Annotated in this window: 70 protein-coding genes, 2 rRNA genes, 2 pseudogenes and 2 other annotated features (1 of these 76 only partly in view); of the genes and pseudogenes, 3 read left to right on the top strand and 71 right to left on the bottom strand. The window is 44.7% G+C overall.

Going from position 1 to position 55,896, the window contains the following annotated elements; translation table 11 throughout:
• Positions 1–231 carry the start of an SMI1/KNR4 family protein gene (locus MST20_RS20315; protein ID WP_243944444.1) on the bottom strand. 1,308 nt of this gene lie to the left of the window's left edge, so only the first 231 of its 1,539 coding nucleotides appear in the window; it begins with the start codon at positions 229–231; its stop codon lies beyond the left edge, outside the window.
• 156 nt (positions 232–387) lie between these two features.
• On the opposite strand from MST20_RS20315, the pseudogene MST20_RS20310 reads away from it, so the two are divergent.
• The 3 genes and pseudogenes from MST20_RS20310 to MST20_RS20300 all read left to right on the top strand — a co-directional run.
• Positions 388–672: pseudogene (locus tag MST20_RS20310) on the top strand (DinB family protein); the annotation flags it as partial.
• A gap of 895 nt (positions 673–1,567) precedes the next feature.
• On the top strand, positions 1,568–2,191 hold the full coding sequence (locus MST20_RS20305; RefSeq protein ID WP_020449883.1) for a glycosyl hydrolase lipoprotein: 624 nt from the start codon (positions 1,568–1,570) through the stop codon (positions 2,189–2,191).
• Between the two features lie 3 nt (positions 2,192–2,194).
• Positions 2,195–2,926: pseudogene (locus MST20_RS20300) on the top strand (site-specific integrase).
• 90 nt (positions 2,927–3,016) lie between these two features.
• Here MST20_RS20300 and rpsI read toward each other — a convergent pair.
• The 70 genes from rpsI to MST20_RS19950 all read right to left on the bottom strand — a co-directional run.
• A complete protein-coding gene (gene rpsI, locus MST20_RS20295; RefSeq protein WP_020449882.1) occupies positions 3,017–3,409 on the bottom strand; it encodes a 30S ribosomal protein S9 in 393 nt (130 codons plus the stop codon).
• A gap of 20 nt (positions 3,410–3,429) precedes the next feature.
• A complete protein-coding gene (rplM, locus tag MST20_RS20290; protein ID WP_020449881.1) occupies positions 3,430–3,867 on the bottom strand; it encodes a 50S ribosomal protein L13 in 438 nt (145 codons plus the stop codon).
• A 161-nt stretch (positions 3,868–4,028) separates the two neighbouring features.
• The gene (gene truA / locus MST20_RS20285) at positions 4,029–4,772 is read right to left on the bottom strand and encodes a tRNA pseudouridine(38-40) synthase TruA (protein ID WP_243944442.1); all 744 of its coding nucleotides are present in this window, start codon (positions 4,770–4,772) and stop codon (positions 4,029–4,031) included.
• A gap of 10 nt (positions 4,773–4,782) precedes the next feature.
• Positions 4,783–5,580, bottom strand: coding sequence for an energy-coupling factor transporter transmembrane component T family protein (locus tag MST20_RS20280; protein ID WP_243944440.1), 798 nt, complete (start codon positions 5,578–5,580; stop codon positions 4,783–4,785).
• The gene (locus tag MST20_RS20275) at positions 5,577–6,446 is read right to left on the bottom strand and encodes an energy-coupling factor ABC transporter ATP-binding protein (RefSeq protein ID WP_243944438.1); all 870 of its coding nucleotides are present in this window, start codon (positions 6,444–6,446) and stop codon (positions 5,577–5,579) included. The genes MST20_RS20280 and MST20_RS20275 overlap by 4 nt, the downstream gene beginning before the upstream one ends.
• Positions 6,422–7,267: an energy-coupling factor ABC transporter ATP-binding protein gene (locus tag MST20_RS20270; protein ID WP_243944436.1), complete on the bottom strand. Its 846-nt coding sequence runs from the start codon at positions 7,265–7,267 to the stop codon at positions 6,422–6,424. Before MST20_RS20270 ends, MST20_RS20275 begins: the two co-directional genes overlap by 25 nt.
• A 141-nt stretch (positions 7,268–7,408) precedes the next feature.
• Entirely contained in the window at positions 7,409–7,771 is a 363-nt protein-coding gene (gene rplQ / locus MST20_RS20265; RefSeq protein ID WP_020449876.1) for a 50S ribosomal protein L17, read from the bottom strand.
• A gap of 77 nt (positions 7,772–7,848) precedes the next feature.
• The gene (locus tag MST20_RS20260; RefSeq protein ID WP_043925518.1) at positions 7,849–8,793 is read right to left on the bottom strand and encodes a DNA-directed RNA polymerase subunit alpha; all 945 of its coding nucleotides are present in this window, start codon (positions 8,791–8,793) and stop codon (positions 7,849–7,851) included.
• Between the two features lie 174 nt (positions 8,794–8,967).
• Positions 8,968–9,363 (bottom strand): 30S ribosomal protein S11, encoded by a 396-nt coding sequence (gene rpsK / locus MST20_RS20255; protein WP_020449874.1) that lies wholly within the window; start codon positions 9,361–9,363, stop codon positions 8,968–8,970.
• Between the two features lie 20 nt (positions 9,364–9,383).
• On the bottom strand, positions 9,384–9,749 hold the full coding sequence (rpsM, locus tag MST20_RS20250; protein WP_006640338.1) for a 30S ribosomal protein S13: 366 nt from the start codon (positions 9,747–9,749) through the stop codon (positions 9,384–9,386).
• A gap of 22 nt (positions 9,750–9,771) precedes the next feature.
• Entirely contained in the window at positions 9,772–9,885 is a 114-nt protein-coding gene (gene rpmJ / locus MST20_RS20245) for a 50S ribosomal protein L36 (protein WP_003156543.1), read from the bottom strand.
• Between the two features lie 33 nt (positions 9,886–9,918).
• Positions 9,919–10,137 carry a translation initiation factor IF-1 gene (infA, locus tag MST20_RS20240; RefSeq protein ID WP_003178377.1) on the bottom strand — a complete coding sequence of 73 codons (219 nt, stop codon included), beginning with the start codon at positions 10,135–10,137 and terminating at the stop codon, positions 9,919–9,921.
• Complete coding sequence (locus MST20_RS20235; RefSeq protein WP_243944434.1) at positions 10,115–10,444, bottom strand: KOW domain-containing RNA-binding protein; 330 nt, start codon at positions 10,442–10,444, stop codon at positions 10,115–10,117. Before MST20_RS20235 ends, infA begins: the two co-directional genes overlap by 23 nt.
• A gap of 10 nt (positions 10,445–10,454) precedes the next feature.
• Positions 10,455–11,201, bottom strand: coding sequence for a type I methionyl aminopeptidase (gene map, locus MST20_RS20230; RefSeq protein ID WP_243944432.1), 747 nt, complete (start codon positions 11,199–11,201; stop codon positions 10,455–10,457).
• Positions 11,198–11,851, bottom strand: coding sequence for an adenylate kinase (locus MST20_RS20225; protein ID WP_003178371.1), 654 nt, complete (start codon positions 11,849–11,851; stop codon positions 11,198–11,200). Before MST20_RS20225 ends, map begins: the two co-directional genes overlap by 4 nt.
• A gap of 53 nt (positions 11,852–11,904) precedes the next feature.
• Positions 11,905–13,200 (bottom strand): preprotein translocase subunit SecY, encoded by a 1,296-nt coding sequence (gene secY, locus MST20_RS20220; protein ID WP_020449870.1) that lies wholly within the window; start codon positions 13,198–13,200, stop codon positions 11,905–11,907.
• Position 13,201: 1 nt separating this feature from the next.
• On the bottom strand, positions 13,202–13,642 hold the full coding sequence (rplO, locus tag MST20_RS20215; RefSeq protein ID WP_026586056.1) for a 50S ribosomal protein L15: 441 nt from the start codon (positions 13,640–13,642) through the stop codon (positions 13,202–13,204).
• Positions 13,643–13,672: 30 nt separating this feature from the next.
• Positions 13,673–13,852, bottom strand: a complete 180-nt coding sequence (gene rpmD / locus MST20_RS20210; RefSeq protein WP_003178363.1) for a 50S ribosomal protein L30 — start codon at positions 13,850–13,852, stop codon at positions 13,673–13,675.
• 13 nt (positions 13,853–13,865) lie between these two features.
• Positions 13,866–14,366: a 30S ribosomal protein S5 gene (gene rpsE / locus MST20_RS20205; RefSeq protein WP_023855910.1), complete on the bottom strand. Its 501-nt coding sequence runs from the start codon at positions 14,364–14,366 to the stop codon at positions 13,866–13,868.
• Between the two features lie 24 nt (positions 14,367–14,390).
• Positions 14,391–14,753, bottom strand: a complete 363-nt coding sequence (rplR, locus tag MST20_RS20200) for a 50S ribosomal protein L18 (RefSeq protein ID WP_020449866.1) — start codon at positions 14,751–14,753, stop codon at positions 14,391–14,393.
• 31 nt (positions 14,754–14,784) lie between these two features.
• Complete coding sequence (rplF, locus tag MST20_RS20195; protein WP_043925510.1) at positions 14,785–15,321, bottom strand: 50S ribosomal protein L6; 537 nt, start codon at positions 15,319–15,321, stop codon at positions 14,785–14,787.
• Between the two features lie 29 nt (positions 15,322–15,350).
• A complete protein-coding gene (gene rpsH / locus MST20_RS20190; protein WP_003178355.1) occupies positions 15,351–15,749 on the bottom strand; it encodes a 30S ribosomal protein S8 in 399 nt (132 codons plus the stop codon).
• Between the two features lie 31 nt (positions 15,750–15,780).
• On the bottom strand, positions 15,781–15,966 hold the full coding sequence (gene rpsN / locus MST20_RS20185; RefSeq protein ID WP_003178353.1) for a 30S ribosomal protein S14: 186 nt from the start codon (positions 15,964–15,966) through the stop codon (positions 15,781–15,783).
• A 22-nt stretch (positions 15,967–15,988) separates the two neighbouring features.
• Positions 15,989–16,528, bottom strand: a complete 540-nt coding sequence (rplE, locus tag MST20_RS20180; protein ID WP_020449865.1) for a 50S ribosomal protein L5 — start codon at positions 16,526–16,528, stop codon at positions 15,989–15,991.
• A gap of 25 nt (positions 16,529–16,553) precedes the next feature.
• On the bottom strand, positions 16,554–16,865 hold the full coding sequence (gene rplX / locus MST20_RS20175; RefSeq protein ID WP_154999532.1) for a 50S ribosomal protein L24: 312 nt from the start codon (positions 16,863–16,865) through the stop codon (positions 16,554–16,556).
• Positions 16,866–16,900: 35 nt separating this feature from the next.
• Positions 16,901–17,269 carry a 50S ribosomal protein L14 gene (gene rplN, locus MST20_RS20170; RefSeq protein ID WP_020449864.1) on the bottom strand — a complete coding sequence of 123 codons (369 nt, stop codon included), beginning with the start codon at positions 17,267–17,269 and terminating at the stop codon, positions 16,901–16,903.
• A 41-nt stretch (positions 17,270–17,310) separates the two neighbouring features.
• Entirely contained in the window at positions 17,311–17,574 is a 264-nt protein-coding gene (rpsQ, locus tag MST20_RS20165) for a 30S ribosomal protein S17 (RefSeq protein WP_003178345.1), read from the bottom strand.
• Between the two features lie 24 nt (positions 17,575–17,598).
• Positions 17,599–17,799 carry a 50S ribosomal protein L29 gene (rpmC, locus tag MST20_RS20160; protein ID WP_003178343.1) on the bottom strand — a complete coding sequence of 67 codons (201 nt, stop codon included), beginning with the start codon at positions 17,797–17,799 and terminating at the stop codon, positions 17,599–17,601.
• Positions 17,789–18,223 (bottom strand): 50S ribosomal protein L16, encoded by a 435-nt coding sequence (gene rplP / locus MST20_RS20155; protein ID WP_006640324.1) that lies wholly within the window; start codon positions 18,221–18,223, stop codon positions 17,789–17,791. The genes rpmC and rplP overlap by 11 nt, the downstream gene beginning before the upstream one ends.
• 1 nt (position 18,224) lies before the next feature.
• Entirely contained in the window at positions 18,225–18,881 is a 657-nt protein-coding gene (gene rpsC, locus MST20_RS20150) for a 30S ribosomal protein S3 (RefSeq protein WP_023855912.1), read from the bottom strand.
• A gap of 3 nt (positions 18,882–18,884) precedes the next feature.
• On the bottom strand, positions 18,885–19,229 hold the full coding sequence (gene rplV / locus MST20_RS20145; protein ID WP_020449862.1) for a 50S ribosomal protein L22: 345 nt from the start codon (positions 19,227–19,229) through the stop codon (positions 18,885–18,887).
• Positions 19,230–19,246: 17 nt separating this feature from the next.
• Positions 19,247–19,525: a 30S ribosomal protein S19 gene (gene rpsS / locus MST20_RS20140; protein ID WP_006640321.1), complete on the bottom strand. Its 279-nt coding sequence runs from the start codon at positions 19,523–19,525 to the stop codon at positions 19,247–19,249.
• A gap of 57 nt (positions 19,526–19,582) precedes the next feature.
• On the bottom strand, positions 19,583–20,416 hold the full coding sequence (gene rplB / locus MST20_RS20135) for a 50S ribosomal protein L2 (protein WP_243944430.1): 834 nt from the start codon (positions 20,414–20,416) through the stop codon (positions 19,583–19,585).
• Positions 20,417–20,447: 31 nt separating this feature from the next.
• A complete protein-coding gene (gene rplW, locus MST20_RS20130) occupies positions 20,448–20,735 on the bottom strand; it encodes a 50S ribosomal protein L23 (RefSeq protein WP_243944428.1) in 288 nt (95 codons plus the stop codon).
• A complete protein-coding gene (rplD, locus tag MST20_RS20125; RefSeq protein WP_003178327.1) occupies positions 20,735–21,358 on the bottom strand; it encodes a 50S ribosomal protein L4 in 624 nt (207 codons plus the stop codon). Before rplD ends, rplW begins: the two co-directional genes overlap by 1 nt.
• A 27-nt stretch (positions 21,359–21,385) precedes the next feature.
• Complete coding sequence (gene rplC, locus MST20_RS20120) at positions 21,386–22,015, bottom strand: 50S ribosomal protein L3 (RefSeq protein WP_243944426.1); 630 nt, start codon at positions 22,013–22,015, stop codon at positions 21,386–21,388.
• A gap of 38 nt (positions 22,016–22,053) precedes the next feature.
• Positions 22,054–22,362: a 30S ribosomal protein S10 gene (rpsJ, locus tag MST20_RS20115; RefSeq protein ID WP_003156464.1), complete on the bottom strand. Its 309-nt coding sequence runs from the start codon at positions 22,360–22,362 to the stop codon at positions 22,054–22,056.
• A 321-nt stretch (positions 22,363–22,683) separates the two neighbouring features.
• On the bottom strand, positions 22,684–23,874 hold the full coding sequence (gene tuf / locus MST20_RS20110) for an elongation factor Tu (protein WP_243944424.1): 1,191 nt from the start codon (positions 23,872–23,874) through the stop codon (positions 22,684–22,686).
• Between the two features lie 119 nt (positions 23,875–23,993).
• Positions 23,994–26,072 carry an elongation factor G gene (fusA, locus tag MST20_RS20105; protein ID WP_243944421.1) on the bottom strand — a complete coding sequence of 693 codons (2,079 nt, stop codon included), beginning with the start codon at positions 26,070–26,072 and terminating at the stop codon, positions 23,994–23,996.
• Positions 26,073–26,121: 49 nt separating this feature from the next.
• Positions 26,122–26,592, bottom strand: a complete 471-nt coding sequence (gene rpsG, locus MST20_RS20100; RefSeq protein ID WP_003178317.1) for a 30S ribosomal protein S7 — start codon at positions 26,590–26,592, stop codon at positions 26,122–26,124.
• 165 nt (positions 26,593–26,757) lie between these two features.
• Positions 26,758–27,174 carry a 30S ribosomal protein S12 gene (gene rpsL, locus MST20_RS20095; RefSeq protein WP_003178315.1) on the bottom strand — a complete coding sequence of 139 codons (417 nt, stop codon included), beginning with the start codon at positions 27,172–27,174 and terminating at the stop codon, positions 26,758–26,760.
• A 104-nt stretch (positions 27,175–27,278) separates the two neighbouring features.
• On the bottom strand, positions 27,279–27,527 hold the full coding sequence (locus tag MST20_RS20090) for a 50S ribosomal protein L7ae-like protein (RefSeq protein ID WP_023855916.1): 249 nt from the start codon (positions 27,525–27,527) through the stop codon (positions 27,279–27,281).
• Positions 27,528–27,647: 120 nt separating this feature from the next.
• Positions 27,648–31,247: a DNA-directed RNA polymerase subunit beta' gene (gene rpoC / locus MST20_RS20085; protein WP_243944419.1), complete on the bottom strand. Its 3,600-nt coding sequence runs from the start codon at positions 31,245–31,247 to the stop codon at positions 27,648–27,650.
• 59 nt (positions 31,248–31,306) lie between these two features.
• Positions 31,307–34,888: a DNA-directed RNA polymerase subunit beta gene (gene rpoB, locus MST20_RS20080; protein WP_165425833.1), complete on the bottom strand. Its 3,582-nt coding sequence runs from the start codon at positions 34,886–34,888 to the stop codon at positions 31,307–31,309.
• A gap of 250 nt (positions 34,889–35,138) precedes the next feature.
• Positions 35,139–35,744: a class I SAM-dependent methyltransferase gene (locus MST20_RS20075; RefSeq protein ID WP_165425832.1), complete on the bottom strand. Its 606-nt coding sequence runs from the start codon at positions 35,742–35,744 to the stop codon at positions 35,139–35,141.
• Positions 35,745–35,883: 139 nt separating this feature from the next.
• Complete coding sequence (gene rplL, locus MST20_RS20070; RefSeq protein WP_003178305.1) at positions 35,884–36,255, bottom strand: 50S ribosomal protein L7/L12; 372 nt, start codon at positions 36,253–36,255, stop codon at positions 35,884–35,886.
• A 44-nt stretch (positions 36,256–36,299) separates the two neighbouring features.
• Positions 36,300–36,800 (bottom strand): 50S ribosomal protein L10, encoded by a 501-nt coding sequence (gene rplJ, locus MST20_RS20065; protein ID WP_243944417.1) that lies wholly within the window; start codon positions 36,798–36,800, stop codon positions 36,300–36,302.
• Between the two features lie 69 nt (positions 36,801–36,869).
• Positions 36,870–37,011 (bottom strand) — a sequence feature (ribosomal protein L10 leader region).
• A 50-nt stretch (positions 37,012–37,061) separates the two neighbouring features.
• The gene (rplA, locus tag MST20_RS20060; protein ID WP_020449850.1) at positions 37,062–37,760 is read right to left on the bottom strand and encodes a 50S ribosomal protein L1; all 699 of its coding nucleotides are present in this window, start codon (positions 37,758–37,760) and stop codon (positions 37,062–37,064) included.
• 101 nt (positions 37,761–37,861) lie between these two features.
• Complete coding sequence (gene rplK / locus MST20_RS20055; RefSeq protein WP_003178300.1) at positions 37,862–38,287, bottom strand: 50S ribosomal protein L11; 426 nt, start codon at positions 38,285–38,287, stop codon at positions 37,862–37,864.
• A gap of 169 nt (positions 38,288–38,456) precedes the next feature.
• The gene (nusG, locus tag MST20_RS20050; protein ID WP_003178298.1) at positions 38,457–38,990 is read right to left on the bottom strand and encodes a transcription termination/antitermination protein NusG; all 534 of its coding nucleotides are present in this window, start codon (positions 38,988–38,990) and stop codon (positions 38,457–38,459) included.
• Positions 38,991–39,179: 189 nt separating this feature from the next.
• Positions 39,180–39,359, bottom strand: a complete 180-nt coding sequence (gene secE, locus MST20_RS20045) for a preprotein translocase subunit SecE (protein WP_003178291.1) — start codon at positions 39,357–39,359, stop codon at positions 39,180–39,182.
• Positions 39,360–39,394: 35 nt separating this feature from the next.
• A complete protein-coding gene (gene rpmG, locus MST20_RS20040; RefSeq protein ID WP_003178289.1) occupies positions 39,395–39,544 on the bottom strand; it encodes a 50S ribosomal protein L33 in 150 nt (49 codons plus the stop codon).
• Between the two features lie 82 nt (positions 39,545–39,626).
• Positions 39,627–40,298, bottom strand: coding sequence for an RNA polymerase sporulation sigma factor SigH (sigH, locus tag MST20_RS20035; protein WP_243944414.1), 672 nt, complete (start codon positions 40,296–40,298; stop codon positions 39,627–39,629).
• A gap of 63 nt (positions 40,299–40,361) precedes the next feature.
• Positions 40,362–40,874: a ribosome-dependent mRNA decay endonuclease Rae1/YacP gene (gene rae1, locus MST20_RS20030; RefSeq protein ID WP_165425831.1), complete on the bottom strand. Its 513-nt coding sequence runs from the start codon at positions 40,872–40,874 to the stop codon at positions 40,362–40,364.
• Between the two features lie 5 nt (positions 40,875–40,879).
• Positions 40,880–41,629 (bottom strand): 23S rRNA (guanosine(2251)-2'-O)-methyltransferase RlmB, encoded by a 750-nt coding sequence (rlmB, locus tag MST20_RS20025; protein WP_243944412.1) that lies wholly within the window; start codon positions 41,627–41,629, stop codon positions 40,880–40,882.
• Positions 41,626–42,042: a Mini-ribonuclease 3 gene (locus tag MST20_RS20020; protein ID WP_165425829.1), complete on the bottom strand. Its 417-nt coding sequence runs from the start codon at positions 42,040–42,042 to the stop codon at positions 41,626–41,628. The genes rlmB and MST20_RS20020 overlap by 4 nt, the downstream gene beginning before the upstream one ends.
• A gap of 2 nt (positions 42,043–42,044) precedes the next feature.
• Positions 42,045–43,448 (bottom strand): cysteine--tRNA ligase, encoded by a 1,404-nt coding sequence (gene cysS / locus MST20_RS20015; protein WP_243944410.1) that lies wholly within the window; start codon positions 43,446–43,448, stop codon positions 42,045–42,047.
• Entirely contained in the window at positions 43,445–44,095 is a 651-nt protein-coding gene (cysE, locus tag MST20_RS20010; protein ID WP_243944409.1) for a serine O-acetyltransferase, read from the bottom strand. Before cysE ends, cysS begins: the two co-directional genes overlap by 4 nt.
• 70 nt (positions 44,096–44,165) lie before the next feature.
• Positions 44,166–44,397, bottom strand: a binding site (T-box leader).
• The gene (gene gltX / locus MST20_RS20005; RefSeq protein WP_243944407.1) at positions 44,398–45,855 is read right to left on the bottom strand and encodes a glutamate--tRNA ligase; all 1,458 of its coding nucleotides are present in this window, start codon (positions 45,853–45,855) and stop codon (positions 44,398–44,400) included.
• Between the two features lie 81 nt (positions 45,856–45,936).
• A complete protein-coding gene (gene ispF / locus MST20_RS20000) occupies positions 45,937–46,413 on the bottom strand; it encodes a 2-C-methyl-D-erythritol 2,4-cyclodiphosphate synthase (RefSeq protein ID WP_075752562.1) in 477 nt (158 codons plus the stop codon).
• A complete protein-coding gene (ispD, locus tag MST20_RS19995; RefSeq protein ID WP_243944405.1) occupies positions 46,406–47,101 on the bottom strand; it encodes a 2-C-methyl-D-erythritol 4-phosphate cytidylyltransferase in 696 nt (231 codons plus the stop codon). The genes ispF and ispD overlap by 8 nt, the downstream gene beginning before the upstream one ends.
• Before the next feature lie 16 nt (positions 47,102–47,117).
• On the bottom strand, positions 47,118–48,206 hold the full coding sequence (locus tag MST20_RS19990) for a PIN/TRAM domain-containing protein (RefSeq protein WP_009330350.1): 1,089 nt from the start codon (positions 48,204–48,206) through the stop codon (positions 47,118–47,120).
• A 131-nt stretch (positions 48,207–48,337) separates the two neighbouring features.
• Positions 48,338–49,414, bottom strand: a complete 1,077-nt coding sequence (gene disA / locus MST20_RS19985; protein WP_020449840.1) for a DNA integrity scanning diadenylate cyclase DisA — start codon at positions 49,412–49,414, stop codon at positions 48,338–48,340.
• A gap of 3 nt (positions 49,415–49,417) precedes the next feature.
• Positions 49,418–50,797, bottom strand: coding sequence for a DNA repair protein RadA (gene radA, locus MST20_RS19980; protein ID WP_152849931.1), 1,380 nt, complete (start codon positions 50,795–50,797; stop codon positions 49,418–49,420).
• A 79-nt stretch (positions 50,798–50,876) separates the two neighbouring features.
• Complete coding sequence (clpC, locus tag MST20_RS19975) at positions 50,877–53,309, bottom strand: ATP-dependent protease ATP-binding subunit ClpC (RefSeq protein WP_243944403.1); 2,433 nt, start codon at positions 53,307–53,309, stop codon at positions 50,877–50,879.
• Positions 53,306–54,397 (bottom strand): protein-arginine kinase McsB, encoded by a 1,092-nt coding sequence (gene mcsB / locus MST20_RS19970; protein WP_023855926.1) that lies wholly within the window; start codon positions 54,395–54,397, stop codon positions 53,306–53,308. Before mcsB ends, clpC begins: the two co-directional genes overlap by 4 nt.
• Positions 54,397–54,951, bottom strand: coding sequence for a protein-arginine kinase activator protein McsA (mcsA, locus tag MST20_RS19965; protein ID WP_243944401.1), 555 nt, complete (start codon positions 54,949–54,951; stop codon positions 54,397–54,399). The genes mcsB and mcsA overlap by 1 nt, the downstream gene beginning before the upstream one ends.
• 14 nt (positions 54,952–54,965) lie before the next feature.
• A complete protein-coding gene (locus tag MST20_RS19960) occupies positions 54,966–55,430 on the bottom strand; it encodes a CtsR family transcriptional regulator (protein ID WP_075752574.1) in 465 nt (154 codons plus the stop codon).
• Positions 55,431–55,604: 174 nt separating this feature from the next.
• Positions 55,605–55,720, bottom strand: a 5S ribosomal RNA gene (gene rrf / locus MST20_RS19955).
• A gap of 58 nt (positions 55,721–55,778) precedes the next feature.
• Positions 55,779–55,896 (bottom strand): 23S ribosomal RNA (locus tag MST20_RS19950); the annotation flags it as partial.

Genomic DNA, 55,896 nt, shown 5'->3' with positions numbered 1-55,896 from the left:
CTCCGTGAGCATTTCTTGCAAGGAAAGAAAAGGAAGTCCGAAAAATAATCCGGGGCCCGATTCTTTTTCACCATTATGGGTACGATAAAGCGCCCTGAGCTCTTCAGGAAACGTGACTTCCATTTCATTTTCAGCTTTTTGAATGTCTTCCTCTGTCGCAGGAGGATTCAAAAACGGACGGAAATGTTGTTTTAATTCAGTATGCAACTGCTTCATTATTGTTTGAATCATCTTTTCTCTCCTTCATGCTTTGTAAGACTCATTACATCATGAATGTGTATCCTTGGCAATCCGGGAAGGGAAACAGAGCGAAAAGCCGAACATATTAGGAGAGGTGAGCATGAGATGAAAGGTTTGTTTCAGTATAATTGACAAGTTCGTGATGAGTGGTTTGACTGGTGCCTGAAGCAGCCGCCGGAGGAACTCGAAAAGAGGCGTTCAGGCGGTATGGAAAGCATTTTGAAAAACTTGTTTCATATTGTCGATGTTGAGGTGAGCTGGATGTATGCCATTTTAGACAAGCCGGACTTCACTCCCGAGTTTTCCGACTACCCGTCGATTCAGCACATTATCAGGTTTTCTGAAGCGTATCGTCCCGAAGTTGAGAGCGTGGTTTTTCATTTTTCCAGCGCAGCCGAACAAAAGCCTGGGGAATTCATCGTCTTTATTTAAACTGATAGAAACGGCGTCAAAATGATGTTTTGTGTCACCGTCGATCAGGAAAATTCGCTTATAATGATCCCCGTATCGGTTTCGGTGATTTCGACCCCGTCCATATATTTGTGATAGGAATAACCTTTATAATCGATAGCCATTTTAAAACCTCACTTTTTTTTACGGTACTTCGTAAAACATACAGACTAGCACTCGCATAATCTTATCGCTGCCCCCTGTTAATGTTCCAGTTCCTCGCACATACACTTAAATCCTGTGCTAGACATGGCCTCAACGCCTGCCGTACAAGCATTAGAATAGCCCCCGTATGGTTGGGCGAAAACAGCAAAAATATTTTCAGCTTTTTTGGCGTTTTCATCTTGAAAAAAGTATTGCGTGGAACCGTAGGCGGCAGAATCCGAGCCTAGATGAACATCTACATAATCAGCGGAATCATTCCGTTATACTGTAATCCGCCATATATCTCTGTAAGTTCTTGCTTGCTCGTATTGGCTTGAGGTATCTCCTCCGCCTAACATAGTTTTAGCAGGCAAGTGAACAGTTGATCCTAGCGAAACCCTTTCGCCACTGCTGATCGATATAACTCCTGTTGAATCGATCCAAGTGTGCCCCGTTGTATCCATTTCGAAATGACTGCCGTTTTTTACTATAAATTCCCCTTTTGGATTATCTAATGCAAAAACATTCCTTTCCACCCTTGATGGAGAATTTACACAGGAGATTTAGATGCTGCTCTTGAAATCATGACGGCGCAACTGAAAGAAGGCGGGAAAAAGAAATCTGATTAATCACTGACGTAACTTTTTACAAAATTGGTATTGTTCCGTTGAATTTGCGGGAGTTTTGTCCTATGATAAAAGATGTACCATATAAATGAACTGGGGGGCTTTACTTGAAGAAATTTTTAATTTTATCCCTTGCGCTCTGTTTAGGGATTATTTTAGGGGCGTGCGGTTCTAAAGACACCGCAAAAAAAGATGATACCAAAAAAGAATCATCAGCAAGCGAAAATAAAGACACTGACAACAAAAAAGAAGATGTACAGGAAGACGAAAACCTCAAAGGGAAAAATGTCTATACTAATAAAAAACTAAATATAAACGGAACTACAGGTCCTATTAAATACGAAATCAAAGCTGTACAATTGAAAGAAATGGAGCCAAAAAACGAAGAAACTGCTGATCTGCTCGGTGTCAAAGTAGGTGAGAAAGTGAATGCTGTCACAATTGAACTATCTGGCGAAAACACATCAGAAAAAGATGTTAACTTCTATTTAGGACAAGCCACAATCGTCACAAACACTAAAGAGCAGCTGGAACCTGAAATGTTATTGTCTGAACACATCGAGGGTGAATACTTAGGCAAAGTTAAAAACGAGGGGCATAATGTATATATCTTAAAAAAGTCATCTGTTAAGGATTTGAAATCCATTGAACTGCGTGTTGATGCTCCAACAGATAACAATTTCGAGCCTCTTGGAAAAGACATCAAGCACACAATCGAAGTCAATAATTAAGAAATGCCCTTTTTAGGGCTTTTCTTTAACACCAAAAACAGAACAAACGTTCTTTTCAACTTGTGCAATTTACTAATTGAGCATAGGAGGCGTTCATATTGGTTTTTACCGCAGGAAGAAGAGAAACGGAACTTTTGGGAAAAGGACGAAATCAAAACCTTTCTCGAAAAAGCGCATTCGCAACTTGAACAACAAGATTATGTTATGTTTTATGTTCTTATTTTTACCGGTATGCGTAAAGGGGAACTTCTTGCCTTGGAATGGAGGGACGTTGACTTAAAAGAGAAAACAATAAACATCAAACAAACAATGTTTTTTGAAGACGGTAAAGAAGTCATCCAAACAACAAAAAAATATCATTCTAAGCGAATTATTACGATTGATTATCATACGGCCCAAATACTTACAAAATGGCGTACGTAGCAAAAAGAAATACTCTTATCTAATGGGATCACCTCAGAAGCTAAATACGTGCTTATACGGGGTGATATGCGCCCTCTAAGGCTTTCCCTCTTAAACCGTATGATCGCTAAAAATAAGCTTCACAGAATCACGATTCACGGTTTTAGACATTCTCACGCATCGATCCTTTTTGAAGCAGGCGCATCCATTAAAGAAGTACAAGCCCGTTTAGGTCACAAAGAAATTCAAACGACTATGAACATCTATACACATGTCACGAAAACCGCAAAAGAAAAAACGGCCGAAACATTTAAAAAGCACATGGAATTATGAGAAATTCATTTAAACGTGGTCAAAAATCATTTTTAAGCAAAAAACAAGCCCTCTTCCGAGTAACCGGATGAGGGCTTGAACGTTGGTATATTAACGTTTTGAGAACTGAGGTGCACGGCGTGCGCCTTTAAGTCCGTATTTTTTACGTTCTTTCATACGTGCGTCACGAGTCAGTAGACCGGCACGTTTTAGAGTTGAACGGTATTCCGGATCTGCTTCAAGCAAAGCGCGGGCGATACCGTGACGGATTGCTCCGGCTTGACCGGATAAGCCGCCTCCATGAACGTTTACTAAAACGTCATAAGTACCAGCTGTTTCAGTCAAATTTAATGGTTGTTTGATATCTTCGATTAGAGCTGCAGATGGGATGTGCTCGCTGATTTCACGATTATTCACGATGATACGGCCTTCTCCTGGAACTAAGCGCACACGCGCTACAGAGCTTTTACGACGGCCAGTACCGTAATATTGAACCTGTGCCAAATTGGTAACCTCCTTTTTAATTAACCGCGAAGTTCGTAAACTTCAGGTTTTTGTGCTTCGTGTGGATGCTCAGAACCACGGTATACGTTCAATTTTTTGAACATTTGACGACCTAGAGAACCTTTTGGAAGCATGCCTTTGATCGCAAGTTCAAGCATTTTCTCAGGGTAGTTTGTACGCATTTCAAGAGCAGTTCTTGATTTTAAACCGCCTGGATGTTGAGTGTGACGGTAGTAAATTTTGTCCGTTAACTTTTTACCAGTTAACTCGATTTTTTCAGCGTTGATGATGATCACATGATCTCCAGTGTCAACGTGCGGTGTGTAAGTTGGTTTATGTTTTCCGCGAAGGATAGATGCAACTTCTGTAGAAAGACGGCCTAGCGTCTTGCCAGCAGCATCAACAACTAACCACTTGCGTTCAATATTACTTGCGTTAGCCATAGGTGTTGTACGCATTAAATTTCCCTCCTAAATAAATCTGCCATTTTCAATAAACTTCAATTACGTTCTATTTCAAAACACAATAAGTTTCCGGGGCTTATCGTGGGGTTGAAATACATACCATATGATATCTTATAACTTTCTGTACTCTCTGTCAAGAAAATGTTACACCTGGTTTAGTTGTCATAGATAACACGCCATAAATACAAGCCGTGCGCCGGTGCAGTGCGCCCTGCGGCATCGCGGCTTCTGGCAAGAATCATCTTTTCAATGTCTCCAGGGGAAAATTTGCCGGTTCCTACATCCAGAAGCGTGCCGGCAATGATTCTAACCATGTTATACAAAAATCCGCTGCCCACAATCCTCATCTGCAGGCCGTCCCCTGTGTCAGACCATTCCAGTTCATAGACCGTTCTGACTTTGTCCTTCACTTCGGTTTTGGTTGCACAAAAGCTTGTGAAATCATGGGTTCCAACCAGATAGCGGGAGGCTTCTTTGACTTTTTCCATATCAAGGTCATACGGAACATGGTATGCATAGTGGCGTTTAAAAACGTCCGGATGTCTGCCCCTGTAAATCATATACCGGTATTCTTTACTTTTTGCAGAAAACCTCGCATGAAATTGGTCATCGACAGCTTCCGCCTTGTGGACCGATATATCACCAGGCAGCAGGGCATTTAAAGCATACGGCCATTTCGCCTCAGGGATGGATAGCGGACTGTCAAAATGAATCGTCTGTCCGACCGCGTGGACGCCGCTGTCGGTACGCCCGGATGAAACGACGGGAATACGCTCTTTCGCTTTATGGAGTGTTTGCAGCGCTTTTTCAAGCTCATCCTGCACCGTTCTTTGACCAGGCTGCACTTGGTAGCCGTAAAAAAGGTGTCCGTCATATGAAATCGTGCACTTCATTCTCATCGTCTATCACCTAAGTCCGCAATAAAATTAGCAATACGCCAAGACCAGCTAAAATGAGGAGCACGGAAGTATCCTTCCATTTCCATGTCAGCTGCCTGTATTTTGTACGGCCTTCCCCTCCCCTGTATCCTCGCGCCTCCATCGCGGTTGCAAGCTCTTCGGCTCTTTTAAAGGCACTGACAAACAGCGGAACAAGAAGGGGAACGATCGCTTTGACACGTTCTTTGACCGGGCCGTTCGTAAAATCGACGCCTCTTGCCATTTGCGCTTTCATGATCTTATCCGTCTCTTCGATCAGAGTCGGTATAAATCTGAGGGAGATGGACATCATGAGAGCGAGTTCATGAACGGGAAGCTTCAACTTTTTAAACGGACCGAGCAAATGCTCCAAACCATCGGTCACTTCGATTGGAGTCGTCGTCAATGTTAAAATCGTTGTGATCATGATGAGGTAAACAAAGCGCAACGAAATAAAAATCCCTTGTACAAGCCCCTGCTCATAAATTTTAAACAAGCCGAAATCGGCGAGAACCTGCCCTTCCCTTGTCATAAAAATATGAAGCAGAAACGTAAACAGCACAATCCAGAACACGGGCTTCATCCCTTTTAAAAGGAATCGCACCGGAACGCCCGACAAAGCTGCGGCTGCGACCGTAAACAGACCGAGCAGTGCATATGTTTCCGTATTATTCGCGAAAAAAACGATAAAGACAAAAAGGAAAATGGTTAACAGCTTTGTACGCGGATCAAGCCGGTGAACGATCGATGTCCCGGGTACATATTTGCCGATAATGATATTGTCCATCATAGGGCATTTTCCTCCTGAAACAGAGCTTTAATTTCGGAGGCTGCTTCTTCAATCGTCAAGATCGGCGCTTTGAACGTAATGCCCAGCGTTTCTTCAAGACGTTTTTGGAATTTAATCGTTTCCGGCAAATCAAGCCCTAAGGCAGCGATATCGTCTTTCCTTGAAAAAAGCTCCCGCGGCGTCCCTTTTGCTTTGACCGTGCCTTTATGCATCACAATCAGTTCATCTGCATACGCCGCCGCATCTTCCATACTGTGGGTGACGAGAATCGTCGTCAGCTTCCTCTGCTTATGGAGGCTGTAGAACATGTCCATGATCTCTTTGCGGCCTCTTGGGTCAAGCCCTGCCGTCGGTTCATCGAGGACGAGAACCTCCGGCTCCATCGCCAGCACGCCCGCAATGGCCACGCGGCGCATTTGCCCGCCGCTTAGTTCAAACGGAGACCTGTCGGACAGCTCCTCATCCAAACCTACAAGCTTCAGCATTTCCCTCGCCTTTTCTTCCGCCTTCTCCCGGCTCATGCCGAAATTGATCGGGCCGAATGAGATGTCCTTTAAAATTGTTTCTTCAAACAGCTGATGTTCAGGAAACTGAAAGACAATCCCGACCTTTTTCCGCAAAGCTTTTAAGTGTTTATTCTTTTTGCCTGCTTCAAGAACGTCCCCGCCGAGGCGTATCTGTCCTTTTGTCGGTTTTAAAAGCCCGTTCAGGTGCTGAAGCAATGTCGATTTTCCCGATCCTGTATGACCGATCACAGCGACATAGCTTCCTTCGTTAATCACGGCGTTGACATCATAGATCGCCAGGCGTTCAAAAGGCGTTTTCATCTGGTATCGGTGCTCTACATCTTTGATTTCAATGTGCATAGCTCATTCACCAATCCTTCTTGTGTCAGATGATCGCCTTTCAAAGCCAGACCGCTTTCCTTCAGCATTTGGCTGAGCTGAAAAGAAAACGGCAAATCAAGCCCGATTTTTATCAGGTCTTGATTCAAACGAAAGACTTCCTGCGGCGTGCCTTCGGCAAATTTTTTCCCGCCGTTCATGACGATGATCCGGTCGGCCTTAGCAGCTTCGTTTAAGTCATGTGTAATCGAAATGACCGTAACCATTCCTTGGTCTTTCAGCCTTCTGACCGTATCCAGCACTTCTTCCCGCCCCATCGGGTCAAGCATGGAAGTCGCCTCGTCGAGAATCATGATGTCAGGCCGGGCGGCAAGCACTCCCGCAATCGCAACACGCTGCTTTTGCCCTCCAGAGAGATGGTGCGGCTCTTGATCGAGAAATTCTTGCATGTTCACCTGTTGAACGGCCCAATCCACCCTTTCCACCATGTCTTCTCTTGGAACTCCGTTGTTTTCTAAACCAAAAGCCACATCATCGCGGACGGTTGTCCCGACAAATTGGTTATCCGGATTTTGAAACACCATGCCGACTTTTTTTCGGACATCCCAGACCGTCTCTTCCGTCAGCTGAATACCGCCGACTTCAATCGATCCTTCGTCAGGCAGGATCAGACCGTTCAAAGCACGGGCGAGCGTCGACTTCCCTGAGCCGTTGTGACCTACGATCGCAAGCCATTCTCCTTTCGACACATGGAAAGATACATGATCAAGCGCAGGCCTGTCCGCATCTTTCTGGTAGCGAAACGTAATATCCTCTGCAGCGATTAATCGATCTTGATTCATTTGCCCGTCCGGCCTCCTCTCCTCTAAAGCTCTGCTTTTCTGACTATTCTTTTATCATAGAAAATTCCCCGGTATCTAAAAAAAGGGCATAGATCCAGTTAAAAACTGTCCCGCCCTTCTTTAGACACACAAAATATGTGATTAAACCAATTCGATGATAGCCATTGGTGCTCCGTCACCACGGCGAGGACCAAGCTTCATAATACGTGTGTATCCGCCTTGGCGCTCTTCATAACGAGGTGCTACATCAGAGAAAAGTTTTTGGAGTGCATCTTGGTCTTTCTCTGCATCTGCAACCTCATTGCGGATGTATGCAGCTGCTTGGCGGCGTGCGTGTAAATCTCCGCGCTTGCCAAGTGTAATCATTTTTTCTACAACAGAGCGAAGTTCTTTCGCGCGAGCTTCTGTTGTTTCAATTCTCTCGTTGATGATCAAGTCTGTTGTAAGATCACGCAGCATTGCTTTACGCTGTGCACTAGTGCGTCCTAGTTTTCTGTATGACATGTGGTGTCCCCTCCTTTATTGAAATACTCTATCTGAAATAAAAAACACACGAAAATCCTAGTTCACATGGAAACTAGTCAATCGTCTTTGCGAAGGCCAAGTCCAAGTTCTTCAAGTTTCGCTTTTACTTCTTCAAGCGACTTGCGACCCAGGTTGCGAACTTTCATCATATCTTCTTCAGTTTTGTTCGCAAGTTCTTGAACTGTATTGATTCCCGCACGCTTCAAGCAGTTGTAAGAACGGACTGAAAGATCGAGCTCTTCAATAGTCATTTCAAGAACTTTTTCTTTTTGATCCTCTTCTTTTTCAACCATGATTTCAGCATGCTGAGCTTCGTCGGTCAAACCGACAAAAATATTAAGGTGTTCAGTCAAAATCTTTGAACCAAGCGCAATCGCTTCTTTTGGTCCAGTGCTTCCATCTGTCCATACGTCAAGCGTAAGTTTGTCATAGTTTGTAATCTGACCCACACGAGTATTCTCAACTTGATAAGATACACGAGAAACAGGTGTAAAGATGGAATCAATCGGGATGACGCCAATCGGCTGATCGTCTCTTTTATTCGAGTCAGCTGGTGTATACCCGCGACCTCTTTGAGCGGTTAAGCGAACTCGAAAACTCGCATTTTGGCCAAGAGTCGCAATGTGAAGATCAGGATTCAAAATCTCAACATCACTGTCGTGGGTAATATCAGCAGCTGTTACAACTCCTTCACCCTGAACATCAATCTCAAGCGTCTTCTCTTCTTCAGAGTAGATTTTCAGTGCAAGTTTTTTAATGTTTAAGATAATCGTTGTAACATCTTCAACTACGCCTTCGATCGTCGAGAATTCATGCAGTACACCATCTATTTGGATCGATGTTACAGCGGCACCAGGGAGTGAGGATAAAAGGATACGACGTAAGGAGTTACCCAAAGTTGTACCATATCCACGCTCAAGTGGCTCTACGACAAATTTACCATACTTGGCATCGTCGCTGATTTCAACCGTTTCGATTTTTGGTTTTTCAATCTCGATCATTTCATAAAACCCTCCTTCAAAACGTCGAAACCCCGGAAAGAATTTCTCTGATTCTATCCGAAATTCCCCATTGTTTAGTCCCGTATGTGCTCAGGCAACGAGTGTGCATTCGTTTTATAAATTAACTGTATCATAACCCATTATTGACAGGGACACAAAATCTATACAAACAAATTACACGCGGCGACGTTTTGGCGGACGGCATCCGTTATGAGGAACAGGCGTTACGTCTCTGATTGCTGTAACTTCAAGTCCAGCAGCTTGAAGTGCACGAATTGCAGCTTCACGGCCGGAACCTGGTCCTTTTACAGTAACTTCAAGAGTTTTAAGTCCATGTTCGATAGAACCTTTAGCAGCTGTTTCAGCAGCCATTTGTGCAGCGAATGGAGTGGATTTTTTAGAACCTTTAAATCCTAGAGATCCGGCACTTGACCAAGAAAGAGCATTGCCATGAACATCTGTGATAGTAACAATCGTGTTGTTGAAAGTTGAACGGATATGAGCAATTCCAGATTCAATATTCTTTTTCACGCGGCGTTTACGCGTGTTTGTTTTACGAGCAGCAGCCATTGTTTAATTACCTCCCTTGCTTATTTTTTCTTGTTAGCTACAGTACGACGCGGACCTTTACGAGTACGCGCGTTATTTTTAGTATTTTGACCGCGAACAGGCAATCCGCGACGATGACGAATTCCGCGGTAGCTTCCGATTTCGATCAGACGTTTGATGTTAAGAGACACTTCACGGCGAAGGTCACCTTCAACTTTCAATTTGTCAATCACGTCACGGATTTTACCAAGTTCTTCTTCAGTCAAATCACGAACGCGAGTATCTTCAGAAACTCCAGCTTCTTTTAGAACTTGCTGAGCCGTTGTACGACCGATTCCAAAGATGTATGTTAATGAAATAACAACACGTTTATCACGTGGGATATCTACACCAGCAATACGAGCCATCTCTCTCGCACCTCCTTAAAAATTATCCTTGTTTTTGTTTATGCTTTGGATTTTCACAGATCACCATTACTTTTCCTTTTCTGCGAATGACCTTACATTTTTCACAGATCGGTTTAACTGATGGTCTCACTTTCATGTGTTTCCAACCTCCTTCAATTTCCGGAGTGCTTTATTTGTAACGGTACGTAATTCTACCACGAGTTAAGTCATATGGAGATAATTCTACCGTAACTTTGTCTCCAGGTAAAATGCGAATGAAGTGCATGCGGATTTTACCAGATACGTGAGCCAAAACCGTATGGCCATTCTCAAGTTCAACTTTGAACATTGCGTTTGGCAGCGTTTCGACTACAGTACCTTCCACTTCAATTACATCGTCTTTCGCCATTCAAGTGTTCTCCCTTCTTCAAATCAGTAACTTGCTCTCTGACAAATTTCAAAAGAGAAAATCTCAATTTTCCGTTTGTCACACGCCCTGTTTCGTTTATACTGTTCTGAACTTCCGGAGATACGCAATCATAAAAGGTTAAATGATTGATATTCTTTTTCTTAGGAGAATGAAATTTACGCTTTTCTCCGTCTGCTACCAGCACATGATGATGATCGACTATATCAATAACAACTGCGTATTGGTTCATTTCGCGGCCTCTAATTATGCGTACGAACTGTCCAATTTCAGGTGTTTTCCGATACATCTCATTTCACCTAGGCTTTTGTCAGTATCTCAAAACCGGCTTCCGTTATGGCAACCGTGTGTTCAAAGTGAGCACACTTCTTCCCGTCCACAGTTACAACCGTCCAGTTGTCAGCCAATGTTTTGACATAGCGTGTGCCTGCATTGACCATCGGCTCAATGGCCAGGACCATGCCAGGCTTTAAGCGCGGGCCTTTGTTCGGCGGACCGTAGTGAGGAATTTGCGGATCCTCATGCAGATCCTGCCCTACCCCGTGTCCTACATATTCCCTGACGACTGAAAATTGTTCGCTTTCGACATACGTTTGAATTGCGTGGGAAATATTCGACAAACGTTCTCCCGGTTTTGCTTCCTTCAAGCCTCTATATAAAGACTCCTCTGTCACATCCAGCAGCTTCTGATCATCATCGCTGATCGTACCCACTGGATAAGTCCATGCAGAGTCACCATGATAACCGTTCAGCTTCGCACCGATATCGATGCTGATGATGTCCCCGTCGCGAAGGACCCGTTTTCCCGGAATACCGTGCACGAGTTCTTCGTTGACCGAAACGCAAATGCTCCCGCGAAAACCATTATACCCTTTAAAAGACGGGATTGCACCTTGCTTTGTAATAAAACGTTCGGCAATTTGATCCAGTTCTTTTGTCGAGATGCCGGGTTTAATGTGCTTTTTCAGCTCCTGATGAGTTAAAGCGACAATTCTTCCGGCTTCCCGCATGATTTCGATTTCTCGGGGAGTTTTACAAATAATCATTTGTCCCGGCCTCCGAGAAGCTCCTTTATATCAGCGTAAACTTCATTGATGTGCTTTTGCCCGTCAATGTTTACGAGATATCCTTTATCCTCGTAGAAATCGAGTAAAGGCTGGGTTTGCTTCATGTTGACCTCTAACCGCGTGGATACGGTAGCTTCATTATCGTCTTCACGCTGATAAAGCTCTCCTCCACACTTGTCGCATACATTTTCTTTCGCAGGCGGATTAAAGACTAAATGATAAGTTGCACCGCAGTTTTTGCAGATTCTGCGTCCTGTCAGACGTTCCATCAATGCATCTTTATCGACTTGAATGTTGATGACATGGTCAATCGACTTGCCAAGTCCTTTAAGAATTTCCTCAAGTGCTTCAGCTTGAGCGACTGTTCTCGGAAATCCGTCCAGAAGAAAACCTCCGTCACAATCATTCTTGCCAAGTCTCTCCCTGACAATACCAATTGTCACTTCATCCGGAACAAGCTCACCTTTATCAATGTATGATTTGGCTTCGAGTCCCAGATCCGTTTCTTCTTTCATCGCAGCGCGGAACATGTCTCCTGTTGAGATATGAGGTATCCCAAAATCTTCAACAATCCGTTCAGCCTGTGTCCCTTTACCGGCTCCAGGCAGTCCCATTAAGACTAAGTTCATTTCGGATTCCCCGTCCTCTCTATTTTAGAGGGAATGGGCGCGCCCCATTTCCTCTAGTGCTTCATAAATCCACGATAGTTTCGTTTTACCAGCTGGCTTTCAAGCTGCTTCATTGTTTCAAGTGCAACCCCGATGACAATCAGCAAACTTGTTCCGCCAATTTGTGCAGATGAAGGCAGCCCAGCAATATTAACGAACAAGACAGGAAGAATGGCAATCACGGCCAAGAATATGGAGCCTACAAATGTAAGTCGATACAAAATGCTCGTAATTCTATCTTGAGTCATTTTTCCTGGACGAACTCCCGGAATATAGCCACCTTGTTTTTTAAGATTATCGGCCATTTGCTCAGGGTTTACCTGCACAAATGCATAGAAATAGGTAAAGGCGATGATCAATGCCGCATAAACTCCCATTCCGACCGGATGCGTGTAATCAAACGTTTTTTGAATCCAATTCGTGACGTCATTGGTACCAAAAAATGTTGCCACGGTCCGCGGAGTGGTGATAAACGCTACTGCAAAGATAACCGGAATAACTCCCGCCGGGTTAACCTTCAGCGGCAAGTGTGTAGACTGGCCGCCAGGAACCGGTGAACGGCCTGAACCTTTCGCATATTGAATTGAAATTTTTCTAACTGCCTGTTGGATGAAAATAACGCCAACGACAATCGCCAAAATCGCAACCAATATAACGACAACCTTTATGATTTGCAAGAATAACTGATCTCCAGCATCTACAAACTGCTGAGCGTAGATCTGATTAATCGTCTGCGGAATGCCGGCAACGATACCGGCGAAGATGATAATGGATATTCCGTTACCAACGCCATGAGACGTAATTTGTTCTCCCAGCCACATTAAAAAAGCAGTTCCAGCAGTTAGTACAACCGCAATAAGCAAATAAGTACCGACTCCAGGGTTTGTAATCAACGCGCCGCCGGCCATGTTGTTAAACCCGTAAGACATACCTAAAGCCTGGATAAATCCAAGAACGATTGTGAAGTACCTTGTGAACTGAGCTAGTTTTCGGCGACCAACTTCTCCTTGCTTAGACCATTCGGTAAACTTCGGCACAACATCCATCTGCAGGAGCTGAATGATGATTGAAGCTGTGATGTAAGGCATGATTCCCATCGCAAGAATGGAGAAGTTGAACAATGCACCGCCGCCAAATGTGTTTAGAATCCCAAATACGCTCATTTGATCCTGTGCCTTTAAAACTTCTGTGTTTACATGCGGCACAGGAATGAACGAACCGAGACGAAAGACGATAAGCATTAAAAGAGTGAAGATAATCTTATTCCGAATATCCTTCACACGCATAAAATTGGAGATTGTCTTAAACAAGTTAGATCACCTCAGCTGTACCGCCAGCAGCCTCAATTGCTTGTTTAGCAGAAGCGGAGAATTTATTGGCTTTAACAGTTAATTTCTTTTCTAATTTACCGTCGCCAAGAATTTTCACTCCAGATTTCAACTTGCTGATTACACCTGTTTCTAAAAGAAGTTCAGGAGTAACTTCCGTCCCTTCTGCAAAGCTGTTGAGTTTGTCTAGGTTGACCACAGCGAAATCCTTGCGGTTGATGTTTGTGAAACCGCGTTTAGGAAGACGTTGGAATAAAGGCATTTGTCCACCCTCGAATCCAGGACGTACACCGCCGCCAGAACGAGCGTTTTGACCTTTATGACCTTTACCTGCTGTTTTACCGTTACCAGAACCAATACCACGACCTACGCGGTTGCGCGTTTTACGTGAACCTTCTGCGGGCTTTAATTCATGAAGTTTCATTTGGACACCTCCTTAGCCTATCGTTTATTTTTAAAGTTCTTTAACAGAAACTAAATGAGATACTTTGTTAATCATACCGCGGATTGCAGCGTTGTCTTCATGAACGACAGTTTGGTTTGTTTTCTTTAAACCGAGCGTTCTTACAGTAATGCGCTGATCTTCCGGGCGTCCGATTACACTGCGTTTGAGGGTAATTTCTAATTTAGCCATTAATGTTCCCTCCTTATCCTAACAGTTCTTCTACAGATTTTCCACGAAGCTTCGCAACGTCCTCAGCGCGTTTCAGCTCGCTTAAACCTTGGACTGTTGCACGGATCATGTTGATCGGTGTGTTAGAACCTAAAGACTTAGAAAGGATATCAGCTACACCTGCAAGCTCAAGTACCGCACGTACTGGGCCTCCAGCGATAACTCCCGTACCTTCAGAAGCAGGTTTTAACAAGATGTTTCCTGCACCGAAACGTCCGATGATTTCGTGTGGAATTGTAGTTCCAACCATTGGTACTTCGATCAAATTCTTTTTCGCATCTTCAACAGCTTTGCGAATCGCTTCCGGAACTTCTTGTGCTTTACCAGTTCCGAAACCAACGTGACCGTTTTTGTCACCGACAACGACTAGAGCTGCGAAACGGAAACGACGACCACCTTTAACAACTTTCGCTACGCGGTTAACGGTAACTAAGCGTTCTTCTAACTCTAATTTGCTTGGGTCAATACGACGCATATTCATATGTCCCTCCTTCTTTTATTAAAATTCTAATCCAGCTTCGCGTGCAGCATCAGCCAATGCTTTTACACGTCCATGATAAAGGTAACCGCCACGGTCGAACACGACATTTGTGATACCTTTTTCAGAAGCGCGTTTTGCAACAAGCTCGCCAACTTTTGCAGCCGCAGACGTATCGCTGCCATTTTCAGCGTTAAAGTCTTTATCAAGAGTAGATGCACTCACAAGTGTAACACCGTTCACGTCATCGATCACTTGTGCGTAAATATGTTTGTTTGAACGGAAAACATTTAGACGAGGTCTCTCAGGGGTTCCTGAAAGCTTCGCGCGAACACGACCGTGTCTTTTAAGACGTGCAGCATTCTTGCTTGTTTTCGTAATCATCTGGGTCACTCCTTTCTCACATTAAGCGGTTTTACTTAGCAGATTTACCTTCTTTACGACGAACCATTTCTCCTTCATAGCGGATCCCTTTGCCTTTGTAAGGCTCTGGAGAACGTACAGCGCGAATGTTTGCAGCAGTAGCTCCAACACGCTCTTTATCTGTACCTTTTACAACTACTTTTGTTTGAGATGGAACTTCGATTTCAATTCCGTTTTCAGGAACGATTTCTACTGGGTGAGAGTATCCAACGTTCAAAACAAGTTTGTTTCCGGATTTAGAAGCACGGTAACCGACACCGACTAATTCCAAACCTCTTTCAAAACCTTTAGATACACCTTCAACCATGTTTCCGATGATGCTGCGAGTTGTGCCATGCAGCGCACGGTGTTCTTTATTATCAGAAGGACGTTCTACAGTAAGTACATTGTCCTCAATTTTAATCTTCATATCAGGATGAAACGTACGAGTTAATTCTCCTTTTGGTCCTTTCACGGTTACAGTGTTGTCGTTCATAGTAACTGTAACGCCTGAAGGAATCTCAAGTAGCTTCTTACCTACACGAGACATACCAAACACCTCCATTCATGTTAAACTTCTTACCAAACGTATGCTAATACTTCTCCGCCAGCCTGTTTAGCGCGGGCTTCTTTATCCGTTAACACACCTTGTGATGTAGAAAGAATTGCGATTCCAAGTCCGTTCAGTACGCGAGGCACTTCGTTTGACTTAGCGTAAACGCGCAGACCTGGTTTGCTGATTCTTTTAAGGCCAGTGATGACACGCTCGTTGTTTTGTCCGTATTTCAAGAAAACACGGATGATGCCTTGTTTGTTATCTTCAATGAATTCTACGTCACGAATGAAACCTTCTCTTTTCAAGATTTCAGCGATTTCTCTTTTCAACTTAGAAGCAGGAATTTCAAGCTTCTCATGACGCACCATGTTTGCATTACGAATACGAGTCAGCATATCTGCAATCGGATCTGTCATAACCATTATTTAATAACCTCCTTCCCATAAACGGGGATTACCAGCTGGCTTTTTTAACGCCAGGAATTTGTCCTTTATATGCAAGTTCACGGAAACAAATACGGCAAAGTTTAAATTTACGAATAACAGAGTGCGGACGGCCGCAGCGTTCGCAGCGAGTGTACTCTTGTACTTTAAACTTCGGTGTGCGTTTTTGTTTCGCAATCATTGACTTTTTAGCCACGATTTCGCCTCCCTTTCATTGATTATTTCTGGAATGGCATACCTAATTGAGTTAACAGTTCACGAGCTTCTTCATCAGTGTTGGCAGTCGTTACAATAACGATGTCCATACCGCGAACTTTAGTTACCTTATCATAGTCAATTTCAGGGAAGATCAGCTGTTCTTTGATTCCTAGTGTGTAGTTTCCACGACCGTCAAAAGATTTTTTTGAAATTCCGCGGAAGTCACGTACACGCGGTAAAGAAACAGAAATTAGTTTATCAAGGAAATCGTACATGCGCTCTCCGCGAAGAGTTACTTTCGCACCGATTGGCATTCCTTCACGAAGACGGAATCCAGCAATAGATTTCTTCGCACGAGTAACGACAGGTTTCTGACCAGCGATAAACGTTAGTTCTTCTACAGCGCTATCGATAGCTTTAGCGTTTTGAACAGCGTCACCAACACCCATGTTGATTACGATTTTTTCGATTTTAGGCACTTGCATCACAGATTTGTATTCGAACTTTTTCATTAATGCAGGTGTAATGTCTTTATTGTACTTTTCTTTAAGGCGGTTCATGAGATAGACCTCCCTTCCTTTATTACTAGTTATCTAGAACTTGCCCAGATTTTTTTGCAACACGAACTTTTTTGCCATTTTCTACTTTGTATCCTACGCGCGTCACTTCACCTGTTTTAGGATCGAGCGGCATTACGTTTGACACATGAATTGGCGCCTCTTGATTTAAAATTCCGCCTTGAGGATTTGCTTGAGTCGGCTTTGCGTGCTTCTTCACCATGTTGACACCCTCAACGATTACGCGGTCTTTTTTAGGGAAAGCTGCAAGGATCACTCCTTGTTTCCCTTTGTCTTTACCAGAGATAACCATTACTTTATCGCCTTTTTTAACATGCATCCTGATCGCACCTCCTTAGTCCGGCATTGATATCATTAAAGTACTTCTGGAGCTAGAGAAACAATTTTCATGAAGTTGTTATCACGAAGTTCACGTGCTACAGGTCCGAAGATACGAGTTCCGCGCGGGCTTTTGTCGTCACGGATAATAACACATGCATTCTCATCGAATTTGATGTAAGATCCGTCATTTCTGCGTGCGCCGCTCTTAGAACGAACGATAACAGCTCTCACGACTTCACCTTTTTTGACAACGCCTCCTGGTGTTGCTTGTTTAACCGTGCAAACAATGACATCACCAATGTTAGCTGTTTTGCGTCCAGAACCACCAAGCACCTTGATTGTTAACACTTCACGGGCACCAGAGTTATCAGCTACTTTTAAACGAGTCTCTTGTTGAATCATTATTTGTTACCTCCCTTCGGAAAAAGGATTTCCGAACTTTATTAGATAATAACAGCTTCTTCGACAACTTCAACTAGACGAAAACGTTTAGTCGCAGATAATGGACGAGTTTCCATGATCTTTACGATGTCACCGATTTTAGCTTGATTATTTTCATCATGTGCTTTGAATTTTTTAGAGTACTTTACGCGTTTACCGTAGAGTGAATGTTTTTTGTAAGTTTCTACAACGACAGTGATGGTTTTATCCATTTTGTCAGAAACAACACGTCCTTGGTAGACTTTGCGCTGATTGCGTTCGCTCATGTTTTAGAGAACCTCCCTCCGGAATTATTTGTTGGCAGCAATTTCTCTTTCCCGAATCACAGTTTTCATGCGCGCGATTGACTTGCGCACTTCACGAATGCGAGCAGTATTTTCAAGTTGTCCTGTCGCTAATTGAAAGCGAAGATTGAAAAGTTCTTCTTTAAGAGACTTTACTTTTTGTTCAATTTCAGCAGTGGTAAGGTCACGAATTTCATTAGCTTTCATTTGATTCACCACCAATTTCTTCACGTTTTACGAACTTCGTTTTAATTGGCAATTTGTGAGATGCAAGACGAAGAGCTTCACGAGCGACTTCCTCAGACACACCAGAAATTTCAAATAAAACTTTGCCCGGTTTTACAACAGCTACCCATCCTTCAGGAGCACCTTTACCGGAACCCATCCGAACCTCTAGAGGCTTAGCTGTATAAGGCTTAGAAGGGAAAATTTTGATCCAAACTTTACCGCCACGTTTCATGTAACGAGTCATCGCAATACGTGCTGCTTCGATTTGGCGGTTTGTGATCCAAGAAGCTTCTTGAGCCTGGATACCGTATTCACCGAAATGCACTTCAGTGCCGCCTTTCGCACGGCCGCGCATTTTTCCGCGATGCTCTCTGCGATATTTAACGCGTTTTGGCATTAACATATTATTTTCCTCCTTCCTCAGTTTTCTTCTTAGTAGGAAGAACCTCTCCACGATAGATCCAGACTTTTACACCAAGCTTGCCGTAAGTTGTGTCGGCTTCAGATGTAGCATAGTCGATGTCTGCACGCAAAGTGTGCAATGGAACAGTTCCTTCACTGTAGTATTCAGAACGAGCGATGTCAGCGCCGCCAAGACGACCGGATACCATTGTTTTCACACCTTGTGCACCAGCGCGCATTGTGCGTTGGATTTGTTGCTTTTGCGCACGACGGAATGAAATACGGTTTTCCAATTGACGAGCAATGTTATCAGCAACTAGCTGAGCATCAAGATCAGCTCTTTTGATTTCAAGAATGTTAATGTGTACACGCTTGCCAGTAAGGCTGTTAAGGGCTTTGCGAAGCGCTTCAACTTCAGAACCGCCTTTACCGATAACCATACCAGGCTTAGCTGTGTGGATCGTAATATTTACACGGTTTGCCGCACGCTCGATTTCCACTTTAGAAACAGAGGCGTCAGACAGGCGTTGATTAATAAATTCACGGATTTTTAGATCTTCGTGAAGGAAGTCAGCGTAATCTTTGCCAGCGTACCACTTAGATTCCCAATCACGTATAACACCAATACGAAGACCGACTGGATTTACCTTTTGACCCACGAGTTATCCCTCCTTCTTTTCTGATACAACGATTGTAATGTGGCTCGTACGTTTGTTGATTTGGCTTGCACGTCCCATAGCGCGCGGACGGAATCTTTTCAACGTCGGGCCTTCGTTCACGTAAGCTTGAGTAACAACCAGGTTGTTTGCATCCATTTCGTAGTTGTGCTCAGCATTAGCGATAGCAGATTTTAAAACTTTTTCAATAATCGGGGAAGCAGCTTTTGGCGTAAGGTTTAAGATCGATACTGCTTCACCTACTTGCTTGCCTCGAATCAGGTCCATTACTAGACGTGCCTTACGAGGAGCAATACGGACTGTTCTTGCGACAGCTTTAGCTTGTTGCATTTAAAAGCCTCCTCTCATTAGCGTCTTGTTTTTTTGTCATCACTAGCATGACCTTTGTAAGTACGAGTCGGTGCGAATTCACCCAACTTGTGACCTACCATATCTTCAGAGATGTAAACAGGCACATGTTTGCGTCCGTCATAGACTGCGATTGTGTGACCGATAAATTGCGGGAAAATAGTAGAACGGCGAGACCAAGTTTTCACAACTTGTTTCTTATCCGTTTCATTTAATTTCTCGATTTTTGTCATTAGATGATCATCGACAAATGGTCCTTTTTTTAAGCTGCGAGCCATTTTGGAACCTCCCTTCGTGATTGCACTACGGTCCGATATGAACCGTAGACAACCCCGTTATTTATTTTTTCGACGACGTACGATGAATTTATCTGATTTGTTCTTTTTCTTACGAGTTTTGAATCCAAGAGTTGGTTTACCCCATGGAGACATAGGTGATTTACGTCCGATTGGAGCGCGTCCTTCACCACCACCGTGCGGGTGATCGTTAGGGTTCATAACAGAACCGCGAACTGTAGGGCGGATGCCTTTCCAGCGAGAACGTCCTGCTTTACCGATGTTGATCAGTTCGTGTTGTTCGTTACCCACTTGACCGATAGAAGCACGGCAAGCAGAAAGGATCATGCGAACTTCACCGGAGTTCAGACGTACAAGAACGTATTTTCCTTCTTTACCAAGAACTTGAGCAGATGTTCCAGCTGAACGTACCAGCTGTCCGCCTTTTCCAGGTTTCAATTCAATGTTGTGCACGACTGTACCAACAGGGATGTTGATCAGTGGAAGTGCGTTACCTACTTTAATGTCAGCTTCTGGTCCTGACATGATTTCAGTTCCTACTTGAAGGCCCTTAGGAGCCAGGATGTAGCGTTTTTCTCCGTCTACATAGTTAATTAGAGCAATGTTAGCTGAACGGTTTGGATCGTACTCAACTGTAGCAACGCGTCCAGGTATACCATCTTTATCGCGTTTGAAGTCGATAATACGGTATTGGCGTTTATGTCCGCCGCCTTGATGACGTACAGTTAATTTACCTTGGTTGTTACGTCCGCCTTTTTTGTGAAGCGGAGAAAGCAAGGATTTTTCCGGCTGATCTGTTGTGATTTCTGCGAAATCAGAAGTTGTCATGCCGCGACGTCCGTTAGAGGTCGGTTTGTACTTTTTAATCGCCATTTTGAATTTCCCTCCTTCTTTTCACAAATAATTAAGCTTCAAAAATTTCGATTTCTTTGCTCTCTTCAGTAAGCTTGACAATCGCTTTTCTGCGTTTGTTCGTCATACCAGAGTAGCGGCCGACACGTTTGAATTTCCCTTTGTAGTTCATGATGTTGACTTTTTCAACTTTCACTCCAAAGATTTGTTCAACAGCGTCTTTCACTTCTGTTTTGTTAGCTTTTACGTCTACTTCAAACGTGTATTTTTTTTCAGTCATTAAATCAGCAGAACGTTCAGTAATGACGGGGCGCTTTAGAACATCACGAGGATCTTTCATTATGCAAGCACCTCCTCTACTTTTTCAACCGCTGCTTTCGTCATCACAAGCTTCTCGTGACCGACAACATCGAGGACGTTGATTCCGTTAGCTTCAACAACAGTAACTCCTGGAAGGTTGCGAGCAGATAGTTCAACTGTCTCGTTTGCATCCGCAGTTACGATTAAAGCTTTCTTCTCGATAGACAGACCTTTAAGGATAGCTGCCATTTCTTTTGTTTTAACCGCATCAAGATTAAGATCTTCAAGAACGATCAAGTTGTTGTCATTCACTTTAGAAGACAATGCTGATTTGATAGCCAAGCGGCGAACTTTTTTCGGTAATTTATATGCATAGCTGCGTGGTGTAGGACCGAATACGATACCACCTCCGCGCCATTGCGGTGAACGGATAGACCCTTGACGAGCACGGCCGGTACCTTTTTGACGCCAAGGTTTGCGACCTCCGCCACGTACTTCCGAACGATTTTTTACTTTATGAGTTCCTTGACGTAAGGAAGCTCTTTGCATAAGAATAGCGTCGAATACTACGCTCTCATTTGGCTCGATTCCAAATACAGAGTCGTTTAATTCGATATCACCAGCAGTAGAACCGTTTTGGTTATATAAAGCTACTTTTGGCATGATCAATTTCCTCCTTTCCTAAGAGAATTATTTAGTTTTAACAGCACTTTTAACAGTGACTAGAGATTTTCTTGCACCAGGAACGTTGCCTTTAACTAAAAGAAGGTTGCGTTCTGCATCCACTTTTACGATTTCAAGGTTTTGAACGGTGATTTGCTCTCCGCCCATACGACCAGGCAACAGTTTACCTTTGAATACACGGTTAGGGTCTACAGGTCCCATTGAACCAGGACGACGATGGTAGCGGGAACCGTGAGACATAGGTCCGCGAGATTGTCCGTGGCGTTTGATAGCACCTTGGAAACCTTTACCTTTCGATGTTCCTGTTACATCAATAACTTCTCCGTTAGAGAAAATATCAACTTTGACTTCCTGACCAACTTCATACGCATCCATATCCACTCCGCGTAATTCTTTAACGAAGCGCTTAGGTGCAGTTTCCGCTTTTGCGACGTGTCCTTTTTCCGGTTTGTTGGCAAGCTTTTCACGCTTGTCGTCAAAACCGATTTGAATCGCTTCATAGCCGTCGTTTTCAGCAGTTTTCTTCTGAAGTACAACGTTAGGAGCAGCTTCAATAACAGTTACCGGAATAAGATCACCGTTTTCTGCGAAAACTTGCGTCATACCAATTTTTCTTCCTAAGATTCCTTTGGTCATTCGTCACACCTCCTATAAAAATCATTCTATATTTTAGATTAAAGTTTAATTTCGATATCGACACCAGATGGTAAATCTAATCGCATTAAAGCGTCGACAGTTTGTGGTGTTGGGTTCACAATGTCGATCAAACGTTTATGTGTACGCATTTCAAACTGTTCACGAGAATCTTTGTATTTGTGCACCGCACGAAGGATTGTGTAAACTGATTTCTCAGTTGGCAACGGAATCGGACCAGAAACGCTGGCTCCGGAACGTTTAGCCGTTTCAACAATCTTCTCAGCAGATTGATCAAGGATTCTATGATCATACGCTTTTAAACGAATACGAATTTTTTGTTTTGCCATTATTTTCCCTCCTTTTCGCCTACTTACATTAGACAATTCTCCGTGAGAAAAACCTGAATCACCTTGCCATGGCAAAGCGGCCGGGTGTGTCAGCAACCTCTCACTTCATCGCAGTCAAAGACCAACATGCACTATTATACAAAATTTATAGGCATGATGCAAGGTAATATTAAATATTACCGGCTTTTGCACACTTTTTTTATTATACAGATTCAAGCAGTGTTAATCAAGAGCTTACAGGCGGAAAATAAATCCCTTTATAATAACGACGTAAATAAAAAACGAGACCCGGCTGGATCTCGTTTTTTTATTTTATAAGTATTATTCAGTGATAGAAGAAACTACGCCAGAACCAACTGTACGTCCGCCTTCACGGATAGAGAAGCGAGTTCCGTCTTCAATCGCGATTGTTGAAATCAATTCAACAGTCATTTCGATGTTGTCTCCAGGCATAACCATTTCTACGCCTTCAGGAAGCTGAATGATACCCGTTACGTCAGTTGTACGGAAGTAGAACTGAGGACGGTAGTTAGAGAAGAATGGAGTGTGACGTCCGCCTTCTTCTTTAGAAAGAACGTAAACTTCAGCTTTGAATTTTTTGTGCGGAGTGATTGTACCTGGTTTAGCAAGTACTTGACCGCGTTGGATATCTTCACGAGATACACCGCGAAGAAGTGCACCGATGTTGTCACCAGCTTCAGCATAATCAAGAAGCTTACGGAACATTTCAACACCTGTAACAGTTGTTTTACTGTTTTCTTCTTGAAGACCGATGATTTCAACTTCGTCACCGACTTTAACTTGTCCGCGCTCAACGCGTCCAGTTGCAACTGTTCCACGACCTGTGATTGAGAATACGTCCTCAACAGGCATCATGAACGGTTTGTCAGTATCGCGCTCTGGAGTTGGGATGTATTCATCAACCGCATCCATCAGTTCGAAGATTTTAGCTTCGTAATCAGCGTCACCTTCAAGAGCTTTAAGAGCTGAACCTTTGATAACTGGTACATCGTCACCAGGGAACTCATACTCAGAAAGAAGATCGCGAACTTCCATTTCAACTAGCTCAAGAAGCTCTTCGTCGTCTACCATGTCGCATTTGTTCAAGAATACTACGATGTATGGCACACCTACGTTACGAGAAAGAAGGATGTGCTCACGAGTTTGTGGCATTGGGCCGTCAGCAGCAGAAACAACAAGGATCGCACCGTCCATTTGCGCAGCACCAGTGATCATGTTTTTAACATAGTCAGCGTGTCCTGGGCAGTCAACGTGTGCATAGTGACGGCTGTCAGTTTCGTACTCAACGTGTGCAGTAGAGATTGTGATACCGCGCTCACGCTCTTCTGGAGCACCGTCGATTTGGTCGTATGCCATAGCAGTACCTTTACCAGATTTCTTATGAAGCACAGTAGTGATAGCAGCTGTTAATGTAGTTTTACCATGGTCAACGTGTCCAATTGTACCAATGTTGGCATGTGATTTGGAACGGTCGAATTTTTCTTTAGCCATTCTGAAAATCCTCCTTAAAAAGGTTAGTTTTTGTTATATAGAGTGATAGAAAGTGAAAGCAATGTTTCACTTTCTCATCTTACAATAGTATTTATACTTTAATGAAGAGGCAAAATCAATTATTCACCTTGATTTTTTTTGATGATCTCATCAGCGATGCTCTTAGGCACTTCTTCGTAGTGGTCAAAGACCATTGTGAACGTACCGCGTCCTTGTGTGTTTGAACGGAGAGCCGTAGCGTAACCGAACATTTCAGAAAGTGGAACCATTGCGCGAACAACTTGAGCGTTTCCGCGTCCTTCCATACCTTCTACGCGACCGCGGCGTGATGTAATATCACCCATGATGTCTCCCATGTATTCTTCTGGGATAACGACTTCAACTTTGGAGATCGGCTCAAGAATAACCGGGTTACACTTGCTTGCCGCGTTTTTAAGCGCCATTGAAGCAGCGATTTTAAACGCCATTTCGTTTGAGTCGACGTCATGGTAAGAACCGTCAAACAGCTTCGCTTTGATGTCGATAACAGGGTAACCTGCGACGACACCGTTTTGAAGTGAATCTTCAAGTCCTGCTTGAACAGCCGGAATGTATTCACGAGGAACGACACCACCGACGATTGCGTTTTCGAACTCAAAGCCTTTTCCTTCTTCGTTTGGAGAGAATTCGATCCAAACGTGTCCGAACTGTCCGCGTCCACCGGACTGACGTACGAATTTACCTTCAACTTGCGCGCTCGCACGGAATGTTTCACGATACGCAACTTGAGGAGCACCGACGTTGGCTTCAACTTTAAATTCGCGTTTCATACGGTCAACGATGATATCAAGGTGAAGCTCACCCATACCGCCGATGATCGTTTGACCTGTTTCAGGGTCAGTATGCGCACGGAATGTTGGATCCTCTTCAGCCAATTTAGCCAGTGCAGTAGACATTTTGTCTTGGTCAGCCTTAGATTTAGGCTCGATTGCAACGTGGATAACAGGCTCAGGGAATTCCATAGACTCAAGAATAACAAGGTTTTTCTCGTCGCAAAGCGTGTCCCCTGTAGTCGTGTCTTTCAAACCTACAGCAGCAGCGATATCCCCTGCGTACACAGTAGAGATTTCTTCACGGCTGTTGGCGTGCATTTGCAGGATACGGCCGACGCGCTCACGTTTGCCTTTTGTTGAGTTTCTTACGTATGAACCGGAATCAAGTGTTCCTGAGTACACACGGAAGAACGTCAATTTACCAACGTAAGGGTCAGTCATAACTTTAAATGCAAGTGCTGAGAAAGGTGCTTCATCAGAAGACTCACGAGTAACCTCTTCCTCAGAATCAGGCAGAGTACCTTTGATTGCTGGTACGTCAGTTGGAGCTGGCAGGTAGTCAAGAACTGCGTCAAGCACTAATTGAACACCTTTGTTTTTGAAAGCTGAACCACAAAGAACCGGATAGAACTCAACGTTACAAGTTCCTTTGCGGATTGCTGCTTTCAGTTCGTCAACTGTGATTTCTTCGCCTTCCAAGTACTTCATCATAAGCTCTTCATCAAGCTCAGCAACAGCTTCAATCAAGCTGGCGCGAAGCTCTTCAGCTTTGTCTTTGTACTCAGCAGGGATTTCACGCGCATCAGAGCGTGTTCCAAGATCATCTTCATAGTAGTACGCAACGTTTTCTACAAGGTCGATGATCCCTTCGAAATTGTCTTCGGCGCCAATCGGTAATTGGATCGCGTGAGCGTTCGCCTCAAGACGGTCTTTAAGAGTTCCTACAGAGTAAAGGAAGTCCGCACCCGTTTTGTCCATCTTGTTGACAAATACGATGCGAGGTACTCCGTAAGTTGTTGCCTGACGCCAAACTGTTTCAGTTTGCGGCTCAACGCCTGATTGTGCGTCAAGAACGGCAACGGCACCATCAAGTACGCGCAGGGAACGTTCAACCTCAACTGTGAAGTCTACGTGTCCTGGTGTGTCGATGATGTTTACGCGGTAACCTTTCCATTGTGCAGTTGTTGCAGCGGATGTGATTGTGATACCGCGTTCTTGTTCCTGCTCCATCCAGTCCATTTGGGAAGCCCCTTCGTGAGTTTCACCAATTTTATGGATACGGCCTGTGTAGAACAAGATACGTTCAGTTGTTGTCGTTTTACCGGCATCGATGTGAGCCATGATTCCGATATTACGAGTTTTTTCTAAGGAGAACTCTCTTGCCATTGGGTCTTTTCTCCTTCCTTCTTAGGGAATAATATTTTGTCGTTCGAGATTACCAGCGATAGTGAGCGAACGCTTTGTTTGCTTCAGCCATCTTATGAGTATCTTCACGTTTCTTAACAGCAGCACCAGTGTTGTTAGCTGCATCAAGGATTTCGTTAGCTAAACGCTCTTCCATCGTTTTTTCTCCGCGAAGACGAGCGTAGTTTACTAACCAGCGAAGTCCAAGAGTCGTACGGCGTTCAGGACGAACCTCTACAGGTACTTGGTAGTTCGCACCACCTACGCGGCGTGCTTTTACTTCAAGCACTGGCATGATGTTCTTCAATGCTTGTTCGAAAACCTCCATTGCATCGTTGCCGGTACGTTCTTTAATAATATCGAATGACTTGTATAGGATTGTTTGAGCTTTACCTTTTTTACCGTCGATCATCATTTTGTTGATCAAACGAGTAACCAGTTTAGAGTTGTAAAGCGGATCAGGTAAAACGTCTCTTTTTGCTACAGGACCTTTACGTGGCATCTGATTATCCTCCCTTCTCTTGTTACGGGTTTACAGCAAGCAGAGGGATTTCACGGTTCAGCTGCCGGGATCAAACTGACGCTTGGCGCGGTAAGCCTGATGCCCTTAACAGCATTGCCAGAACTCCTTGCTTTTAAAAACCCTTTTATTTGTATTTAAACGGAATTATTTTTTCTTAGGACGTTTTGTACCGTATTTAGAACGGCCTTGTGCACGGTTTTCAACTCCGGCAGTATCAAGTGCGCCACGCACGATGTGGTAGCGTACCCCCGGTAAGTCTTTTACACGTCCACCGCGGATCAATACGACACTGTGCTCTTGCAGGTTGTGTCCGATACCAGGAATGTAGGCCGTAACCTCGATTCCGTTAGTTAAGCGAACACGGGCATATTTACGAAGCGCCGAGTTCGGCTTCTTCGGTGTCATTGTACCGACACGGGTACATACTCCGCGTTTTTGTGGTGAAGATACGTTAGTGTGCTCTTTCTTGAAGCTGTTGTATCCTTTGTTAAGTGCTGGAGACTTAGAAGTTTCAACTTTGCTTACGCGTCCTTTGCGGACTAGCTGATTAATTGTAGGCATTTTGTAATTCCTCCCTTCATCATGTTTTATAACCCACATACCCAGGTGGTTCATTTAAAAGCAAAAAACAATGCCTTTGCATAAAAGCAAAAACAACGAGTACGTTATTGAATAATGGCAACAGCTGCAGCTCCGACTTCAATTCCGCAGGCTTTGCCGAGCTTTTTCATGGACTCTGCCATTGAGACGGGAATCCCTTGTTCATTTGCCAGGTTAATAACATCTGACGTCAGAAAAGGATCAGCGTCTTTTGCTACGACGACTTCCTTAACAGAATTGCGCTTCAGCGCTTTGACTGTCTGCTTCGTACCGATAATAATAGATTGAGCCTGTGATACTTTATCATAAGACATCATATATCCTCCAAAGCAACAGGTTTAAATTGAGCACCTTGGTTATATTATCATCCTGAAAGAAGGATGTCAACATATGATGACAATTTTTAGTGACATCCTTCTTTAGGATTTTTTTATTTATTCAGCCGGAACCATTTCATCAGATGATTGGACTTGCAATACCGGCTTCACTTTACGGTAGTTCAGCATACCCGTTCCAGCAGGAACAAGCTTACCGATGATAACATTCTCTTTCAGGCCGAGAAGCTCATCGCGTTTTCCTTTAATTGCTGCATCTGTCAGGACACGTGTTGTTTCCTGGAATGACGCGGCAGACAGGAAGGAATCCGTTTCAAGCGATGCTTTGGTAATACCGAGAAGCACCGGACGGCCTGTTGCAGGGCGTTTGCCTTCGAGCAGAACTTTTTTGTTCGCTTCGGTAAACTGGTGAATATCGAGCAGCGTGCCTGGCAGCACTTCCGTGTCGCCGGCATCGATGACACGCACTTTGCGAAGCATCTGGCGAACCATAACCTCGACGTGCTTATCCCCGATTTCAACCCCTTGCATACGATAAACCTTCTGCACTTCATGAAGGAGGTATTCCTGCACCGTGGTAATGTCAGTAACTTTCAGAAGCTCTTTCGGATCGACAGAACCTTCTGTCAGCACCTGACCACGGGAAATTTTCTCTCCTTCAGTGACTTTCAGGCGCGCGTTGTAAGGCGCCGTATATGAACGGCTTTCGACTTCGCCCTGAACGACGATTTCCTGCTGTTTGTCACGCACTTCATTGATTTCAGCTACGACACCGTCAATTTCAGAGATCGTCGCTTGACCTTTAGGGTTTCGCGCTTCAAACAATTCCTGGATACGCGGCAAACCTTGTGTAATATCGTCTCCGGCAACCCCGCCCGTATGGAAGGTACGCATCGTTAACTGTGTACCTGGCTCACCAATGGACTGGGCAGCGATGATTCCGACTGCTTCCCCGACTTCGACGTCGGTTCCTGTTGCCAGGTTGCGGCCGTAGCATCGTTTACATACACCATGTGACGTATTACATGTAAATGCGGAGCGGATCCACACTTGTTCAATGCCTGCTTCGACAATTTCGAGCGCTTTATCTTCGTCGATCAGCTCGTTTTCATCCACGAGCACTTCCCCTGTTTCCGGATGTTTAACAGGTTTTCTCGCGAATCGGCCGACAAGACGCTCTTCAAGACGTTCGATCACTTCTGTGCCTTCTGTGATCGATTCGGCAAGTATGCCGCGGTCTGTGCCGCAGTCAGTCTCACGAATGATGACGTCTTGGGCTACGTCTACGAGACGGCGTGTCAGGTAACCTGAGTCGGCTGTCTTCAGAGCCGTATCCGCAAGACCTTTACGCGCACCGTGAGTAGAGATAAAGTACTCGAGTACCGTTAAACCTTCGCGGAAACTTGACTTGATCGGAAGTTCGATGATTCGTCCAGCCGGGTTGGCCATCAGACCGCGCATACCCGCAAGCTGCGTAAAGTTTGATGCGTTACCCCGGGCTCCGGAATCACTCATCATGTAGATCGGGTTGATTTCATCCAAGGATTTCATCAGCTTGCCTTGGATCGTATCTTTAGCTGCACTCCAGATGGAAATGACCCGCTCATAACGCTCTTCTTCTGTAATCAGACCGCGTCTGAACTGCTTCATAACGTTATCAACTTTTCCTTGCGCTTCTTCAAGGATTTCCTGTTTGTCGTCCAATACGACGATATCGGAAACACCGACCGTAATTCCGGCTTTTGTGGAATATTTAAATCCAAGGTTTTTCATGCGGTCAAGCATTTTTGATGTTTCTGTAATATGGAATCTTTTGAAGATCTCCGCAATGATTTTACCCAAAATGCCTTTTTTGAACGGCTGGTTGATTTCCTGGTTCTTAATGGCTTCTTTAACATCTGCACCGTAATCCAAGAAGAAACGGTCAGGTGTTTTTTCTTCAATGTTGCTCTTCGTCGGTTCGTTCATGTATGGGAACGACGGCGGAAGAATCTCGTTGAAAATCAGTTTTCCGACAGTTGTAACGAGCAGCTTGGAACGCTGTTCTTCGGTAAATGTTTCATTTTTCAGGGAGTTAACCGCAACGGCTACTCTCGTATGCAAATGAACATATCCGTTTTGATACGCAAGAATCGCTTCATCCGTATCTTTGAAAACCATACCTTCGCCGACTGCTCCTGAGCGTTCTAGCGTCAGATAGTAGTTTCCAAGCACCATATCCTGAGACGGCGTAACAACCGGTTTTCCGTCTTTAGGGTTCAGGATGTTTTGCGCGGCAAGCATCAGGATGCGCGCCTCAGCTTGCGCTTCTGCTGATAAAGGAACGTGAACCGCCATTTGGTCACCGTCAAAGTCGGCGTTGTATGCCGTACATACAAGCGGATGAAGACGGATGGCACGGCCTTCGACAAGCGTTGGTTCGAACGCTTGAATACCTAATCTGTGAAGCGTAGGTGCACGGTTGAGAAGCACAGGGTGTTCTTTGATAACTGATTCAAGGACATCCCAGACTTCAGGCTGAACGCGCTCAATTTTACGCTTCGCACTCTTAATGTTGTGGGCAAGACCTTTTTCAACAAGCTCTTTCATGACGAATGGCTTGAACAGTTCCAGCGCCATTTCTTTCGGAAGACCGCATTGATACATTTTCAGGTTCGGACCTACGACGATAACCGAACGGCCTGAGTAGTCAACACGCTTACCGAGAAGGTTTTGACGGAAACGGCCTTGTTTACCTTTCAGCATGTGAGAAAGGGATTTTAACGGTCTGTTTCCCGGACCTGTAACAGGACGGCCTCTGCGTCCGTTATCGATCAGCGCGTCCACGGCTTCTTGAAGCATGCGCTTTTCGTTTTGAACGATAATGCTTGGCGCTCCAAGATCCAAAAGACGTTTTAATCGATTGTTACGGTTGATGACACGGCGGTACAAATCGTTCAGATCGGAAGTTGCAAAACGTCCACCGTCAAGCTGTACCATCGGTCTCAGCTCAGGCGGAATGACCGGAAGAACGTCGAGGATCATCCAGGACGGCTTATTTCCGGAGTTGCGGAATGCTTCCAATACTTCCAAGCGTTTGATCGCACGTGTGCGGCGCTGTCCTTGTGACGTTTTAAGCTCTTCTTTCAGCATATCCACTTCTTTATCGAGGTCGATATCTTGAAGGAGCTTATGAATCGCTTCAGCACCCATTGATGCTTGAAATTTATTTCCGTATTTATCAAGGTACGCCCGGTACTCTTTTTCAGAAAGAAGCTGTTTTTTCTCAAGCGGTGTATTGGCCGGATCTGTTACGACGTAAGAAGCAAAGTAAATGACTTCTTCCAATGCCCGCGGAGACATATCCAGCACAAGACCCATACGGCTCGGGATTCCTTTAAAATACCAGATGTGAGAAACAGGGGCTGCCAGCTCGATATGCCCCATTCTCTCACGACGGACTTTAGCCCGGGTTACTTCAACTCCACAACGGTCGCAGACTACGCCTTTATAACGAACCCGCTTGTACTTTCCGCAGTGGCATTCCCAGTCCTTTTGAGGACCGAAAATGCGCTCGCAGAATAGACCATCTTTTTCAGGTTTCAAAGTACGATAGTTGATTGTTTCAGGCTTTTTCACTTCTCCGTAAGACCATGAACGGATTTTGTCAGGTGAAGCGAGACCGATGTTCATATACTCAAAATTGTTCACATCCAGCAAGGGGCCTACCTCCCTTTTTATCTTCGGGTTATACCCTGTCACTTGCGTATAAAATTCGTTTATTCTTTAGTGACGACATCGCGTTCTGCGTCAGCAGAAACGAATTCTTCGGACTCTTCATCATTCGGCAGAGAGAGCCCTTCGTTTTGTTTCGCGTCTTCGTCGTCTTCCAAGTCTCTCATTTCGATTTCTTCTTCGTCGCTTGATAGGATTTTGACGTCCATACCTAAGCTTTGAAGCTCTTTGATCAATACTTTGAACGATTCCGGAACACCAGGTTCTGGAACATTGTCGCCTTTTACGATGGCTTCGTATGTTTTCACACGGCCTACGACATCATCCGATTTAACAGTCAGGATTTCTTGAAGTGTATATGCTGCACCGTAAGCTTCAAGCGCCCAAACTTCCATCTCTCCAAAACGCTGTCCACCGAACTGCGCTTTACCTCCGAGAGGCTGCTGGGTAACGAGTGAGTAAGGACCTGTAGAACGCGCGTGCAATTTGTCGTCAACCATGTGAGCCAATTTGATCATGTACATGATACCGACAGACACCCGGTTGTCAAACGGCTCCCCAGTTCGGCCGTCGTAAAGGACTGTCTTTGCGTCCCTTGACATGCCGGCTTCTTCAAGCGTTTCCCACACATCTTCTTCGCGGGCACCGTCAAATACCGGCGACGCGACATGCAGGCCGAGACGGCGTGCAGCCATACCAAGATGCAGCTCCAACACCTGCCCGATGTTCATACGCGATGGTACGCCCAGCGGGTTTAACATGATGTCAATCGGTGTTCCGTCAGGCAGATACGGCATATCTTCCTCCGGAAGGATTTTCGAAATAACACCTTTGTTACCGTGGCGTCCGGCCATTTTGTCCCCTTCAGAAATTTTACGCTTCTGAACGATGTAAACGCGGACGAGCTGGTTAACGCCCGGAGGCAGTTCGTCTCCGTCTTCGCGGTTGAACACTTTTACATCAAGGATGATACCGCCGCCTCCGTGAGGTACACGCAGCGACGTATCGCGGACTTCACGCGCTTTTTCGCCGAAGATGGCGTGAAGCAGGCGCTCTTCTGCTGTAAGCTCTGTAACACCTTTAGGCGTTACTTTACCAACAAGAAGATCTCCGTCTTTTACTTCAGCACCGACACGGATAATTCCGCGTTCATCGAGGTTGCGAAGAGCGTCTTCACCGACGTTTGGAATATCGCGTGTGATTTCTTCAGGTCCGAGTTTTGTATCCCGGGCCTCTGATTCGTATTCCTCAATATGAATAGACGTGTATACGTCGTCTTTTACAAGGCGTTCGCTCATGATGATGGCATCCTCATAGTTGTAGCCATCCCATGTCATAAAGCCGACCATGACGTTGCGTCCAAGGGCAAGCTCACCTTTTTCCATAGACGGACCGTCAGCTAAAATTTCACCTTTTACAACCTCATCACCGACGCTTACGATCGGACGCTGGTTGTAGCAAGTTCCCTGGTTGGAACGAACAAACTTCAGCAGGCTGTATTTATCAAGGTTCCCTTTGACTTTCTGGCCGTCGACTTCTTCATAGCGGCGCACCCAAATGTTTTTCGCTTCCACCCGTTCAACGATTCCAGGGTGGCGGCAAATAACAGCGGCACCGGAGTCTTTTGCAGATACATACTCCATTCCGGTTCCGACGATCGGAGATTCAGGCTGCATAAGAGGTACAGCCTGCCGTTGCATGTTCGCTCCCATAAGGGCGCGGTTCGAGTCATCGTTTTCCAAGAAAGGAATACATGCAGTCGCGGCAGAGACAACCTGTTTAGGCGAAACGTCCATATAGTCGACGCGGTCTTTCGGAACAACAGTGTTCTCCCCTCTGAAACGGGCGACGATGCTGTCATCCACAAAAGATCCGTCATCATTCAGACGTGCGTTAGCCTGGGCAACGACATAGTTGTCTTCTTCATCAGCTGTCAAGTAATCGATTCTCGGCGTTACTTTTCCAGTCTCAGGATCAACGCGGCGATACGGCGTTTCGATGAAGCCGAAACGGTTCACTTTCGCGAATGAAGAAAGCGAGTTGATCAAGCCGATGTTTGGACCCTCAGGAGTTTCAATCGGACACATCCGGCCGTAGTGGGAATAGTGAACGTCACGGACTTCCATTCCGGCGCGCTCACGGGTCAAACCGCCCGGTCCGAGCGCTGACAGACGGCGTTTATGCGTCAGCTCAGCAAGCGGATTCGTCTGATCCATAAACTGAGAAAGCTGCGAACTTCCGAAAAACTCTTTGATTGATGCGATGACAGGGCGAATATTAATCAGCTGCTGAGGCGTGATCGTGTTTGTATCTTGAATAGACATTCTTTCACGAACAACACGCTCCATTCTGCTTAAACCGATACGGAATTGGTTTTGCAGAAGCTCTCCCACTGAACGGAGACGGCGGTTTCCTAAATGGTCGATATCGTCGGTATCGCCCACTCCGTGAAGCAGGTTAAAGAAATAGCTGATGGAAGAGATAATATCAGAAGGTGTAATATTTTTAACGCCTTCTTCAATATAAGCATTTCCAATCACATTGATTGTCTGCTCCCCTTCTTGATCTGTCGGGGCATAAATTTTAATAGACTGAAGCGTCACTTCATCTTCGACAACTCCGCCGTTCGGATACAGCTTTTTAAAACCGATTCCGTTTTCAAGGTACGGCAGGACTTTGTCAAGCGTTCTTCTGTCTAAAATCGCGCCTTTTTCGGCAAGGATTTCGCCTGTTTCAGGATCGATCAGCGTTTCAGCAAGCCGCTGATTAAACAGTCTGTTTTTGATGTGAAGCTTTTTATTAATTTTATAACGTCCTACACTTGCAAGGTCATATCTTTTCGGATCAAAGAACCTTGAATCAAGCAGGCTTTTTGCGTTTTCTACTGTAGGTGGCTCTCCTGGACGAAGACGCTCGTAGATTTCAAGAAGCGCTTTATCGGTGTTTTCCGTATTATCTTTATCAAGCGTATTGCGTAAATACTCGTTTTCACCGACGAGATCAATGATCTCTTGGTCAGATCCGAAGCCAAGAGCACGCAAAAGAACCGTAACCGGCAACTTACGTGTGCGATCGATGCGTACATAAACAACATCTTTCGCATCAGTCTCGTATTCTAACCATGCGCCACGGTTTGGAATGACAGTCGCGGTAAAACCTTTCTTACCGTTTTTGTCTACTTTACCACTAAAATATACACTTGGAGAACGAACGAGCTGAGATACAATGACCCGTTCCGCACCGTTGATAATAAAGGTTCCAGTGTCTGTCATAATAGGGAAATCACCCATGAAGACATCCTGATCCTTTACTTCACCGGTCTCTTTGTTGATTAAGCGGACTTTAACACGCAGCGGAGCTGAGTAGGTCACGTCGCGCTCTTTTGATTCTTCTACCGGATACTTAGGCTCGCCCAAGCTGTAGTCGATAAATTCCAGAGAGAGGTTACCAGTGAAATCCTCAATTGGCGATATGTCTTGAAACATCTCTCTAAGACCCTCATCAAGAAACCACTGATAAGAAGAGGTTTGAATTTCAATGAGATTTGGTAATTCTAACACTTCGCTAATGCGTGCATAGCTTCTGCGCTGGCGGTGTCGTCCATACTGAACTAGTTGACCTGTCAACTGATTCACCCCTCAAATCATGCGTAATATATGTGTAACAAGCATTTCTTCCGCAAATATGTAAGAAATACTTTTACAAGACAAAAGAAAAAAGGGTTTCTAATTTAGAAAACCACATCCAAAAACAAAATACCGATTTTATTAGTGTTCCCAAAAATGTATATTTTATACAAACCTAGGCGTTTCTTAAAAACAGCAGCAAAATATATACATTGGCATTTTATAATATTAACATAGCTGAAAATCCGAGTCAAACTTTTTTTGCTTTGATGATATAGTACCCTTTCTTTTTGTGAACGACTTCAACGTCCGCAAAAAGTTCTTTTAATTTTTCAATGGCAGAAGGCCCGCCTTGTTTTTTCTGAATGACGACCCACAGCTCTCCTGAAGGCCGCAAATGTTCAGCGCTTTTTTCAAAGATGGCGTGCACAGTTTTTTTCCCGGCGCGTATAGGGGGATTAGTAATAATAGAAGCGAATTTTTTTGCAGGTTCGACGTTGGCAAACAGATCACTCTGATAGATCTTTGTGTTGTCGATCTGATTATTTAACGCGTTTTCCTTCGAAAGTTCGACAGCTCTTTCATTAACATCGATCATGTGAACCATTCGATCTTCGAAATCCGCCGCAAGCGAAAGACCAATCGGGCCATAGCCGCAGCCTACATCCAAAAAATCACCTTCTGTATCCGGTTCCCGGAAAGCTTCAATCAGCAGTCTTGAGCCAAAGTCCACTTCTCTTTTTGAAAAAACTCCGCTGTCGCTGATAAAAGTAAACGCCCGGTTTCTCAAGCGAAATGCCCACGTTGATCTGCTGCTTTTTGCTGAAGGTTTTTCCGAATAATAATGGTCAGTCATCACTGAACCTCCTCAGTTGGTGAACTCTCCAGATATCTTGAAACAAGATGGCGTATCTTATGCGGAAGGGACTACAATTAATTAGCAAAGAAAAAGCCCGCTTTTAAAAGCGAGCTTTCCCCTAAAGATTAGGTGAAGATTACTTAACTTCTACAGAAGCGCCAACTTCTTCAAGTTTAGCTTTAAGCTCTTCAGCTTCTTCTTTCGCAATACCTTCTTTAAGAGGTTTTGGAGTGTTGTCAACAAGTTCTTTAGCTTCTTTCAAGCCAAGACCAGTGATTTCACGAACAACTTTGATAACTTTGATTTTTTGATCTCCTGCACCAGCAAGAACAAGATCAAATTCAGTTTTTTCTTCAGCAGCACCGCCTGCAGCAGCTCCGCCAGCTACAGCTACAGGAGCAGCAGCAGTTACGCCAAATTCTTCTTCGATTGCTTTTACTAAGTCGTTCAGTTCAAGTACAGTTGCTTCTTTAACGGAAGCAATGATTTCTTCGATATTTAAAGCCATTTGTAATTCCTCCATTTTGTTTTATTTTTTAGATACTGATGCTATTAAGCGCCTTGTTCTTCCTTTTGTTCTGCAACAGCTTTAGTTGCAAGAGCAAGGTTGCGAACTGGAGCTTGAAGTACGCTAAGCAACATAGAAAGCAAGCCTTCGCGAGATGGAAGTTCAGCAAGAGCTTTCACTTCTTCAACTGTAGACACTTTGCCTTCGATTACGCCCGCTTTGATTTCAAGAGCTTCGTGCTTTTTAGCAAACTCGTTAAGAACTTTAGCTGGAGCGACAACATCTTCAGTGCTGAATGCAATCGCATTCGGTCCTGTTAAGAAATCGTTCAAACCATCAAGTTCAGCTTGTTCAACCGCACGGCGAGTCATCGTGTTTTTGTACACTTTGAACTCAACGTTAGCTTCGCGAAGCTGTTTACGAAGTTCTGTTACTTCAGCTACGTTAAGGCCGCGATAGTCAACGATGATCGTTGATTTACTTTCTTTCAGTTTAAAAGTAATTTCTTCAACAACAACTTTTTTTGTTTCAATTGCGCTGCTCATGGTTACACCTCCTGTAAGATTCATCTGTGTAACACTTATACCGTTCGGTGATCACGTTCTTTAACGACATGTTCCATATAAAAAGCCTCCATTCGACATGGAGGCTGTATATACAAGCATACGTAACGCTAGAGCTGTGATATATATACACCTCGGTAGGAGATTAAGCCTTATCGGCACCTACTGTCTACGGTATAAATGGACATATTTTATTTTTACAACGTTTTGAATTATATCAGAACGTCTTATCAAAAGTCAATATTATTTTACGTTGAAAGTTGAAGGGTCCACTTTGATTCCAGGTCCCATTGTAGATGTAACAGAAACGTTTTTCACGTATACACCTTTAGCAGCAGCAGGTTTCGCTTTCAAAATTGTGTCGTACATTGTCGCGAAGTTTTCTACAAGCTTGCCTTCTTCGAATGACACTTTTCCGATTGGAACGTGGATGTTTCCTGCTTTATCAACGCGGTATTCAACTTTACCCGCTTTGATTTCGTTGACTGCTTTTTCAACTTCGAAAGTAACCGTTCCTGTTTTAGGGTTTGGCATAAGACCTTTTGGTCCAAGCACGCGTCCGATTTTACCGACTTCACCCATCATGTCAGGAGTCGCAACGATTACATCAAAATCAAACCAGCCTTGCTGAATTTTGTTGATGTAATCAGAATCGCCTACGTAGTCTGCACCAGCAGCTTCTGCTTCTTTCGCTTTTTCGCCCTTAGCGAAAACAAGAACGCGCTGAGTTTTGCCTGTTCCGTTTGGAAGTACAACTGCACCGCGGATTTGCTGGTCGTTTTTACGAGGGTCAACACCTAAACGGAATGCCGCTTCAACAGTGGCATCGAATTTAGCTGTGTTTGTTTTTTTCACAAGCTCAATCGCTTCGTTTACGTCGTAAGCTTTTGTACGCTCTACAAGCTTGGCAGCTTCGACGTATTTTTTACCTTTTTTAGCCATTTTAAAATTTCCTCCTTAGTGGTTTTAGCGGAATAACCTCCCACGAATAAGGGTTGCGAACTTGTCTGATCCAAACTCGCAACCCAGCAAAGAGACAAAAATTAGTCTTCGATCACAATACCCATACTGCGGGCAGTTCCTTCAACCATACGCATAGCCGCTTCAACATCTGCCGCATTTAAGTCAGGCATTTTTGTTTCGGCGATTTCACGTACTTTATCGCGTTTAACGGTTGCGACTTTATTACGGTTAGGCTCACCAGAACCTGACTCAATTCCAGCCGCTTTTTTAAGCAATACAGCAGCAGGCGGAGTTTTTGTGATAAATGTAAATGAACGGTCTTCGTAAACCGAAATTTCTACAGGAATGATCAGACCAGCTTGGTCAGATGTACGAGCGTTAAACTCCTTACAGAATCCCATGATGTTAACACCGGCTTGACCCAATGCAGGACCAACTGGCGGAGCTGGATTCGCTTTTCCAGCAGGAATTTGCAATTTTACAACTTTAACTACTTTTTTAGCCACGAGACACACCTCCTTAAGTCCGTGATGTGGTAATAGGGTGAACCCTCCCACTCAAGGTCTCATTCTTTATATGAATGATGAAAATATCAAGCTAGCTGCCTTGACGTTTTTGCCAAGACGCACCTTTGTATATTATCACTTTTATATAGTGATTTCAAGCGCTTTTCCATTACAATTTGTCAACTTGAGTAAATTCGAGCTCAACCGGGGTCTCTCTTCCGAACATATTAACAAATACTTTGACTTTATTTTTGTCATGGTCGATCTCTTCAATCGTCCCTGTGAAATCAGCAAACGGGCCATCGATCACCTTGACTGTTTCTTTCAATTCAAAGTCGATTTCTGTTTTTCTTTCTTCAAGCCCCATCCGCTTCAGGATTTTTTCCGCTTCACCCGGAAGCAGCGCAGTCGGCTTTGAACCTGATCCGGCTGAACCGACAAACCCGGTCACGCCCGGCGTATTTCGAACAACATACCAGGAATCATCCGTCATGACTAGTTCGACAAGTACATACCCAGGGAATACTTTCTTTTTAACGACTTTTTTCTTGCCGTTTTTAATATCTGTTTCTTCCTCTTCAGGTACAACGACGCGGAATATCTTATCCTGCATCCCCATCGATTCCACCCGTTTTTCCAAGTTCGCCTTTACTTTATTTTCATAGCCGGAGTACGTATGAACCACATACCATTTCTTTTCCATTCTCATTCAGGACCCTTTCAGTCCTTCCCTCCCCACACCTTAAAAGTTTTTGGCCGTACCTTTTGGTCGTACCGGGAAACTGACACTTTCTTTTATACGAGCCTCATATTTTGAAACAATGAAAAAACCCGTTAAACGGGTTTTTTGGCAAGTCATATTTAGATCTATTATAACACGTTATGCTGATCATTATTCAACTATTAAACGAATTAATTGCGTAATACCCGAATCGATGAGTGCAAAAAAGATGGCGAAAAAGATAACGGTGGTGATAACAGTGATCGTATAGCGCGTTAGTTCTTTTCCTTTAGGCCAGGTGACCTTTTTCATTTCTTTTCCGACATTCTTTAAAAATTTGATAATACCCATGGTAAGAAACCTCCACAACCTAAAAACAAAAACGCCTATTTTGTTTCCAGATGTACTGTATGTGAATTGCAGTTATTGCAGTATTTCTTTACTTCGAGCCGTTCAGCCAAAGCTGCGGAGCTTTTCATTGTCGTATAATTACGATTTCCGCAATTTTTGCAGGCTAACGTTACTTTTTTCTTCATGTTTACACCTTTTTCTGGACGATCATTTCCTAAGTAACATATCACAGTCATAAAATGACTGTCAATATGCCATAAGCATTGGCTACAAGCTGATTTCGCGGAGCTCCAGGTACTTTTCAAGCTTTCTTTTGACGCGCTGGAGCGCATTATCGATCGATTTTACATGGCGGTTTAGTTCTTCGGATATTTCCTGATAGGATCTTCCGTCGAGATAGAGCGCAAGAACTTTTCTTTCTAAATCACTAAGCAATTCTCCCATTTTCAGCTCGATATCATCGAATTCTTCCTGATTGATGATCAGCTCTTCAGGATTCATGACCTTTGCTCCGGAAATCACGTCGAGAAGCGTCCGGTCTGATTCCTCGTCATAAATGGGCTTGTCCAGCGACACATAAGAATTGAGCGGAATATGTTTCTGGCGAGTAGCTGTTTTGATAGCGGTAATAATTTGGCGGGTAATGCATAATTCTGCAAAAGCTTTGAATGAAGTCAGCTTGTCCTCTCTAAAATCACGGATAGATTTGTAGAGTCCAATCATGCCTTCCTGAACGATATCTTCCCGATCAGCCCCGATTAAGAAGTAGGATCTTGCTTTTGCCCTTACAAAATTACGGTACTTTGTAATCAAGTAATCTAACGCATCACTGTCTCCGACATGAACCATTTCAATGACCTGCTCGTCTTCCAACTGGCAAAAACGTTCTTTGCTGAACTGTTCTTTGCTGAATTTTCCCTGGTTGTTTTCTAAGTTCACTCCGATCCCCCCGACCGCACGTAGATAGAAATATTATACAGTAATGGACAAAAAAGCGTCAACCTAATCCAAGTCGCCACGCCGCCATTTTTCGAAGATCTTCAAGACGTCTTCTGACAATGGAATTTTCCCCGCGGGACGTTCTGAGGTGATTTGTTTCACCCTTTTTTCGATTTGCCTTTCGATCGCTTCGACTTCCCTGAGCAGCTCCCTGGCTGATTTGCGCAGGGCCCCTTGGCCGAAAATCGCCCATTGCTCTGTGTAGTCGGATGTGGCAACATGGAGTTGCGTCTGAATATTATCCAAGTCTGACACCAGTTTCTCGATCCGTTCATCAGCCGTTTCATTTTCCCTTGTGAATATCACTTCTACGCGATGATTGACCTTCTTTTTCTCGATTCCTTTAACGAGATGCGCATCAAAGACAACGATTACCCGAAACCCAGTATACGATTGATATTCCGCCATCTTCTGTATCAACAGATCCCTTGCTTCTTCAAAACTGTTTTCTTTTAAATCTTTCAACTGAGGCCATGCCCCAATCATGTTATAACCGTCGACCAACAGGATGTCCATTCCGTCTATTCTCCCAGAGGGCTTCGTTTCCGGTACACTTCATACATCAGGAGACCAGCTGCGACTGAGGCGTTCAGGGACGTGACTTTTCCCGCCATCGGCAGGCGGATGAGAAAATCACATTTCTCTTTAACAAGCCTTCCCATGCCTTTTCCTTCGCTGCCGATGACAAGCGCAAGCGGCATATTTCCATCGAGCGACCTGTAGTCCTGTTGTCCAGACGCATCGGTACCGACTACCCAAATGCCCCGTTGCTTCATTTCTTCCAGGGTTCGCGACAGGTTGGTCACTTTGACGACCGGAATATGTTCGATGGCTCCTGTCGAGGCTTTGGCGACAGTCGTCGTAAGGCCGACCGCACGCCTCTTCGGAATGATGATGCCATGAGCCCCTACCGCATCTGCGGTGCGCATAATAGAGCCCAGATTGTGCGGATCCTCAATTTCGTCTAAAACGAGGATAAACGGCTGTTCATTTTGGCCTTCGGCCTTTTGATACAGATCATCCAGCTCGGCATACTCGTAAGCCGCGACCTGAGCGACGACGCCCTGATGCTGTCCGGAAACCATTTGATCGAGTTTTTTTCTTGGGACATAATGAATCGTGATGCCTTTTTTGGCGGCGAGTTCAACGACTTGCTGAGCCTGTCCCTTCACTGTGTTTTCCGCCATCCACAGCTTATACAATTCCCGGCCGGACTTTAATGTTTCGATGACCGCGTTTTTTCCTATGACGTAATCATGCTGCTGACTCATTTGACTTCCTCCCTGCCATCCCGTTTTTCCAGCGCTGCTTTGATGAGTTCATTAAGCCTATCTTCCCTGTTCTCAAGAAAAAGATACCCGATAACCGCCTCAAAAGCCGTACTGTAACGATATGTTTGAACATCCGTATTTTTCGGTACCGTTCCGGATTTGGCATTCCGTCCTCTTCTCAGCACAGCTTGTTCTTCCTCGGTGAAAAATTCCTGCTCCTCAAGCGCAAACAGCATGCTTGCCTGCGACTTGGCGGAGACATAGCGCCTCGACTGCCTGTGCAGATCATTGGGCCTTGTCATGCCTTGCTTTAAGAGGTGATGCCTGACGTATATCTCCAATACGGCATCACCCATGTAAGCAAGCGCCAAACCATTCAGCTGTTTGGCGTCTTTAATGGTTTCCAAATTCATGTTTACGATTCTCCTCTTTTCCAGCGCGTACCCTGTGGAGTGTCCTCCAGGATAATGTTCATGCTTTTCAGCTGGTCGCGAATCTGGTCAGATGTTGCAAAGTCACGGTTTCTGCGGGCTTCATTCCGCTTCTCGATCAGTTCTTCAATGTCCTTATCCAAAAGTTCCTGTTCCTTGAGGGAGAAGCCGAGCACTGAGCAGATCTCGTCAAACAGCTGCAGAAACGCCTGAATGACATGTTCTGAAGTATTCTTTTCCTGCAGATAGTAGTTGGCGTGTTTGGCCAGATCAAACAGGACGGAAATTGCATTCGCTGTATTGAAATCATCATCCATTGCCGTTTCGAAGGCTTTTCGCTGCTCTTCGATTTTTCCAAGCCATTCTGAATCGCCCTCTGTTAAATTTGTACTGCTTTTCAGGCGATGCTGCAAATTGCTATAAGCCGTTTTTAGACGCCCAAAAGCGTTTTTTGTGTTCTCGAGAAGTTCGACCGAATAGTTGATCGGATGTCTGTAATGAACAGACAGCATGAAAAACCGCAGCACTTGGGGATCATGCTCTTTAATAATGTCATGCACAAGCACAAAGTTGCCGAGCGATTTTGACATTTTCTCATTATCGATATTAATGTAGCCGTTATGAAGCCAATATTTCGCGAAAGGCTTCCCTGTCAATGCTTCCGATTGGGCAATTTCGTTTTCGTGATGCGGGAAGGTCAAATCCTGGCCGCCGGCATGAATATCGATCGAATCGCCCAAATATTTTTTCGCCATCGCAGAGCACTCGATATGCCAGCCGGGACGGCCTTTTCCCCAAGGGCTATCCCAGGAGATTTCGTTATCTTTCGCCGCTTTCCATAATGCGAAATCGAGCGCATCTTCTTTTTTCTCGCCCACTTGAATCCGGGCGCCTGATCTCAGCTCATCGACCGATTGATGCGACAGCTTTCCATAGCCTTCAAACGATCTTGTTTTATAATAAACATCCCCGTCTGCCTCATAAGCATAGCCCTTATTAATCAGCGTCTGAATAAAATCGATGATTTCATCCATGTTTTCAGTGACGCGCGGATGGCAGTCCGCTTTTGTGCAGCCCAGTGAACCGACATCTTCGAAGTATGCCTTAATAAAGCGTTCGGCGATGACAGGCACTTCCTCTCCAAGCTCATTTGCCGCTTTAATTAATTTGTCATCGACATCTGTAAAATTGGAGACGTATTGGACGTCATAGCCTTTGTACTCCAAATACTTTCTGACCGTGTCATAGACGATCGCCGGCCTTGCATTTCCGATGTGGATGTAGTTATATACAGTCGGCCCGCACACATACATTTTGACCTTGCCTTCTTCAAGAGGCACAAACGGCTCTTTTTTTCGTGTGAGAGTATTATACAGTGTTAGTGTCACAGCTCATCTTCCCTTTCTTTTCTCCGGAGCTCTTGTTTCAGCTGCCTGATTTCGTTTTCCAATTCTCTGAAGCGGTCAGCCACCGGATCCGGCAAGTCCTGGTGGTTCAAGTCGCGTCTGATTTTCTTTCCGTTTTGAACGACGACGCGGCCCGGGATGCCGACAACTGTGGAGCATTCAGGCACATCATGCAGGACGACGGAGCCGGCGCCGATTTTCGCGCCTCTTCCGATTGTAATGGATCCAAGCACTTTTGCCCCTGTTGAGATCAGGGCATGATCCTCGATTGTCGGATGCCTTTTGCCTTTTTCTTTCCCAGTTCCCCCAAGCGTCACGCCCTGAAAAACCGTGACATTGTTTCCGATCTCACAGGTTTCCCCGATCACAACCCCCATGCCGTGATCGATGAAAAACCTCCTGCCGATCTTGGCGCCCGGGTGAATTTCGATTCCTGTAAAGAAGCGGGCGATTTGAGAGATCATTCTGGCGATGAAAAACCTTTTTCTTTTATATAAAGCATGTGCAATTCGATGCGCCCATATAGCATGCAAACCTGAATAAGTTAAGATGACTTCAATGTAGCTTCTCGCAGCTGGATCTTGATCAAATACGACGTCTACATCTTCTTTCAGCATTTTAAAGAACACATGATTCCCCCCGTTCCCCGCTTCCTTTGTCTCTATTGTCAAACCATATAAAAAAACGCCTCTGTCTAATGACAGAGACGCTTTTTGACGCGCGGTTCCACTCTGTTTAGAAAACAGCACAGCTGTTTTCTCAACTCTCATCCATAACGGCGGATACCGCCTTTGAATACTTGTTATAAAAACGTTCTTCAAAGGTCTCAAGAGGTGCATTTCTAAAGCCCGGCGCTTAAGTCTTTTCCAGCCGATGAAGACTCTCTCTTTAAAGGCCCTGGCTTTATACTTATCCCTGTCAACGATTTATCTTATTGAATAATGTTATTCAGCCGTTTTAAAACGGTGTCTTTCCCCAATAATTCAATGGACTGAGGCAGTTCAGGACCGTGGGTCTGCCCTGTCGTCGCTACGCGGATCGGCATAAACAGCTTTTTCCCTTTATGTCCTGTTTCTTTTTGAACGGCTTTGATGGATGCCTTGATCTCATCTGCCGTAAACGATTCAAGCTGCTCAAGCTTTTCGGCAAATACGCGAAGCACTTCCGGAACCTGCTCTTCTTCTAAAACTGTTCTTGCTTCACGATTATACTGGATATCGTCTTTAAAGAACAACTCTGTTAACTCGACGATTTCAGCGCCGTAGCTCAACTGTTCCTGATATAGAGAAATCAGCTTGCGAACCCATTCCTGTTCGCTGCCTGTCAGCTCTTCTGAAACCTTGCCCGCTTTTTGCAAATGCGGAACGGTCAATTCGATCACCTGATCAAAATCAAGTTTTTTCACATACTGGTTGTTGACCCATTTCAGTTTATGCGTATCAAACACCGCTGGTGATTTTGACAAACGGTGTACATCAAATATCTCAATAAACTGATCTTTTGTAAACAGTTCTTCTTCTCCGACCGGCGACCAGCCGAGAAGAGTGATGAAGTTAAACAATGCTTCCGGCAAATAGCCGAGCTCTTCGTACTGTTCGATAAACTGAATGATGGACTCATCCCGTTTGCTCAGTTTTTTGCGATTTTCATTGACGATTAATGTCATATGTCCAAATTCCGGGATTTCCCAGCCGAGGGCGTTGTAAATCATGATCTGCTTCGGCGTATTGGAAATGTGGTCTTCCCCGCGCAGGACATGCGTCATTTTCATTAAATAGTCATCGACAGCTACGGCAAAGTTGTAAGTAGGCGTTCCGTCTTTCTTCACGATAACGAAGTCGCCGATGCCGTCTGTTTCAAAAGAAATTTCTCCTTTGACGATGTCATTGAAGCTGATGACTTCTCCTTGAGGAACTTTAAAGCGGATGCTCGGCTGTCTTCCTTCAGCTTCGAGCTTTTCCTGCTCTTCTTTAGTTAAATTGCGGCACTTGCCTGAGTAACGCGGCATTTCTCCGCGGGCAGCCTGTTCTTCGCGCTCTTTCTCAAGCTCTTCTTCCGTGCAGTAACATTTGTAGGCAAGCCCTTTTTCAAGAAGCTCCTCGTAATATGTTTTGTAAATGTCGTTTCTTTCAGATTGGCGGTATGGTCCGTATTCTCCGCCGACATCCACGCTTTCATCCCAGTCGATGCCCAGCCATTTTAAATAGTTCAGCTGGCTTTGCTCTCCGCCTTCAATGTTACGCTTCCGGTCCGTATCTTCAATGCGGATGATGAATTTTCCGCCTTGGCTCCGGGCAAACAAATAATTAAAGAGAGCGGTTCTGGCATTTCCGATATGTAAATGGCCTGTTGGGCTCGGCGCATAACGAACCCGAACTTCGTTTCCCATCTGTCTAACTTCCTTTCGTCTCTAGCAGAGTTCAAATTTATTTCCTATTCTATCATCAAATGAACCTGTCTTCAAAATGAATTATGCCTTTTGGAGCAGAACGGAAGCCTGGGCGGCAATTCCTTCGGCTCTTCCCGTAAATCCGAGCTTTTCGGTTGTGGTCGCTTTTACGTTAATTTGGGACATTTCCGCCTCAAGCCCTTCGGCAATTCTGGCTCTCATGTCTTCGATATACGGCGCCATTTTAGGCTTTTGGGCGATGATTGTACAATCCAGATTCCCGAGCGTATAGCCTTTTTCCTTCACAATCATCCAGACGTGACGAAGGAGTTTGAAGGAGTCGGCATCTTTGAACTCAGGGTCGGTATCCGGAAAGTGTTTTCCGATATCGCCCTCGCCGACGGCGCCGAGACATGCATCCGCAATCGTGTGCAAAAGCACATCGGCATCCGAATGTCCGAGCAGGCCTTTTTCGTAAGGAATCGTAATTCCCCCGATAATGAGCGGCCTGCCTTCCACTAGTTGATGGACGTCAAATCCTTGGCCTATTCTAAACATGTTCATTCCTCTTTTCCGCTTCTAATATCGCTTCTGCGACAAGCAAGTCATCCGGGGTCGTCAGTTTGATGTTTTGATAATCCCCTTGAATGATTGCAACCGCACCTCCGGCTTCCTCGACCAGACTGGCGTCGTCCGTACCGAGGAAACCCTTTGCTTCAGCCTCAAGGTGAGCATTCATCAGAATAGAAAGACGAAAAGCTTGTGGGGTTTGAGCGGCCCACAAGCTTGAACGTTCAATCGTTCCGGCTACTTCACCGTCTTGAACGCGTTTGATCGTGTCTTTAACAGGAACGGCAACGATAGCAGCCCCTGTTTCCTTCGCTTTCTCGACAAGCTGTTCGATATATTCCCGTTTAATAAAGGGTCTTGCTCCGTCATGGACGAGGACCGTTTCCTCTTTGCCGGCGGCTTTAATGCCCGCAAATACGCTTTGCTGGCGTTCTCTTCCGCCCGGCACCATCTCGATCGGAGTTGTAAAATGATAGGTTTTTAAAAGGGTGCTGAATTCACCGAATTCCTGTTCATTGATGACAAGAATGATCCTTTTGCAGGCATCATGGTTTTCAAACACCTTTAATGTATGAATAATCACAGGTATTCCTTTCGCCTCGATAAACAGTTTGTTTTTCCCGGCATTCATTCGTTTACCTTGTCCGGCGGCAGGAATGACGACTTCGTAATTCATTTTATTTCTCCCTTTTTCAAAGCGCCTTTTCCAGCAGTTTCGGCTTGGCGAATATCATTCTGCCTGCCGCTGTCTGCAGCACGCTGGTCACGAGCACGTCGATATGTTTGCCGATATAATTTCGCCCTTCTTCCACGACAATCATCGTGCCGTCGTCCAGATAAGCCACGCCCTGATTATGTTCTTTCCCGTCTTTGATGACCTGCACCTTCATTTCTTCTCCCGGAAGCACGACAGGTTTGACGGCGTTGGCAAGGTCGTTGATGTTCAATACGGCAACCTTTTGGAGCTCGCATACTTTGTTCAAATTGAAATCGTTTGTGACGACAACGCCTGAGGTCAATTTCGCCAGTTTGACAAGTTTGCTGTCGACCTCTTGAATATCTTCAAAATCGCCTTCATAAATTTCAACTTTGATATCGAGCTCTTTCTGGATCCGATTTAAAATATCCAGTCCTCTCCGTCCTCTGTTTCGTTTGAGGACGTCTGAAGAGTCGGCGATATGCTGCAGCTCCTCAAGCACAAACTGAGGAATCACAATGACGCCTTCAAGAAATCCGGTCTGACAAATATCAGCAATTCTCCCATCTATAATAACACTTGTGTCTAAAATTTTCAGCTTTTTGTCTTCTTCAGGACGCTCTTCCTCAGCAGAACCTTTTTTCTTTCTCGATGTGAAAAGTGTCAGCATTTCATCCTTTTTCTTGAAACCTACACGGAATCCGAGATAACCGAGAAATGCGGCCAACACAATCGGAATGACCGTGCTGATCAACTGATAAGGGATGTCTTTTAACGGAATGACGTTGACGATAAGATAAGCGAGCATAAGTCCGAAGATTAATCCCAAAGAGCCGAACAATAAATCTGAGACAGGTGCTTTGATCAAGGAATCCTCAATTTGTTTCACCCAGTTGATGACATGATCCGCGCACCAGATGCCCAGAAGAAAAAAGATGATAGCTCCTAAACAAGCGGACGCATACGGGTTTGTTACTAAAGGTATGTCCTGTACATTTAACAGCACAAACAATTCCGGTATGAGAAAAATACCGATTACGCCTCCCAAAATCGCAAAGAACGCTTGAACTATTCGTTTCAACATACCTTCACCTCCTTTAAAATAATCGTTTTAATTTTTATGAATGCAGCTGTTTCAATCGGAAAAAGGGAAAACAAAAAGTAAGAATAATATACCCATAAATTGCAAATTTTAATCACTTTTAGAAATTTTTCTCACAGCTGCCTGTCAGTATAATGTTTCTCCTGAAGTCTCTTTAATCCTTTCTTTATCTTTTGGGCACGGACAGCCCCAATTCCTTCCACTTCATCCAATTCTTTTACATCCGCTTCGATAATGAGCTTTAAATGGCCGAATGCTTCTACAACATTTTCGACGATCGGCATCGGGAGACGGGGGATTTTATGAAGGAGCCTGTAGCCTCTCGGGAAAACGTATTCCTCCATATTCGTAGTTGCTGAATAGCCTAAAAGCTTAAGGAGAATCGAGTCATCCAGCAATTCGAAACTCGACATATCCTGAAGCTGCTTCAACAGGACAAACGGGTCTTTGATTTTTTCTTTCACATAATCTTTAACGAACAGCGCCGCTTCCTGCTCCATATCAGTGATCAGTTCACTAACCTGGAGCCTGATGAGATGGCCTTCTGTTCCAAGTTCTTTAATATACATATTAATTTCATTTTTGATTCTGAGCACCATTTCATATCGATGCAGAACAGAGATGACATCCCCAAATGTCACAAGCTCTTCAAACTCCAGCGCATTCAAATTGGAAATCGCATGGTCCAAAATGAGTTTGTATTTTTCGAGTGTCTGAATCGCCTGATTGGCTTTTGTTAAGATAAAGCCGATATCTTTGAGTATATATTTCATATTTTCCTGATAGAGCGTAATCACATTCCGCCTTTCAGAAATCGCAATGATCAGACAGCCGGTCTGCTTGGCCACACGCTCGGCCGTTCTGTGCCTCATGCCCGTCTCAGAAGATGGTATCGTCGCCTCAGGCATGAGCTGCGTATTGGCATATAAAATTTTCTGCCCTGAATCGCTGAGAATAATCGCCCCGTCCATTTTAGCCAGCTCGTACAGATGAGCCGGAGAGAAAGAAGAATTAATGTGGAACCCTCCATCAACCACTTCTTTCACTTTATCATTGAAGCCGACTACGATTAATCCGCCTGTTTTGGCCCGAAGGACGTTTTCGATTCCCTCGCGAAGAGGTGTGCCGGGGGCGACAAACTGCAATATTTCTGAAAGATCCTGTTTCGCTCCTTTTTTGTCTTTTTCCATATATTATGATCCTCCTAATGAAGCTCGAAGGGCCTCAGCTACATTTTCAACGCCGACGACTTCAATTCCTTTCGGCTTTGTCCATCCTTCCACATTTGCAGAAGGAATAATCATTCTTTTAAAACCAAGCTTCGCCGCTTCCTGCACCCTCTGTTCTATCCTTGATACTCTGCGGACTTCCCCTGTCAAGCCGACTTCTCCGATAAAACAATCCGTCGGATGAGGCGGGGTGTCTCTGAAGCTTGAGGCGATGCTCACCGCAACGGCGAGGTCGATCGCCGGCTCGTCCAGCTTGACGCCGCCGGCGACTTTTAAATAGGCGTCTTGATTTTGCAGCAGCAGCCCTACCCTTTTTTCTAAAACCGCCATCAGCAATGAGACGCGGTTATGATCAATTCCGGTTGCCATCCTGCGCGGATTTCCAAAACTCGTGGGGGAAATCAGCGCCTGAATCTCTACTAAGACCGGCCTCGTGCCTTCCATTGAAGCCACGACACTCGAGCCGGCTGCTCCCGCCGATCGCTCTTCGAGAAAGATTTCCGACGGATTCAGCACTTCTGTCAGGCCCTCTTCCCTCATTTCAAAGATTCCCATTTCATTTGTTGATCCAAACCGGTTTTTGACGGCTCTTAAAATCCGAAATGTATGATGCCGCTCGCCTTCAAAGTAAAGGACGGTGTCGACCATATGTTCCAGAAGTCTCGGTCCGGCAATCGAACCTTCTTTTGTGACATGCCCGACGATAAATATCGGAATCCCTTTTGTTTTTGCAATTCTCATCAGCTCAGCGGTGCATTCCCTGACCTGTGACACGCTGCCCGGAGCTGATGTGATATCACTTTGGTAAACGGTTTGAATCGAATCAACCACCACGAATGACGGATTCATCTCTTCTATAGAAGACGTAATATACTCCATATCGGTTTCAGATAAAACGTGAAGAGTGGGACTGTTGATGCCTAGACGGTCTGCTCTCAGCTTTGTCTGCTTGACCGATTCTTCACCTGAGATGTACAGGACATTTTCTTTTGAATCAGCGAGCTGGGCAGATACTTGAAGCAGCAAGGTTGATTTCCCGATGCCGGGATCGCCTCCGATTAAAACGAGTGAACCTTTGACGATACCGTTTCCCAAGACGCGGTTGAATTCGCCCAATTTCGTTTTAATTCGCGGCTCTTCTGTTGTTTTGATTGAAGTGAGAGGTGAAGGCTTTTGCACCGTTTGAACGGAATGTGAAAAAGCGGTTCTTCTGTTGGCGGCGGGTTTTTTTATCGTTTCTTCCACCATGGTATTCCATGTGCCGCATCCGGGGCACTTCCCCATCCACTTGGCGGATTCGTAACCGCATGAGTGACAAATGAATTTAGTCTTTGTTTTAGCCATTGATTTTTCAAAACGCTCCCTTTATAAGAAAGTGAGGCATACTGATGAACATCGTATGCCTCTTTCTTTTGTCTCTATATTAGTTCGTTTTAGCTTCGGTTTTTACGACAAATTCTCCGTCTTCTACATCCAAAACAATATGCTGGCCTTTTTCAATTTGGCCTTTCAGGAGCTCTTCAGACAGCCGGTCCTCCACGTGTTTTTGGATTGCTCTTCTGAGAGGGCGCGCCCCGTATTCGAGATCCACACCTTCATCGGCAATTTTTTCTTTAGCCGCTTCAGTCAGCTCAATTGATAGATCCTGTTCTTTCAGACGCTTGGTTAATTGTTCTGACATGAGGGATACAATATCTTTCAAATGTTTTTTCTCCAAAGAGTGGAAGACGATAATCTCGTCAATCCGGTTGATAAATTCAGGTCTGAAGGCGCGTTTTAATTCGCCCATGACTTTGTCTTTCATATCTTTATAATTCTGGGTTTCATCCTGCACATTAAACCCGACGTATTTATTTCTTCTCAGTTCGCTCGCACCGACGTTTGATGTCATGATCAAAATCGTATTTCTAAAGTCGACCGTGCGCCCTTTTGAATCAGTCAGGCGGCCGTCTTCAAGCACTTGCAGCAAAATATTGAAGACATCAGGGTGCGCTTTTTCGATTTCGTCAAGCAAGACGACGGAATACGGTTTTCTTCTCACTTTCTCAGTAAGCTGTCCGCCTTCATCATAGCCGACATATCCCGGAGGGGAACCGACAAGTCTTGATGTTGAATGTTTTTCCATGTACTCGGACATATCGATGCGAATCATGGCTTCTTCATCGCCGAAAATGGACTCGGCAAGTGCACGGGCAAGCTCCGTTTTTCCTACGCCTGTAGGGCCGAGGAAAATAAACGAACCGATAGGACGTTTTGGATCTTTTAAGCCGGCACGCGCTCGTCTGACTGCTTTGGCAACCGCAACGACAGCCTCATCTTGGCCGATAACGCGGGAATGAAGAATGCTCTCCATGTTCAGCAATTTGTCTGTTTCAGTCTGCGCAATTTTCGAAACCGGCACTCCGGTCCAGCTTGAAACAACCATTGCAATATCGTCGACTGTCACTTCGGAATTTTCTTGTCCCTGCTTTTCTTTCCAGGTTTTCTTGGTTTCTTCGACCTGTTCACGCAGGCGCTGCTCCGTATCCCGTAATGACGCTGCTTTTTCGAATTCCTGGCTTTGAACAGCGGCATCTTTTTCTTTCCTTACCTCATCAAGCTTTTGTTCAAGCTCTTTTAAGTTAGGAGGCGTTGTAAATGAACGCAGGCGAACCTTTGAACCGGCTTCATCGATTAAGTCGATCGCCTTGTCAGGCAGAAAACGGTCCGAAATATACCGGTCTGACAGCTTCACAGCCGCTTCGATCGCTTCATCCGTAATCGATACGCGGTGGTGGGCTTCATAGCGGTCTCTGAGACCTCTCAATATTTGAATGCTCTCTTCAGGAGACGGCTGGTCAACCTGAATCGGCTGAAAACGCCGTTCGAGTGCTGCATCTTTTTCAATGTATTTGCGGTATTCATCAAGGGTTGTCGCTCCGATGCATTGCAGCTCTCCGCGCGCCAGCGAAGGTTTAAGGATATTGGAGGCATCGATTGCCCCTTCCGCTCCCCCGGCTCCGATGAGAGTATGCAGCTCATCGATAAAGAGGATGATATTTCCCGCTTGACGAATTTCGTCCATCACTTTTTTCAGGCGGTCTTCAAATTCACCGCGGTATTTCGTACCGGCGACAACCGTTCCCATATCAAGCGTCATGACGCGCTTGTCGCGGAGAATCTCCGGTACTTCGTTATTGATGATCTGTTGAGCCAGGCCTTCGGCAATTGCTGTCTTACCGACACCGGGCTCCCCGATTAACACAGGGTTGTTTTTCGTTCTGCGGCTCAGCACTTCAATTACGCGCTGAATTTCTTTGCTTCTGCCGATTACGGGGTCAAGGCTGTCTTCTTTTGCAATCGCCGTGAGATCCCTGGCAAGACTGTCTAAGGTTGGTGTGTTGGCATTGCTGTTGGCGCCTGAAGCAGCGCCACCGCTCTCATTGCTGCCCAACAGCTGCAATACTTGCTGTCTCGCCTTGTTTAAGCTGACGCCTAAATTATTCAGCACCCTTGCCGCAACACCTTCCCCTTCTCGGATCAAGCCGAGGAGGATGTGTTCAGTTCCAACGTAAGAGTGACCAAGCTTTCTTGCTTCATCCATCGCCAGTTCAGTCACTTTTTTGGCTCTCGGTGTGTAATGGATCGATTGTGACATCTCTTGTCCGCGGCCGATGAGGCTTTCAACTTCTTTTTGAATTTTGTCAGGGCTGAGTCCTAATGCCTGCAGCGCCTTTGCAGCAATTCCTTCTCCCTCGCGGACAAGGCCGAGGAGAATATGTTCTGTTCCAATGTTATTATGGCCCAGACGCAGAGCTTCTTCTTGAGCAAGCGCCAATACTTTTTGTGCTCTTTCTGTGAATCTTCCAAACATCATATTGTTTCATCCTCCTGTCTATTGCCGTTGTTTTCTAATTTCAGGCGTTCCCTGATAAGAGCAGCCCGCCTGATGTCCCTCTCGTTTGGCCTTAAGACTCCTCCCGAATATTGCTGGAGAAATCCAGGCTGCGTGAGGATCATCAGCTCATTAAGTATATTGCTGGAAAGACCTTTTATTATCCCCAGGTCAATTCCAAGACGAACGTCTGAAAGACACCTTGCTGTTTCTTTCGATTCGATCATCCGGCAATTAGACAGTACGCCGTAAGATCTGTAGACGCGGTCTTCAAGCTCGATTTGCGAAGTCTGATAAAGCGCCTTTCTTGCTGAACGTTCTTGTTCGATCAACTGAGCAACGACGCTGTTCAGATCTTCGACAATGTCGTGTTCCGATTTACCGAGGGTAATTTGGTTGGAAATTTGAAAGATATTCCCTAATGCTTCGCTGCCTTCACCGTAAATTCCTCTAACAACAAGCCCCAATTGATTAATTGCCGGAATAATTCTGTTTATTTGCCTAGTTAACACTAAAGCAGGAAGGTGCATCATGACAGAAGCTCTAAGCCCGGTTCCGACATTTGTAGGACAGCTGGTCAAGTAGCCTCTTTGTTCTGAAAAAGCATAGTCAATCCGTTCTTCAATCCAATCGTCCACCTGATTTGCTGCTTTCAATGCTTCTGAAAGCTGAAATCCCGGGAACAGACATTGAATGCGAATATGATCTTCCTCATTCAGCATAATACTCACTTCTTCATTTTCAGAAAGAAGGCATGCGCCAAAGGAAGCTTCCGTCAAATGCGGACTGATCAGATGTTTTTCTACAAGAACCCTTTTTTCCAAAGGCTGCACCTGATCCATTTTCACAAGCTCAAATTTCCCGATACCGGGCACTTCATAGCCTGTGAATTGTTCTTCAAACAATGTAATAATCGCTGATGCCTCTTCGTTTGAAAAAAGTGTTGGAAAACGAACTTTATCCAAATTGCGAGCAAGACGGATCCGGCTGCTAAGCACGATGTCACTTTCAGGGCCTTCCTGCCGCATCCAATTGCTTAAAGCATTCTGAATAAAATGCTGCAGTGACATCAGTCCTCCTCCTCCTTGTCTGCATTCAGGTTTTGTTCAAGCGACCTGATCTGGTCTCTAATGTTGGCTGCTTTTTCAAATTCCTCCTGCTGAATTAATTCTTTCAGCTCTTTTTTCAACGCTTCAATTTGTCTTCTGACATGCAGGTTACCGCCGATCCGCTTTGGTATTTTACCGGCATGGACCGTGTTCCCGCTGTGAACTTTCCTTAAAACCGGAGTGATATAGGAATGGAAGGTTTTATAACATTCCGAACATCCAAATCGGCCTGTTTTTCGAAATTCCGGGAACGTCATATTGCATTTTTTGCATCTCAGAACCTGATCCGGCTGTTGAAAAAGCTGAGCCTCGCTGCTGTTAGTAAAAGACGAGTCAAAATTCAGCAGTCCGGATAACAAATTATGGATGGAAAATCCGCCGCTCTCATTCATAGAATATGACTCACTGTTTTCTTTCGCACATTGTTCACAGATATGCATTTCTTTTTTTTCGCCATTAATGACTTTCGTAAAGTGAAAAGTTGCTGGTCTTTCTTTACACTCTTGACATATCACGCTTCTCACCCGCTTTACTTAAATTTAAGTGACGTAAGCATGGCTTTCATCATTCTTGCTCTTAATTCGTCTCGTTCAGGCAAATCAATATATAATACAGAACGATCCATGACACTGACCATCAATTTTGCTTCACTTTTTGTAATGACACCATTTTCTAACAGCCTTAAAATGATATCGTCCGAAGCAGCCTGGGAGAGCCTTGTATAGATTTGATTCATAATGTTATCAATCAAATCAATTTTATCGTTCATTTTGATTTTAATAATTCGAATATAACCGCCGCCGCCTCTTTTGCTTTCGACGATGTATCCGCGCTCACTCGTAAAACGCGTATTGATCACGTAATTGATCTGAGAAGGAACACACTGAAATTTATCGGCTATTTCGCTCCGTTTAATCTCTAATATTTCTTTCCCGTTCTGTTCTAATATTTGTTTCAAATACTGTTCGATTATGTCAGAAATATTTTTCCCCACTCAGCCCCCTCCTTCACTTGACTTTGACTATATTTGACTTTAACTTTACTATAAGTGGTTTTCGTTTTTTTTTCAACTAATTGCTCTTCGTCCTTTATTATTTCCACTTTTGGCTATCATAAAACCTTAAGGAATAGAAAAAAGACCAGCTTATATAAGCTGGTCTTCTTAAGCGCTTGGCGGCGTCCTACTCTCACAGGGGGAAGCCCCCAACTACCATCGGCGCTGAAGAGCTTAACTTCCGTGTTCGGCATGGGAACGGGTGTGACCTCTTCGCTATCGCCACCAAACTATGTATGAGAGGTGTTCTCTCAAAACTAGATAACGGTCAGACATTTCACAAACATTTAGGTTAAGTCCTCGATCGATTAGTATCTGTCAGCTCCATGTGTCGCCACACTTCCACCTCAGACCTATCAACCTGATCATCTTTCAGGGATCTTACTTCCTTGCGGAATGGGAAATC

Origin of the sequence: Bacillus sp. B19-2, from assembly GCF_022832475.1 — a bacterium.
Classification (GTDB): Bacteria; Bacillota; Bacilli; order Bacillales; family Bacillaceae; genus Bacillus; species Bacillus paralicheniformis.
The sequence above is the reverse complement of the archived record's forward strand: the minus strand, read 5'-3'. Positions and strand labels throughout refer to the sequence as shown.

Bases quoted from the DNA above. Each gene is read 5' to 3' on its own strand.
- MST20_RS20275 (WP_243944438.1), bottom strand. From the start codon at position 6,446: ATGCACATTGAAATCAAAGATGTAGAGCACCGATACCAGATGAAAACG.
- tuf (WP_243944424.1), bottom strand. From the start codon at position 23,874: ATGGCTAAAGAAAAATTCGACCGTTCCAAATCACATGCCAACATTGGT.
- rpsK (WP_020449874.1), bottom strand. From the start codon at position 9,363: ATGGCTGCTGCTCGTAAAACAAACACGCGTAAACGCCGCGTGAAAAAG.
- rplL (WP_003178305.1), bottom strand. From the start codon at position 36,255: ATGGCTTTAAATATCGAAGAAATCATTGCTTCCGTTAAAGAAGCAACT.
- MST20_RS20260 (WP_043925518.1), bottom strand. From the start codon at position 8,793: ATGATCGAGATTGAAAAACCAAAAATCGAAACGGTTGAAATCAGCGAC.
- fusA (WP_243944421.1), bottom strand. From the start codon at position 26,072: ATGGCAAGAGAGTTCTCCTTAGAAAAAACTCGTAATATCGGAATCATG.
- radA (WP_152849931.1), bottom strand. From the start codon at position 50,797: ATGGCTAAAACAAAGACTAAATTCATTTGTCACTCATGCGGTTACGAA.
- rplE (WP_020449865.1), bottom strand. From the start codon at position 16,528: ATGAACCGCCTTAAAGAAAAGTACAATAAAGACATTACACCTGCATTA.
- disA (WP_020449840.1), bottom strand. From the start codon at position 49,414: ATGGAAAAAGACAAAAAAGGAGCGAAACAGGATCTTTCAGAAATATTG.
- rlmB (WP_243944412.1), bottom strand. From the start codon at position 41,629: ATGAGTCAGCAGCATGATTACGTCATAGGAAAAAACGCGGTCATCGAA.
- ispD (WP_243944405.1), bottom strand. From the start codon at position 47,101: ATGAATTACGAAGTCGTCATTCCTGCCGCCGGACAAGGTAAACGAATG.
- clpC (WP_243944403.1), bottom strand. From the start codon at position 53,309: ATGATGTTTGGAAGATTCACAGAAAGAGCACAAAAAGTATTGGCGCTT.
- rpsS (WP_006640321.1), bottom strand. From the start codon at position 19,525: ATGGCTCGCAGCTTAAAAAAAGGACCATTTGTCGATGATCATCTAATG.
- secE (WP_003178291.1), bottom strand. From the start codon at position 39,359: ATGGGTATTATCAAATTTTTAAAGAATGTCGGAAAAGAAATGAAAAAG.
- rplW (WP_243944428.1), bottom strand. From the start codon at position 20,735: ATGAAAGATCCTCGTGATGTTCTAAAGCGCCCCGTCATTACTGAACGT.
- rplN (WP_020449864.1), bottom strand. From the start codon at position 17,269: ATGATTCAACAAGAGACTCGTTTAAAAGTAGCTGATAACTCTGGTGCC.
- gltX (WP_243944407.1), bottom strand. From the start codon at position 45,855: ATGGGAAACGAAGTTCGGGTTCGTTATGCGCCGAGCCCAACAGGCCAT.
- rpsE (WP_023855910.1), bottom strand. From the start codon at position 14,366: ATGCGTCGTATTGACCCAAGCAAATTAGAGTTAGAAGAACGCTTAGTT.
- MST20_RS20090 (WP_023855916.1), bottom strand. From the start codon at position 27,527: ATGTCTTATGATAAAGTATCACAGGCTCAATCTATTATTATCGGTACG.
- MST20_RS20235 (WP_243944434.1), bottom strand. From the start codon at position 10,444: ATGTATCGGAAAACACCTGAAATTGGACAGTTCGTACGCATAATTAGA.
- rpsJ (WP_003156464.1), bottom strand. From the start codon at position 22,362: ATGGCAAAACAAAAAATTCGTATTCGTTTAAAAGCGTATGATCATAGA.
- rpmJ (WP_003156543.1), bottom strand. From the start codon at position 9,885: ATGAAAGTGAGACCATCAGTTAAACCGATCTGTGAAAAATGTAAGGTC.
- rplA (WP_020449850.1), bottom strand. From the start codon at position 37,760: ATGGCTAAAAAAGGTAAAAAATACGTCGAAGCTGCCAAGCTTGTAGAG.
- MST20_RS19990 (WP_009330350.1), bottom strand. From the start codon at position 48,206: ATGTTGAAACGAATAGTTCAAGCGTTCTTTGCGATTTTGGGAGGCGTA.
- rplR (WP_020449866.1), bottom strand. From the start codon at position 14,753: ATGATTACGAAAACAAGCAAGAATGCTGCACGTCTTAAAAGACACGGT.
- truA (WP_243944442.1), bottom strand. From the start codon at position 4,772: ATGAGAATGAAGTGCACGATTTCATATGACGGACACCTTTTTTACGGC.
- infA (WP_003178377.1), bottom strand. From the start codon at position 10,137: ATGGCGAAAGACGATGTAATTGAAGTGGAAGGTACTGTAGTCGAAACG.
- MST20_RS20270 (WP_243944436.1), bottom strand. From the start codon at position 7,267: ATGAATCAAGATCGATTAATCGCTGCAGAGGATATTACGTTTCGCTAC.
- ispF (WP_075752562.1), bottom strand. From the start codon at position 46,413: ATGTTTAGAATAGGCCAAGGATTTGACGTCCATCAACTAGTGGAAGGC.
- rpsG (WP_003178317.1), bottom strand. From the start codon at position 26,592: ATGCCACGTAAAGGTCCTGTAGCAAAAAGAGACGTTTTACCTGATCCG.
- rae1 (WP_165425831.1), bottom strand. From the start codon at position 40,874: ATGGACATCCTGTTGGTCGACGGTTATAACATGATTGGGGCATGGCCT.
- nusG (WP_003178298.1), bottom strand. From the start codon at position 38,990: ATGGAAAAGAAATGGTATGTGGTTCATACGTACTCCGGCTATGAAAAT.
- rplF (WP_043925510.1), bottom strand. From the start codon at position 15,321: ATGTCTCGTGTAGGTAAGAAGCTACTTGAGATTCCTTCAGGCGTTACA.
- MST20_RS20280 (WP_243944440.1), bottom strand. From the start codon at position 5,580: ATGATGGACAATATCATTATCGGCAAATATGTACCCGGGACATCGATC.
- mcsB (WP_023855926.1), bottom strand. From the start codon at position 54,397: ATGTCACTGCAGCATTTTATTCAGAATGCTTTAAGCAATTGGATGCGG.
- rpsH (WP_003178355.1), bottom strand. From the start codon at position 15,749: ATGGTTATGACAGATCCGATTGCAGATATGCTGACTCGTATTCGTAAT.
- rpsQ (WP_003178345.1), bottom strand. From the start codon at position 17,574: ATGAGCGAACGCAATCAGCGCAAAGTCTACCAAGGACGTGTTGTTTCT.
- rplX (WP_154999532.1), bottom strand. From the start codon at position 16,865: ATGCATGTTAAAAAAGGCGATAAAGTAATGGTTATCTCTGGTAAAGAC.
- MST20_RS20075 (WP_165425832.1), bottom strand. From the start codon at position 35,744: ATGACTGACCATTATTATTCGGAAAAACCTTCAGCAAAAAGCAGCAGA.
- rpsL (WP_003178315.1), bottom strand. From the start codon at position 27,174: ATGCCTACAATTAATCAGCTAGTCCGCAAAGGACGCGTAAGCAAAGTT.
- rplM (WP_020449881.1), bottom strand. From the start codon at position 3,867: ATGCGTACAACACCTATGGCTAACGCAAGTAATATTGAACGCAAGTGG.
- rpmC (WP_003178343.1), bottom strand. From the start codon at position 17,799: ATGAAAGCTAATGAAATTCGTGACCTTACCACTGCTGAAATTGAACAA.
- rpmG (WP_003178289.1), bottom strand. From the start codon at position 39,544: ATGAAGAAAAAAGTAACGTTAGCCTGCAAAAATTGCGGAAATCGTAAT.
- rplJ (WP_243944417.1), bottom strand. From the start codon at position 36,800: ATGAGCAGCGCAATTGAAACAAAAAAAGTTGTTGTTGAAGAAATTACT.
- MST20_RS20225 (WP_003178371.1), bottom strand. From the start codon at position 11,851: ATGAACTTAGTCTTAATGGGACTGCCTGGAGCCGGTAAAGGGACACAG.
- rpmD (WP_003178363.1), bottom strand. From the start codon at position 13,852: ATGGCTAAATTAGAAATTACCCTCAAACGCAGTGTAATCGGACGCCCG.
- rpsM (WP_006640338.1), bottom strand. From the start codon at position 9,749: ATGGCTCGTATTGCTGGTGTAGATATCCCACGTGATAAACGTGTTGTT.
- rplV (WP_020449862.1), bottom strand. From the start codon at position 19,229: ATGCAACAAGCTAAAGCTGTCGCAAGAACAGTCCGTATTGCTCCTCGT.
- rplP (WP_006640324.1), bottom strand. From the start codon at position 18,223: ATGTTAATGCCAAAACGCGTTAAATATCGCAGAGAGCATCGCGGAAAA.
- rplO (WP_026586056.1), bottom strand. From the start codon at position 13,642: ATGAAACTTCATGAATTAAAGCCCGCAGAAGGTTCACGTAAAACGCGC.
- rplQ (WP_020449876.1), bottom strand. From the start codon at position 7,771: ATGTCATACAGAAAACTAGGACGCACTAGTGCACAGCGTAAAGCAATG.
- rplC (WP_243944426.1), bottom strand. From the start codon at position 22,015: ATGACCAAAGGAATCTTAGGAAGAAAAATTGGTATGACGCAAGTTTTC.
- rplD (WP_003178327.1), bottom strand. From the start codon at position 21,358: ATGCCAAAAGTAGCTTTATATAACCAAAACGGTTCTACTGCTGGTGAT.
- map (WP_243944432.1), bottom strand. From the start codon at position 11,201: ATGATTATTTGTAAAACTCCCCGAGAAATCGAAATCATGCGGGAAGCC.
- rplB (WP_243944430.1), bottom strand. From the start codon at position 20,416: ATGGCGATTAAAAAGTACAAACCGACCTCTAACGGACGTCGCGGCATG.
- MST20_RS20020 (WP_165425829.1), bottom strand. From the start codon at position 42,042: ATGAATTTGGAAACCATTAAAGACGCCAAACAGCTGAATGGTTTGGCG.